Annotated in this window: 44 protein-coding genes and 1 tRNA gene (2 of these 45 running past the window's edge); 30 read left to right on the top strand and 15 right to left on the bottom strand. The window is 47.5% G+C overall.

Annotated elements, in window-relative coordinates; translation table 11 throughout:
* A protein-coding gene (locus BM257_RS01775; RefSeq protein ID WP_143096706.1) for a hypothetical protein crosses the window boundary here: on the top strand, positions 1–7473 show its 3' portion. Its footprint begins 1254 nt before the window's first position; 7473 of the gene's 8727 nt are visible here — the last part of the coding sequence; its start codon lies off the left edge, out of view; its stop codon occupies positions 7471–7473.
* A 3-nt stretch (positions 7474–7476) separates the two neighbouring features.
* The gene (locus BM257_RS01770; RefSeq protein WP_143096705.1) at positions 7477–7968 is read left to right on the top strand and encodes a TlpA family protein disulfide reductase; all 492 of its coding nucleotides are present in this window, start codon (positions 7477–7479) and stop codon (positions 7966–7968) included.
* On the opposite strand, the gene BM257_RS01765 is transcribed toward BM257_RS01770, so the two are convergent.
* Positions 7912–8331, bottom strand: coding sequence for a VanZ family protein (locus BM257_RS01765; RefSeq protein ID WP_092067614.1), 420 nt, complete (start codon positions 8329–8331; stop codon positions 7912–7914). The two genes, BM257_RS01770 and BM257_RS01765, sit on opposite strands and share 57 nt — an antisense overlap.
* 68 nt (positions 8332–8399) lie before the next feature.
* Between BM257_RS01765 and BM257_RS01760 the strand changes: the two genes are divergently transcribed.
* From BM257_RS01760 to BM257_RS01750, 3 genes are all read left to right on the top strand, one after another.
* The gene (locus BM257_RS01760) at positions 8400–9770 is read left to right on the top strand and encodes a sodium-dependent transporter (protein WP_092067612.1); all 1371 of its coding nucleotides are present in this window, start codon (positions 8400–8402) and stop codon (positions 9768–9770) included.
* 27 nt (positions 9771–9797) lie between these two features.
* Positions 9798–11153: a sodium-dependent transporter gene (locus BM257_RS01755; protein WP_092067610.1), complete on the top strand. Its 1356-nt coding sequence runs from the start codon at positions 9798–9800 to the stop codon at positions 11151–11153.
* A gap of 161 nt (positions 11154–11314) precedes the next feature.
* On the top strand, positions 11315–12064 hold the full coding sequence (locus tag BM257_RS01750) for a helix-hairpin-helix domain-containing protein (RefSeq protein WP_369821292.1): 750 nt from the start codon (positions 11315–11317) through the stop codon (positions 12062–12064).
* 1 nt (position 12065) lies between these two features.
* Here BM257_RS01750 and BM257_RS01745 read toward each other — a convergent pair whose 3' ends face one another.
* The 4 genes from BM257_RS01745 to upp all read right to left on the bottom strand — a co-directional run bounded on the left by BM257_RS01745 (position 12066) and on the right by upp (position 16698).
* Positions 12066–12950, bottom strand: coding sequence for a carbohydrate kinase family protein (locus BM257_RS01745; protein WP_092067607.1), 885 nt, complete (start codon positions 12948–12950; stop codon positions 12066–12068).
* A 15-nt stretch (positions 12951–12965) separates the two neighbouring features.
* Positions 12966–14129, bottom strand: a complete 1164-nt coding sequence (locus BM257_RS01740; RefSeq protein WP_092067605.1) for an MFS transporter — start codon at positions 14127–14129, stop codon at positions 12966–12968.
* 3 nt (positions 14130–14132) lie between these two features.
* A complete protein-coding gene (locus tag BM257_RS01735) occupies positions 14133–15812 on the bottom strand; it encodes a glycoside hydrolase family 32 protein (protein WP_092067603.1) in 1680 nt (559 codons plus the stop codon).
* 202 nt (positions 15813–16014) lie between these two features.
* Positions 16015–16698 (bottom strand): uracil phosphoribosyltransferase, encoded by a 684-nt coding sequence (gene upp, locus BM257_RS01730; RefSeq protein WP_092067601.1) that lies wholly within the window; start codon positions 16696–16698, stop codon positions 16015–16017.
* Positions 16699–16991: 293 nt separating this feature from the next.
* On the opposite strand from upp, the gene pckA reads away from it, so the two are divergent.
* From pckA to BM257_RS01695, 7 genes are all read left to right on the top strand, one after another.
* The gene (pckA, locus tag BM257_RS01725) at positions 16992–18605 is read left to right on the top strand and encodes a phosphoenolpyruvate carboxykinase (ATP) (RefSeq protein WP_092067599.1); all 1614 of its coding nucleotides are present in this window, start codon (positions 16992–16994) and stop codon (positions 18603–18605) included.
* 458 nt (positions 18606–19063) lie between these two features.
* Positions 19064–20428: a DUF6242 domain-containing protein gene (locus BM257_RS01720; protein WP_092067597.1), complete on the top strand. Its 1365-nt coding sequence runs from the start codon at positions 19064–19066 to the stop codon at positions 20426–20428.
* A gap of 9 nt (positions 20429–20437) precedes the next feature.
* Complete coding sequence (locus tag BM257_RS01715; RefSeq protein ID WP_092067748.1) at positions 20438–21112, top strand: type IX secretion system protein PorG; 675 nt, start codon at positions 20438–20440, stop codon at positions 21110–21112.
* A gap of 23 nt (positions 21113–21135) precedes the next feature.
* Positions 21136–21885, top strand: a complete 750-nt coding sequence (locus tag BM257_RS01710) for an isoprenyl transferase (RefSeq protein ID WP_092067595.1) — start codon at positions 21136–21138, stop codon at positions 21883–21885.
* Positions 21886–21901: 16 nt separating this feature from the next.
* The gene (locus BM257_RS01705) at positions 21902–24580 is read left to right on the top strand and encodes a BamA/OMP85 family outer membrane protein (protein WP_092067593.1); all 2679 of its coding nucleotides are present in this window, start codon (positions 21902–21904) and stop codon (positions 24578–24580) included.
* A gap of 66 nt (positions 24581–24646) precedes the next feature.
* Positions 24647–25159, top strand: coding sequence for an OmpH/Skp family outer membrane protein (locus tag BM257_RS01700; RefSeq protein WP_092067591.1), 513 nt, complete (start codon positions 24647–24649; stop codon positions 25157–25159).
* Between the two features lie 52 nt (positions 25160–25211).
* A complete protein-coding gene (locus BM257_RS01695; RefSeq protein WP_092067589.1) occupies positions 25212–25712 on the top strand; it encodes an OmpH/Skp family outer membrane protein in 501 nt (166 codons plus the stop codon).
* 253 nt (positions 25713–25965) lie between these two features.
* On the opposite strand, the gene BM257_RS01690 is transcribed toward BM257_RS01695, so the two are convergent.
* From BM257_RS01690 to murF, 4 genes are all read right to left on the bottom strand, one after another.
* Positions 25966–26038: transfer RNA gene (locus tag BM257_RS01690), tRNA-Pro, on the bottom strand.
* A 98-nt stretch (positions 26039–26136) separates the two neighbouring features.
* Positions 26137–28152 (bottom strand): hypothetical protein, encoded by a 2016-nt coding sequence (locus tag BM257_RS01685; protein ID WP_092067587.1) that lies wholly within the window; start codon positions 28150–28152, stop codon positions 26137–26139.
* Positions 28130–28996, bottom strand: a complete 867-nt coding sequence (locus tag BM257_RS01680) for a hypothetical protein (RefSeq protein WP_092067585.1) — start codon at positions 28994–28996, stop codon at positions 28130–28132. Before BM257_RS01680 ends, BM257_RS01685 begins: the two co-directional genes overlap by 23 nt.
* Entirely contained in the window at positions 28993–30345 is a 1353-nt protein-coding gene (murF, locus tag BM257_RS01675; protein WP_092067583.1) for a UDP-N-acetylmuramoyl-tripeptide--D-alanyl-D-alanine ligase, read from the bottom strand. Before murF ends, BM257_RS01680 begins: the two co-directional genes overlap by 4 nt.
* A gap of 172 nt (positions 30346–30517) precedes the next feature.
* On the opposite strand from murF, the gene folP reads away from it, so the two are divergent.
* The 6 genes from folP to murI all read left to right on the top strand — a co-directional run bounded on the left by folP (position 30518) and on the right by murI (position 35848).
* Entirely contained in the window at positions 30518–31315 is a 798-nt protein-coding gene (gene folP / locus BM257_RS01670; protein WP_177215977.1) for a dihydropteroate synthase, read from the top strand.
* 1 nt (position 31316) lies between these two features.
* Complete coding sequence (gene cdaA, locus BM257_RS01665) at positions 31317–32090, top strand: diadenylate cyclase CdaA (RefSeq protein ID WP_092067579.1); 774 nt, start codon at positions 31317–31319, stop codon at positions 32088–32090.
* 101 nt (positions 32091–32191) lie between these two features.
* Positions 32192–33202 (top strand): phosphate acetyltransferase, encoded by a 1011-nt coding sequence (gene pta / locus BM257_RS01660; RefSeq protein WP_092067577.1) that lies wholly within the window; start codon positions 32192–32194, stop codon positions 33200–33202.
* Positions 33203–33224: 22 nt separating this feature from the next.
* Complete coding sequence (locus BM257_RS01655; protein WP_092067575.1) at positions 33225–34418, top strand: acetate kinase; 1194 nt, start codon at positions 33225–33227, stop codon at positions 34416–34418.
* A 72-nt stretch (positions 34419–34490) separates the two neighbouring features.
* The gene (locus tag BM257_RS01650; protein WP_092067573.1) at positions 34491–35006 is read left to right on the top strand and encodes an OmpH family outer membrane protein; all 516 of its coding nucleotides are present in this window, start codon (positions 34491–34493) and stop codon (positions 35004–35006) included.
* Between the two features lie 2 nt (positions 35007–35008).
* Positions 35009–35848, top strand: a complete 840-nt coding sequence (gene murI, locus BM257_RS01645; protein WP_092067571.1) for a glutamate racemase — start codon at positions 35009–35011, stop codon at positions 35846–35848.
* Here the strand turns inward: murI and BM257_RS01640 are convergent.
* Entirely contained in the window at positions 35840–37069 is a 1230-nt protein-coding gene (locus BM257_RS01640; protein WP_092067569.1) for an FtsX-like permease family protein, read from the bottom strand. The genes murI and BM257_RS01640 overlap by 9 nt on opposite strands.
* The gene (gene rbfA / locus BM257_RS01635) at positions 37066–37401 is read right to left on the bottom strand and encodes a 30S ribosome-binding factor RbfA (RefSeq protein ID WP_092067567.1); all 336 of its coding nucleotides are present in this window, start codon (positions 37399–37401) and stop codon (positions 37066–37068) included. Before rbfA ends, BM257_RS01640 begins: the two co-directional genes overlap by 4 nt.
* 235 nt (positions 37402–37636) lie before the next feature.
* On the opposite strand from rbfA, the gene BM257_RS01630 reads away from it, so the two are divergent.
* The 10 genes from BM257_RS01630 (at position 37637) to BM257_RS01585 (ending at position 49888) form a co-directional block, all read left to right on the top strand.
* Positions 37637–38308 carry a hypothetical protein gene (locus BM257_RS01630; RefSeq protein WP_092067565.1) on the top strand — a complete coding sequence of 224 codons (672 nt, stop codon included), beginning with the start codon at positions 37637–37639 and terminating at the stop codon, positions 38306–38308.
* A 3-nt stretch (positions 38309–38311) separates the two neighbouring features.
* Positions 38312–39181 carry a DUF4384 domain-containing protein gene (locus BM257_RS01625; RefSeq protein WP_092067563.1) on the top strand — a complete coding sequence of 290 codons (870 nt, stop codon included), beginning with the start codon at positions 38312–38314 and terminating at the stop codon, positions 39179–39181.
* A gap of 21 nt (positions 39182–39202) precedes the next feature.
* A complete protein-coding gene (locus BM257_RS01620) occupies positions 39203–40246 on the top strand; it encodes a hypothetical protein (protein ID WP_143096704.1) in 1044 nt (347 codons plus the stop codon).
* Complete coding sequence (locus BM257_RS01615) at positions 40246–41604, top strand: caspase family protein (protein WP_092067559.1); 1359 nt, start codon at positions 40246–40248, stop codon at positions 41602–41604. The genes BM257_RS01620 and BM257_RS01615 overlap by 1 nt, the downstream gene beginning before the upstream one ends.
* A gap of 4 nt (positions 41605–41608) precedes the next feature.
* Positions 41609–42082 (top strand): hypothetical protein, encoded by a 474-nt coding sequence (locus BM257_RS01610; protein WP_143096703.1) that lies wholly within the window; start codon positions 41609–41611, stop codon positions 42080–42082.
* A gap of 488 nt (positions 42083–42570) precedes the next feature.
* Positions 42571–43440 carry a tetratricopeptide repeat protein gene (locus BM257_RS01605; RefSeq protein ID WP_092067555.1) on the top strand — a complete coding sequence of 290 codons (870 nt, stop codon included), beginning with the start codon at positions 42571–42573 and terminating at the stop codon, positions 43438–43440.
* On the top strand, positions 43437–45488 hold the full coding sequence (locus BM257_RS01600) for a WG repeat-containing protein (RefSeq protein ID WP_092067553.1): 2052 nt from the start codon (positions 43437–43439) through the stop codon (positions 45486–45488). The genes BM257_RS01605 and BM257_RS01600 overlap by 4 nt, the downstream gene beginning before the upstream one ends.
* Before the next feature lie 5 nt (positions 45489–45493).
* Positions 45494–47131 carry a caspase family protein gene (locus tag BM257_RS01595; RefSeq protein WP_092067551.1) on the top strand — a complete coding sequence of 546 codons (1638 nt, stop codon included), beginning with the start codon at positions 45494–45496 and terminating at the stop codon, positions 47129–47131.
* On the top strand, positions 47128–48276 hold the full coding sequence (locus BM257_RS01590) for a CHASE2 domain-containing protein (protein ID WP_092067549.1): 1149 nt from the start codon (positions 47128–47130) through the stop codon (positions 48274–48276). The genes BM257_RS01595 and BM257_RS01590 overlap by 4 nt, the downstream gene beginning before the upstream one ends.
* The gene (locus tag BM257_RS01585; protein WP_143096702.1) at positions 48266–49888 is read left to right on the top strand and encodes a hypothetical protein; all 1623 of its coding nucleotides are present in this window, start codon (positions 48266–48268) and stop codon (positions 49886–49888) included. The genes BM257_RS01590 and BM257_RS01585 overlap by 11 nt, the downstream gene beginning before the upstream one ends.
* Before the next feature lie 108 nt (positions 49889–49996).
* On the opposite strand, the gene BM257_RS01580 is transcribed toward BM257_RS01585, so the two are convergent.
* The 4 genes from BM257_RS01580 to BM257_RS01565 form a co-directional block, all read right to left on the bottom strand.
* Positions 49997–51004, bottom strand: coding sequence for a 2-oxoacid:ferredoxin oxidoreductase subunit beta (locus tag BM257_RS01580; RefSeq protein ID WP_092067545.1), 1008 nt, complete (start codon positions 51002–51004; stop codon positions 49997–49999).
* A 4-nt stretch (positions 51005–51008) separates the two neighbouring features.
* Positions 51009–52853, bottom strand: coding sequence for a 2-oxoacid:acceptor oxidoreductase subunit alpha (locus BM257_RS01575; protein WP_369821291.1), 1845 nt, complete (start codon positions 52851–52853; stop codon positions 51009–51011).
* A gap of 159 nt (positions 52854–53012) precedes the next feature.
* Positions 53013–53720, bottom strand: coding sequence for a YARHG domain-containing protein (locus BM257_RS01570; RefSeq protein ID WP_092067543.1), 708 nt, complete (start codon positions 53718–53720; stop codon positions 53013–53015).
* Between the two features lie 72 nt (positions 53721–53792).
* The gene (locus BM257_RS01565; RefSeq protein WP_092067541.1) at positions 53793–55454 is read right to left on the bottom strand and encodes a nucleoside kinase; all 1662 of its coding nucleotides are present in this window, start codon (positions 55452–55454) and stop codon (positions 53793–53795) included.
* 75 nt (positions 55455–55529) lie between these two features.
* On the opposite strand from BM257_RS01565, the gene BM257_RS01560 reads away from it, so the two are divergent.
* The gene (locus BM257_RS01560; RefSeq protein WP_092067539.1) at positions 55530–57287 is read left to right on the top strand and encodes a Na/Pi cotransporter family protein; all 1758 of its coding nucleotides are present in this window, start codon (positions 55530–55532) and stop codon (positions 57285–57287) included.
* 19 nt (positions 57288–57306) lie between these two features.
* On the top strand, positions 57307–57671 hold the 5' portion of the coding sequence (locus BM257_RS01555; RefSeq protein WP_092067537.1) for a TonB-dependent receptor. 2947 nt of this gene lie beyond the right edge of the window; 365 of the gene's 3312 nt are visible here — the first part of the coding sequence; it begins with the start codon at positions 57307–57309; the stop codon falls past the right edge of the window.

The following is a 57671-nucleotide window of genomic DNA, read 5'->3' as shown; positions in this document are numbered from 1 at the left end:
AATAAGAGTTTTGCGGATGTGCAGGATTACAAGATCATCTGTAAGATAGCTGATGATGGCAATGCGTTGGCTGTACCTAACGTTGTCTATACACTATCTCTGACGAATGTGCTGAATGGTCAGGAGAAGACAGGTATGACGAAGACCACGACACAGGTGAAGCTTGCCGCTGCCACTGATGTGACGAAAGACATTGATATTACGTTGCCTGCTGGCACCAAATATGCTCGCTTCTATGTCGTGGATGAGGACGGCACTGCCCTTGACGCTACAGACGCTGCCCACAAGTTGACGGTGACTGACGGCAAGACATATACAGACAACACCCTCGGTTACTATGTATATAATGCTTCAGGACTGAGCCTCAGCAGTGTTACCTTCAGCAGTAGCAGTGCTGACTTGGACAACTATGAGGTCATTATGGTCACCTCTGCGGAGACAGCCGTCAACACCAGTGGTACCGTGACCTACGAGCCAGACTACGAGACCCAGACCACTTTTTGGTTTAACTATCCTGCGACGGCATGGAATACAGAGGCTAATGTGGAGTGGAGCCCGCAGTCTATGCAGATTGCCTCCCCGGATATCGAGACAAATAAAGGCACAGGCTATCTTACCAAGAACCAGAAGCACTATACCATGCAGTGGTATGTCAAGGATGACAATGGTGTGAAAAACCTCTTGATGGGAAATAGCCGTGTAAACGACTATTGGTCTATCAATGTGAGCAGTAATCCCTTCACGATAGAAGCCAATAAGGCTGTAGTGACCAATAATGCCAATATTGGTGTTGTGGCATGGGAGAAGTGGGCTGCCCCACAGTTCTATGCCCCTAAGAATGCTACAATTGCAGAACTTGCCGCTAAGCATACACACTTCATCTGTGAGTTCTATGAGGACGATGATGCCTCTGATGCCAATATGCTTGCCATGACCTATACCGTCTATATTGATAAGACGGAGAAAACGGGTCAGTTGAAGGACGGTGGCAAACGGGGTGGTGAGACACTGACGCCTTCTGGGAATACAGTGACGATTGATTTGACAGCAGCGACTACAGCGTTTGCTACAGAAATCGGTGGAACTCCTACTTATGCTCGTGTCTATCTGGAAAAGACAGATGGGACATTGATTGACCCAACAACAGCTTTGACAGGTTTGACAGGTTATCAGACTTTCCAGACGGCAGCGAATGGCTATTATAACTATAATGAAAGTGGTATCACCTTACCTGCTAATGCCCAGTTGACTTTAACAGAAGGTCAGTTTAATTACTATCATGTAGTGGTATGTCTCTCTGGTGATAAAGGTGAGGATTCCCATATTGGAACGAGTCAGTTGTCACGTTCTCTTCGTGCGGCAACTGTGACAGACTATTATGAGTCAGATTACGACTTCATTTATACCATCAAGTTCACAGAGTTATCTGACTTCCCCGGTAATCTGGATAATTTGTTGAAGAGTCACTCGAAAGAAGTCTTAGTGAAGTCAACTGACACAGAGGTTGTGATTCCATTGAATGAAACCAAGACTGTCAATAAGTTCGTGAAGGAGATGGGTAAGGCAGACTTTGCAACATTGGTTGGCGACTATTTCCATGTCCGTTGGTTTGTGGCAAAGAAAAACTCAGACGGCACTTATGAGAAGGTGAATGGTTCGGAGACGATGCTTGACCCAGTCACCGCAGGTAAAGGACATTTGAAAGAGACAGATCAAGGTTTGTATTGGAATAAAAAATTGTCTACAGAAACAGGAGTGGATGATATTCTGAAAATTAAGTTCACGCTGCCCACAGGTGGTGACTGGTCTGACTATAAGGTGTTTGTCTGGATGACTGACGATAATACTGGAGCCGTGGATAATGGGACAACTCTTACTCAGGAGCCGGATAATATCAAGATTCAGTATATCTATAGTTTCTTCAAGGAGGACAAACTGAAGTTCATCCACTCGAAGGGAGCATCAGGACGTGATTATATGACGAAGAGCGCCTCTGTGGTTGCTTATCAGGATGGACGTATCGGCACCGTAGGCTCTCCTTCTGTTCAGTATGACTGGAACAACGCTACCAGTACAGGTGTTGCAGTCAACGAAGATATCCGCCAGAGTGTCCATACTGTAGAATATGATATGTATGTTGACCCGACACTGGTGATTGATGGTGCTGCGGGCGAGGTGAAATTGTTATTGCCGTTCCAGAACTATACAGGAACAGGTAACAATCTGGAGCCGACATCCTATATCCGTTGGTATGATTATATGACAGACCTAAATACCTCTCTGCTGAAGCAAGTGGGAACCAATCTCTTTGCGTTTGATGAGACGTTGGATAACGGTAGTACGCGAGACCGTGGCTGGTTTAATCTTGACAGAGAGCAAACCAGTAGTGATAAAGCAACTTATGGTAAAATAGGTGTTGATTTCTTAGGTAACCAGTTGAAGGAGAGCCAGACGGCTGTGATTGCCTGTGATGTCAGCAAATACTATGACGGAGTATATGCCAAGTCAGACGGAACAGGAGTTCTTCCTATTCACGAGCCGACATTGAGTGTCCGCTATATCTTCACAATTCGTCATTCGAAAGTTTGTGCAGATGAGGTAAAGGCAAAGGCTGATGCCTTTGAGAATGCGAAGACAGCATTAGCGTCAGGTACAAAATATTCGAGTCTGAAGAATACGATGTTCAACCTGTTTGAGGATAATGGCAGGACAGTCGTTGCGCTGAATGGTACTCAGGGCGAGTTTAGTTTGCGTGCAAAGTTAGCGGATTTAAGTCATTATCATATCTATACAGGAAGTTCAACCACGGGAAAATGTGACGGAATAGACTGGTATGCTTACTATGAGGACGAGGAGGGACTGTGGTATTGTGACCCTTGGAGTACAGGAGAAAAGTCCGTGGCGTCATCTGATAAGCGTATTTTCGATGCACAATTCAGTACTTTGTCTAAACAATATACGTTGATATCAGATCCTACAAAAAAGAAAACTATTTCAGAAGCAAAAGGAGCGAAGATACATCTGATAGGTTATCTGAAGAGCGGCTCTTCACAAGCAGCAGCAATACATTATGAGTTGTGTTTCATTGATGCGCCTGCCGTTCCTGTATTGGATCTGAGAAATACAGAAGATGCAGACTTGTTGAAGCGTACAGATGAATACCTGAAAGAGAATCTTAAGACAGCAGGTAATGTGAACTTTGATAAGTTTGATAACGACAATAAACCAACGACATGGGACGAGAATATCCTTCAAATGCCGTTAGAGTGGAGTGAGGCACAGTATAGTTTCTGTTATCCTGACATTGATGAATATCGTCAAAACAATAATTGGACAGGTTTCTCTCCGCAACATGGTGACTATGTGCTGTTGAAGTCAATGAACCTTAGTGGGGTTTCAGAGTCAAGCACTGATCACCGGTGGTATTATGGAAGCACTCCAACTCTCCGTGATTATACCTATACCTATAAGCATGGTGATACAGATGTTGACTCTGACTATGGCGGTTTCTTCTATGTGGACGCTTCTGATGAGGCACGTACCATGGCAGACCTGAGGTTTGATGCGGCACTATGTCGCGGTTCGGAGATTCACTTCACCATGGCTGTTGCCGATGTGACCGAAGGAAGTAAGACAGCCCCGCAGGTCGTCGCCCATGTGTATACGGCAAAAGACGGAAAGAAAGATCAGTTAGTGATGTCATTCGTAGCCTGTACCTTAGGGAGTGCAATGATTAAAGGTGGTACTAAAGAACAAGCGAAATGGTACCAGTATTATGGCTATGGTGCTATTCCGTCAACAGTCAATCTGACGGGAACCTCTCAGAGTTTCATCGTTGAGATAGATAACAACTCTAAGAATACGGATGGCGCAGACTTCTGTGTCGATCAAATCAACTTCTATACCAGTACGACGAAATTGAAAGTCAAGCAGAGCAACTATAACTGTGGTGACGTGGATACTAAGATGAATCTGTATATTGACGCATCGGATATCGAGTCGTACACAGGACAGAAGATTTACTGGCGTGTTGAGGATGAAGACGGTAATGTCATTACGGAGAATGCTTCTAACACCCTCTATCAGAATGGTGGAAAAGATTATGGAGAGGTGACTATCCCTTCCACCTTGCCATCTACTATACCAGGAGAGATGGGTACGTTTACTGAAGGTTATTTCACAGGAAACGACGGTGTCTTGTATTTCTCACTTGCCAATAGGGGATTCGACATCGAAGTGGGTAAGCAGTACTTTGTATCTGTCTATAGCCTGACAGCAGGTGCTCCTAGCGATGAGAGTCTATGGGGAAACAAAAACGATGCCTGTGATGTTTACAGCCCTGTATTCATGCCAAAGAAGATGTACCTGTCTGTGGATGATGGTGCAGGCAATGATAAATCTACCGTCTCTATCGGATGTGGTGCTACCACAGCAACAGTGGATGTGTCCGTTACATTGAATCTTCCAGATGATACTCAGGTGTCAGGCTTTAAGGCTTATAAGTCAGTAAGATATGACTATTTCTTGGGTTCTATTGATGACTATAATAGTTATTATTTGACACAAGGTGGTGTAAAATATTATCTGTCGGATGCCTTGAAGAACTATCGTGGTAAGCAGGATGCTGAACTGACAGTACCTATCAATGACGAAGCATTTGGTTTTGCCACGACGACTTTTACCACACCTCCAGGTATGACTCATCAGGCAGAGACATCGTTGGTATCTGCCTATGCGACAGAAAAACCGGAATTATATGCGGTTATTGAAAAAGCAATAACTGAAGGAAAATTGTTCCTTGCTTGCTCTCCTATTATGAGTGGAATTCCCATCTCGGCTACTAGTTATACTATCTCAGCACTACCTGTTGATGATGAACTGACAGTGACGGATAATGACGGGAATCCAAGAAAGGATGCGAGTGATAACGAAATCAAGTCTAAGGTATGTACGCCGTTGGAGTTCTCCTTCAAAGTTGTTGCAGGCACAGGCGGTCCTTCTGTTGTCCTTGGTTTTGAGGATGTGACTACCTATCCTGATGCTATCCGCGTGGTACGTGTAGGAAAGGAACAGTTGACAAACATGCAGAAGACGACGGGCGGGTTCCTGTTGCATATCCCTGTCAATTCCTATAAGACAGATGAGAGTGCAACAGCCAATACCGGTGCACTGAAGATTCTTGGTGATCTGGAACTGTTAGGTTATAAGAGTACAGCAGACCAAACTTCTGACTCAAAAGTTGGAACAGCCAATATCGACAAGGTTGCCATCTTCGAAGGAACAGAAATTAGTAAGACAGGAAACAAGATGTATGTCTCGCTCAATTTCCATGGCACAGGTATTACACCTGTAGAGTTCCGAGAAGGCTTCGCTTATAGGATGACATTCAATGTGAAAAAGTCGGACGACACCGGATGTGATGCTACAATAGAATTCCTGTTGAAAGTCGTTCCGGAGTTTGTGACATGGGTAGGAACTACTAATAACTGGAATGATGACGCAAACTGGAAACGTTCTGAACGTGCAGAACTGAACAAGGGGGCTGTGACTGATGCCGCTACTGCAAATAACCATGCGACACCTGCCCATCCTAACGGATATAAGAATAATTCGGAAATGAGTATCTCTACTACTCCGAATACTTTCGTGCCCATGAAATTCAGTTATGTCACCATACCAACAGGTCTGAAGGCTCCTAACTTGGCTAATTTGGGAGATGCTGTGACTAATGGTATCTATGACGATATGAAAGCTGGTGATGGTACTACGGCGGCAACGTCCAATATCCAGTATGACTTGATGGTACGCTATACGGAGATTACTTGTAAGGATCATAGTGTAAGCGGCAATGTATATGACTGCGAGAAGTTCTATGGCAACTGGGCAAAGGAACTGTATATGAAGCCGAATGCGGAGTTGCTCAACCAGCAGTACCTGACATACGAGAAGGTATGGGTGGAGAAGGAATTGTATGCTAATGCTTGGACGCTGATGTCTACTCCATTGCAGAATACGTATGCTGGTGATATGTATGTACCTGTCTCTGCTACAGCAGAGGATAATGGTCGCCAAACTTCTGAGGCGTTCCAGCCTATCAATTTCTCTACGACGACCAATGCTGCCGGCTTCACCTATAGCCGTACGAAATATCCTATCTATCAGAAAGGATGGACGCAGGCTGGTGTCTTTGTGCAGACCAAGACTAATGATGTGCGTGCTACTCAATATAGTGCGAATATCCCCGGTGGTGTAAGTACTTTGCTTAACCAGTGGAGTCACAGCTATAATGATGTGACAGTTCCTTACAGCACTTGGACGGCATTTGCTATCCGTCCGCATAAGAAAGACCAGACGGCAAAGACGTTGATCCGTCTACCGAAAGCAGATACTAGCTATGACTATTATCAGTGGGATAATACTTCTCCAACGGATGGCAAGCTAACACAGGATGTAAGTAAGACGACGACTGGTAAGCTGTTGACCGATGGTACAGTGGATATTTCAGGTGTGACCTATGGAACGAAATATGGTACTACGGAACGTTCGGCTGGTGATGGTTCGTTTGATGCGTTGGTAAGCAATATACAGTCCTCTCCATCTAACTATCAGTTAGTAGGTAATCCGTACTTGTGTTCTATCGATATGGCAGCCTTTATCAGTGGGAACAGTGCTAATCTGGAAACAGCAGGCTACTGGACCTATACGAATAATAATACAGGTACAGCCTTGACAACAGGAACGGTAGGACCGATGCAGTCGTTCTTCGTCAAAGTGAAGACGGGTGCAACTAAGGTGATTTTCACCCATGCTATGATGGTAGATGGTACACAAATTGCATCTCCCTCCCGTGAGTTCACCCTCACTGCTTCAAGCAACCGGGGACAGTCGGCGGCTTCTGTATCGGTAGGTGAGGAAGAGAAAAGTGTGGAGACGTTGTTTGACTCTAACCTTGCTGATGTGCCGATGGTTTATACCGTTGCTGACGGACAAGCCGTAAGCATCAACCAGGTGAAGGAACTCTCTAAACCAATTGCTTTTGGTGTGACCTGTACGGCAAGTAATGAGATGGTGGATGTGACCTTCTCGGATATCGAGCAACTGACAGATGGTGATGTCTTTGTAGTAGATGCTGTGGATGGTAAGACACAACAAATCTACGAGGGTGATACCTTCTCCATACAGCCGAATGACTATGGTCGCTACTTCTTGACATTTGCTGGCGGTACGACTGGCGTCGAAGAGGTTGCTGACGTACAGAAGGGTATCGTGATCAGTGTTCGTGGCAAGGAGGTGATAGTAACCTCAACGGAGGGAATCAGTCAGGTTCGTGCCCTGTCACTGAATGGTGCTACAATGTATCAGGATGATGCTTGTGGTACTTTCACTTCTTTCACTCTTGCTGGTGGTGTATATATTATCAAGGCGGAAAATAGTGTTGGCAAACAACAAATCGCCAAGATAATCGTTAAATAGTTGATGAAGACTATTAGGAACATTTATGCTCTGCTGCTATGCCTCTTGATGATGGGGTGTAGCAGTATCAATGAGGATAATGACGTGGTAGAGCGAATTGTTGTGGGGGATCATGTGCCCTCCTTCTCTGTCGGTGTTGTGGATCATGGTGCTCCCGCAACATTTTCTACCAGTCATTTAACAGGGGAGACAGTCATCGTATTCTTCAGTACGAAATGTGGTGACTGCAAACGGGAATTACCGGAGCTGAACGATTATTATCTGCGGCATAAGGACGACCCTGGTTTTCAGATGGTTGCCATCAGTCGTGCGGAAGGGGAGGAGCTGGTAGCTCCCTTTTGGGAAGAATATGGTTTGGAGATTCCCTATTCAGCACAAACAGACCGTCATGTCTATGACCTTTTTGCCTCGTCAATTATTCCCCGTGTCTATTTCGTGTCAGCGCAGGGAATCGTGACGAGGGTTCTTATTGAAAATTTTGAGGTAGGCGAGTAACATTCCCAAGAGAGCCCCCAAGGTGACCCCGGTAGCGTTGGCGGCAAAGTCGAACCATTCTCCACCGCGGGTAGTCGTACAGTATTCTTGCAGGAGCTCAAGGATACCACTCATAATGATTGGAGCAAGCCAAGCCCAACGGAAAAGTTTTCCTTTATCCAGTATGGTGTGACAACGCAGATACTCTATCCAGATGACGGAACAGGTGCCGCCATACATCACGAGATGTGTCCATTTGTCGATGAAAGCCACTTCGTCAAGGGGTGTCTCTGGAAAGAAGGGGATCAATGAGAGTATCCAGATCAATGTAATACAAAGGATGGAGAAAGGGTATTTTCTTGCAATTTGAGAGATTTTTCGCATATTTATTTACTATTTGGATGCAAAAGTAAGAAATATTTTATACTTTTGCAAGCGGAAAGAAAGATATTATGGTAGAGAGGGCGAATTTCGGGAGTAAGTTAGGTGTCATTCTTGCCACGGCGGGTTCTGCCGTCGGACTTGGTAATGTATGGCGTTTCCCATATATGGCTGGTGAGAATGGTGGTGCTGTGTTCATCATGATTTATATTAACTGTGTGGTTGTACTGGGTATTCCCTGTATGATCAGCGAGTTTATTGTGGGTCGACACGGACAATCGAATACAGCACGGGCTTATCAGAAACTGTCTGGGGGTACACCATGGACGTTGATTGGCTACATGGGGGTACTGACAGGTTTTTTGATTACAGGCTATTATGCGGTGGTCAGCGGGTGGTGCCTTCAGTATGTCTGGGCATCGCTGATAGGACATTTGCAGGGTGACCCTGCATATTTCAAGACCTATTTCACGGAGTTATCGACGGATCCTGTCAAACCAGTGTTATGGACGGTGATTATTTTGGGTGTCACCTATTTGATTATTGAACATGGAGTGAGGAATGGTATAGAGCGCGCGTCGAAAATGTTGATGCCTACCTTATTTATATTATTATTAATCATTGTAGGTGCCTCGTGTATACTGCCAAATGCCGACAAGGGTATTGAGTTCCTCTTCAAGCCAGATTGGTCGAAACTGACTGCGGAGGTGTTCTTAGGGGCATTGGGACAGAGTTTCTATTCGTTGAGTATCGCTATGGGATGTCTGTGTACCTATGCCAGCTATTTCTCACGGACAACTAATCTGACGAGGTCGGCGTCACAGATAGCGTTGATAGACTGCCTGGTGGCTATCCTTGCGGGACTGATGATATTCCCCGCAGCTTTCTCAGTAGGAGTTAATCCCGATAGTGGACCGTCGCTTATCTTCATCACATTGCCGAACGTTTTCCAGCAGGCATTCTCCTCCTTGCCTGTCGTGGGCTACTGTATCTCATTACTCTTCTTCATATTGTTGTCATTGGCGGCACTGACCTCCCTGATGTCACTCCATGAGGTAAGCACGGCATTTATCCATGAGGAGATGAGGATGAGTCGTAAGAAAGCGGCATTGGTGGTCACTATCTCTACCTCTGTTATCGGAGCTTTCTGCTCCTTGTCGATGGGAGCTGTCGATGGACTGACGATTTTCGGAAAATCGCTCTTCGACTGGTTTGACTTCATCACAGGACAGATATTCTTGCCGATTGTTGGTTTCCTGACCTGTATCTTCATTGGGTGGTTTGTCCCTCATCATATCGTGAGAGGTGAGTTTACGAATAATGGGGACTTGCGGAGCAGAAGGTATATCCGTCTTTTCTATATCTTTATTTTCTTGGTGAAGTATATCTGCCCTCTTGCCATCTTAGTAATCTTCTTGCACCAGTTTGGACTGCTGAAATAATGGAAGGAATAATAATTAAAGGATGAAATGAAGGAGCGAGGGAATTTCGGAAGTAAAATGGGTATCATTCTCGCCACGGCGGGATCGGCTGTCGGACTCGGCAATGTATGGCGCTTTCCCTATACGGCAGGAGAGAATGGCGGCGCTGCCTTTATCCTCCTTTATATCGGATGTATATTATTGCTGGGTATCCCTGGTATGGTGAGCGAGTTCATCGTGGGACGTCATGCCCAGGCAAATGCCGCCAGGGCTTATGATGTGCTGTCGAAGGGACTTCCATGGAAATTCGTGGGTTACCTGGGTATCCTTACCTCCACCATTATTCTCGGTTTCTATGCAGTAGTGGCAGGTTGGTGCCTGCAATACCTGTGGGCTTCTATTGCCGGACAACTCAATGGAGACGCTGACTATGTGAGGAATTATTTCATGACCTTCTCCAGTGATCCGTTGAAACCGACGCTTTGGGGTGTCGCTTTTATCATGATTACACATCTGGTAGTGGTGCGTGGTGTACAGAAGGGCATAGAGCGGGCTTCCAAACTATTGATGCCCATGCTCTTTATCCTGTTATTGGTATTGGTCGTATCTTCTTGTATGTTGCCGGGAGCCATGGGAGGTGTACGCTTCTTGCTACATCCAGATTTCTCCAAATTGTCGGGTAGCGTCATGTTGGAGGCATTGGGACAGGCTTTCTTCTCACTGTCATTGGGAACTGCTTGCCTGTGTACCTATGCCAGCTATTTCTCCAAACTGACAAATTTGTTAGGTTCTGCTGGACAGATAGCCATCTTGGATACCCTGATAGCCGTCTTGTCAGGACTTCTTATATTCCCCGCAGCTTTTTCTGTAGGTGTAAGTCCTGATAGTGGTCCGTCGCTTATTTTCATCACGTTGCCGAATGTGTTCCAGCAGGCATTTGCTGCCCTGCCTGTCGTCGGTTATGTGATTAGTATCATGTTTTATGCCCTTCTGGTGTTTGCGGCATTGACCTCCACCATTTCCATGCATGAGATAGGGACAGCCTTCTTCACAGAGGAATTTACACTCCCACGTCAGAAATCAGCATGGATAGAGACCGTCGTCACCATGTTGATCTGTGTGTTCTGCTCACTCTCAGTTGGAGCCATTCCTTCCATTAAGCTTATGGGTTTCTCCCTCATGGATTTCTGCGACCGTCTGACCGCTAATTTCCTATTGCCTTCAGGTGCCATGCTTGCCTGTCTGTTTGTTGGCTGGTATATTCCCAAGCAGATTGTGCATGATGAGTTTACCAATGGTGGCACGTTAAAGGGAAATCTCTTCAGTATTTACCTTTTTGCCGTCCGTATTGTCTGTCCTATCTGTATAACCCTTATATTCCTTCATCAGCTGGGCTTTGTATGAACCGTAACGACCGCCGCGTACTTATTGTCACTATCATTACAGGAGTCTTAATCCTTTTAGGGATTTTTTTACTGGGCGAGGATATTAGTGGTCCTGGAGAGTCCAGTAACTCTAGAACCCCCAGGAATTCTAGATATACAAGACATTCTAGAAATCCAGAGATGTCCTATGCTGTACCAGTGCGGCAGCCAGAGACTTTTTACTTTGACCCTAATACAGCGGATTCTACGCAGTTGTTAAGGCTAGGGCTACAGTCTTGGCAGGTACGAAATATCTATAAATATCGTGCCAGGGGTGGAGTTTATCGGAAGAAGGAAGACTTTGCAAGACTTTATGGGTTGACGGTGAAAGACTATCGACGGTTGGAACCATATATCCGTATCTCTGAGGATTATCTGCCAGCTGTCACTTTGGTGAGAAAGAGAGGTGGGGAGAATAAAGATGATAGGAACTATAGTGTCTATAGTAACTATAGTGAAAATAAGAAGAGAGACAGTGTGCGTTATCCTGTTAAGTTGAGGGAAGGGGAGCATTTAGTGCTAAATACGGCAGACACTTCCTTGCTTCGGCAAGTGCCAGGTATTGGTTCCTATTATGCCAAGGAGATCGTGCGTTATGGGAAATGGTTAGGTGGCTATGTGAGTGTCGACCAGCTGGATGAAATTGATCATTTCCCCAAAGAGTCGAAAAAGTATTTTGTGATAACACATGCGAATCCTCGGAAACTGAATGTCAACAAACTCTCCATACAACAACTTCGGCGGCATCCGTATATCAACTTCTATCAGGCGAAGGCTATTACGGATTACCGCCGGTTGCACGGGGATATCAAGAGTCTCAACGACCTCCGTTTCTCGTCCGATTTTACGGAAGCGGATATTCGGAGACTGATTCCTTATGTAGAGTATTAGATTATTTTACTTTAGCTACCAGCTCGGCAGGATACTTAGGCATCGCACCGTTCTGGGTGCAGACGTATGCACTCACCTCTACGGCGATACGATGAGCCTCTTCAACGGGTTTGCCATTCAGGATGGCAGCACAGAACGAACCGGTGAAAGAGTCACCAGCACCTACGGTATCAGCAACCTCCACCTTTGGAGTAGGCTGGAAGGAGTGCTTGCCGTCAGCAGTGAACACATGACTGCCATTAGTACCACACGTCAGGACGAGCATCTGCAAGTTATATTCTTTCACCATTTTCTCACAAATCTTGGCATCGTCTAATTCCTGATAACCAAACATACGCGTGACAACGACCAACTCCTCATCATTGATTTTCAAGATGTTACAACGCTTGAAAGAATCCTCCAGGATCTCCTTGGAAAAGAAATGCTGACGTAGGTTGATATCACAGATCTTGATACAGTCCTTGGGTGTTGCATCCAGGAACTTCTGGATGGTCTGACGAGTGACGATGTTACGCTGAGCCAGAGACCCGAAACATACGGCGCGGCAGTTTTTGGCAGCTTCCTTGATTTCATCTGAGAAAGGTATGTTATCCCAAGCGACATTCTCCTTGATTTCATAAGTGGGAATACCCTCACCAGACAGAGTTACCTGTACAGTACCAGTAGCGTATGGTACTCGTGGCATCAAGTATTTCAATCCATTCTTCTCCAATGCCTCAATGGTCTCTTCAGCGAGTTTATCCTCGCCTAATGCACTGATAGCCATGGTGTCCAGTCCAAACTGTCCTGCGTGATAGGCGAAATTGGCGGGTGCACCACCCAGTTTCTTTCCCTCGGGCAGCATATCCCATAATGCCTCGCCCAGTCCGATAATCAGATTCTTCATAGTTTCTTGATATTTTTAGTTTTTAACTTGCTTGATATATGTAAATAGGTAAATGACACCTACTGCCATGACAGCTACGGCACCAGCCTGTCCCATGGCATCGCTCATAAAGCCCATGATGAGTGGGAATACCGTTCCACCAAAGAGTCCCATAATCATCAGACCAGAAACTTCGTTTTGCTTGTCAGGTACGGAGAGCAATGCCTCTGAGAATGCCATGGAGAAAATATTGGAGTTGCCATAGCCTACCAGGGCGATAGCGACGTAGAGAACCGCCTTTGTCTGACCACTGAACATAAGAATCATGCTACCTGCCATTAAGATCACACTGATAATAAAGAACCAGCGTGTCTTCATCACGCGGAGGAAGAAAGAGCCTGTCAACGCTCCGATGGTACGGAAGATGAAATATAATGAGGTGGCAAATGCGGCTTCGTTGAGCGTCATACCGACACGCTCCATTAACAGTTTTGGAGCCGTCGTATTAGTACCAACATCGATACCCACATGACACATGATGGCAAGGAATGACAGCAGAACGATAGGTTTTCCTAGCAGACGCAGGCAATCCATGAATGATGATGACTTCCTTTCTGAAATCTCCTCTTGGATGGGTGTTGCCCACAACAAAGCGGTGGCAAGTACACCGACGATGAAATAAACCATGAACAACACACGCCAGTCGTAGCCGAACGAGGGAATCACCTTTGTGGCACCCCACATAGCGAGATAAGGAGCAAGGAACGAGGCTATCGCCTTCACAAACTGTCCGAAAGTCAGGGTGGAGGCAAGGTTCTTGTCACCAATGATAAGCATCGCCAGCGGGTTGATACTAGTCTGCATCAGTGCATTACCGATACCCAGCAGCGAGAAAGCTATCAGCATGACACCAAAAGAGTTGCCGAAGAGGGGGATCAGCAGTGATATCACTGTCACGATGAGTGAGAGCAATACGGTATTCTTACGTCCGATCTTGTTCATCAGCATACCCGTGGGTACGGAGAAGATGAGGAACCAGAAGAACACCAATGAGGGGAATATGTTGGCGACGGAGTCAGACAGTCCGAGGTCTTCTTTCACATAGTTTGACGCGATTCCCACAAGGTCAACGAAGCCCATGCAGAAAAAGCAGAGCATCACGGGAATCAAGAAAATCGATTTGTTGCTATTGTTTGCCATATTTTAAAAAGGATAAATGGTTACTTTTGCATTGTTGGTCACTTTAATCTGCGAATAAGGCTCTGTGGGGAAAACAAGGTTAGTCATCGCCATGCGTCCCTCTGCGTCGAAAGCCTCGATGGAGCTATGGTCAATGAAGATACGAAGTTGTTTCATAGCCCCGTAAGTAGGTGCGACGGTCTTGCAGGGGAAAGCCTCACTGAAGCTGGCATAGCTGCGACTGCGGTCCATCGAGAATGTGTTCTTGACAGCGTCATACTCCATCACTACCTGCTCTCCTAAAGAGTTGGAGAAGGTAATCTCCGTAGAGCCTTTCAGGTCGATGATCAACTCACCTGTCTGTGGTAATTTGTTACCTGTCTTACCACGAAGGGCAAGCATCTCTTTGGATGGAGTAACACCGCAATAGGTCTGTCCGTTATACTCGAAGAGGTCGAGGTCACGTGGAATACTATTGGCACTGCGGAACTGTTTTGTGGGAACTTGGTTGGCATACTGCCAGTTCGACATCCAGGCAAGGGCGATATGTCTTCCCTCAGGAGCGTTATCGAATGTAACGGTGGCATAGTGGTCCTTGCCATAGTCCATCCAACGGGTGTCAGTATGCTCGCAAACGAACTTCTTACCATCGAAGTCACCGATGAAATATTGAGTGGCACTACCACCGAAAGGACCTCCTGGGTTGATATTACAAATCAGCATCCATTTCTGTTTGCCGGTGCCACGGACAGGAAGTTTCATTAGGTCAGGACACTCCCATACACCGTCATGACAGCCGTATTCTTTACCGAAAGCACTCTCGTATGTCCAGTCTTTTAGGTTGTCGGAAGAGTAGATATGCATTTCCTGTCCGACGGCAAGGATGAGGTTCCATCTTTGGATATCAGCGTTCCAGAAAGCCTTTGGGTCACGGAAGTCCTCCTCTTTGCTGACGAGGATGGGGTTGCCGGCATATTTCTCAAAGGTCTTGCCATTATCTTTGGAGACAGCCATCGACTGCACCTGACTTCTGCCTGCTGAGGTATAGAAAGCAACTACTTGGTTGTTCTTTTGATCCACCACACAAGAGCCACTGAAGATATCACCCAGGGCATCTGGCTCGATTGCCGTTGGTTGTGTCTCCCAGTGGATGAGGTCACGGCTGGTGGAATGTCCCCATGTCATATTTTCCCACATGGAGCCATATGGGTTCCATTGATAAAAGAGGTGGTAGACCCCATCCTTATAGAACATTCCATTGGGGTCGTTCATCCAGCCATAAGCTGGGGTATGGTGATATTGCGGACGGAACTTCTCACGGTTTGTCGTGTCAAAAGTGTTACTCTGCTTCATCTCCTGCCAGCAAAGGAAATCCTTCATGGCTCCAGTAAAGCGACGGTCACCATAGAACATGATATCCAGCAACAGGTCCTTTGTCCCAAAACGCTGAATATCAAGAGGTACGTAATAATCCACTTTGTCAACCGCCAGTCGGATATTCATCGACTGTACCTGTTGTCCACCCACCAATACACGGATATTGGCATTGTCTTCTCTCTCTTGTACAGGCAGTAGCAGATAATGGTTCTTTACTTCTACCCGTTGCATGGCATGACTCTTCCCCAATACCAGTGGCTTCTGTTGTGCGCTGACACTTGATACGGTCAGCAGCATCACCATCAGGGTCCAAAACATTTTCTTCATTTGCATTTTGTTTTTAGTTATTTAATCAATCTGCTGCAAAATTACATGATTCCTCTATTTCGCCCTATAAATAATGATACAAAAACTAACAAAAAACGTTCAATGAAACATTTTTGCTATAAAAAACCCCATGTCTTTCGACACGGGGACAGATAGATCGGTTATGAGTCCGATGATTGCACCATCGGAGATATACCTTAGTTTATTTATCAGCTATCTTGCGGAAACTCTGTAGCTTCTCACCATAACAAAGGTCACCGCAGTCACCAAATCCGGGAACGATATATTTCTGCTCGTTCATACCATTGTCAATGGCGGCACACCAAATGGTGGAATTTTCTGGCAGTGCCTGTTTGACAACCTCAATACCCTCAGGAGCGGCAATAACACAACAGAGGCGTATCTTCTTAGGCTTTCCTGTCTGCATCAATGACTCGATGGCTGCGGCAAGACTGCCGCCCGTTGCAAGCATGGGGTCGACAATAAGTAATGTCTTGTTCTTAACGCTCTGGGTGGCAATATACTCGGTATGAACACCAACTTCAGTATGCTCGCGGTTAATATACATACGGAATGCAGATACGAAACCATTGTCAGCCTTGTCAAACACGTTGAGGAAGCCCTCATGGAAAGGCAGTCCGGCACGCAATACCGTGGCAACCACAATGTCGTCTTTGGGTAAAGGAATGTCAATAGTCCCAAGGGGGGTGGTGATGGTTTTGGGCTTGTAGTCCAAGGTCTTGGAGAGTTCATATGCCATCATCTCTCCGATGCGTTTGATGTTGTGACGGAACAACAGACGGTTTTTCTGGTAATTTTTGTCACGTAACTCCGACATATACTGGTTCATGATGGAGTTGCTTTTACTGAAATCGATTACTTCCATATTTCTTTGTTTTAAGTTTTTCTCGGCAAAGGTACGAATAAGTGAACAAAATGCCAAATGTATTTGCGCATTTTTCAGTGTAAGCAGATTCTCTCTCAGCCCTAAGGTGCAAAATTTTGTCAACTCTGCGTTACAAAAACTTAGAGGACAATGCGAATTTTAAATACTTTAACTCAAAAAGACAAGCAGAAGCGCAAATAATTCTTAATTCATCATCTTTAATTCTCAAAAACTTCGTACCTTTGCGGTCGTAAAAATAGGTAATAGTAAATATTCAATTAAATAATGTAATTATGGCAAAGTTAGATTTGACACAGTATGGCATCACAGGTTCTACCGTGATAGCTCACAATCCGTCTTATGAGTATCTCTTTGAAGAGGAGACAAAGGCTGGTCTGACAGGTTTCGACAAGGGTGTGAACACTGAGTTGAATGCTGTTAACGTAATGACAGGTATCTATACCGGTCGCTCACCTAAGGATAAGTACATCGTGAAGGATGCACAGAGCGAGGATAAGGTATGGTGGACCACTGAGGAATATAAGAATGATAACCACCCCATGAGTGAGGAGGTTTGGGCAAAGGTGAAGGAGATCGCCATCAAGGAGCTTTGCAACAAGGAATTGTATGTTGTTGACGCTTTCTGCGGTGCCAATGAGGCTACTCGTCTTGCTGTTCGTTTCATCGTTGAGGTTGCTTGGCAGGCTCATTTCGTGAAAAACATGTTCATCCAGCCTACTGCTGAGGAGCTGGAGAAGTTTGAGCCTAACTTCGTCATCTATAATGCTTCTAAGGCAAAGGTGGAGAACTACAAGGAACTGGGTCTGAACTCAGAGACATGTGTAGCTTTCAATACTACTTCTCGTGAGCAGTGCATCATCAACACCTGGTATGGTGGTGAGATGAAGAAGGGTATGTTCTCTATGCAGAACTACTATCTGCCTCTGCAGGGTATCGCTTCTATGCACTGCTCTGCTAACACTGACATGGAGGGTAAGAACACTGCAATCTTCTTTGGTCTGTCTGGTACAGGTAAGACCACACTGTCTACCGATCCAAAGCGCTTGTTGATTGGTGATGACGAGCACGGATGGGACGACGAGGGCGTATTCAACCTTGAGGGTGGCTGCTATGCAAAGGTCATCAATCTGGATAAGGAGAGTGAGCCCGACATCTATAACGCTATCCGTCGCAATGCTCTGTTGGAGAATGTTACTGTAGCAGAGGATGGTAAGATTGATTTCGCTGACAAGAGCGTTACAGAGAATACCCGCGTAAGCTATCCTATCGATCATATTGAGAAGATTGCACAGAAAGTCAATGGCAAGAGTGCTGGTCCTGACGCTAAGAACGTCATCTTCCTCTCTGCTGATGCTTTCGGTGTGCTGCCTCCAGTATCTATCCTGACTCCTGAGCAGACGAAGTATTACTTCCTCTCTGGTTTCACTGCTAAGCTGGCTGGTACAGAGCGTGGTATCACAGAGCCTACTCCTACCTTCTCTGCTTGCTTCGGTCAGGCCTTCCTCGAGTTGCATCCTACTAAGTATGCCGAGGAGTTGGTGAAGAAGATGGAGAAGAGCGGTGCCAAGGCTTACCTCGTGAACACTGGTTGGAATGGTACAGGCAAGCGTATCTCTATCAAGGACACACGTGGTATTATCGATGCTATCCTGGGTGGTGCCATCCTGAAAGCTCCTACGAAGAAGATTCCTTATTTCGACTTCGAGGTTCCCACAGAACTGGAGGGCGTAGCTACCAATATCCTCGATCCTCGTGACACTTACGCTGACGCTGCAGAGTGGAACAAGAAAGCAGAGGATCTGGCTGGTCGCTTCATCAAGAACTTCAAGAAGTACGAGGGCAATGAGGCTGGTAAGGCTTTAGTTGCTGCTGGTCCAAAATTGTAAGGAAACAATTCTTTCAATGATATTGGCTGCACTGTAAGGTGTAGCCAATTTTTTTGATGTAAGTCAAAAATAGAATTAAAGAGACTAAATAATACTTATATTTTATGGCAGATACGTAATTGTTTCGTATCTTTGCACATGTAATCGAGACGATTACGTTGTTATTCATTAGGTTAGTAGTTAATAGATTTAAGGTAAAGATTATGTTATTAGATTTTCAAACAACGATTATGTTGGTGTCGGTAGTAATTGCGACAATTTTGAGTGTAATAACACTTATAAAAACCAACATTCGTTAAGAAGGAGTGCGGAGTGAGTGATTCATACCGCACTCTTTTTTTGTTTACAAAATCTAAAATATGACATTTTATCATATAATTAACTTAATAAAAGGTAGAAAAATGTCGGTATTTGCAGAATTGTGAGTAACTTTGCACCCAAAAATTGAACGAAATCAAATGAATAAACTGATAAAGACTGTCTGTTGGCTGTTTGTGACCGTGTTATTGCTGGCATCGTGTATGAAATCTGACGATAACAAGGTTACGCTCTATAGCGATACTGCCATCACCTATTTCTCTTTGGGAACACTCAACCAGTATTTGCATACTAAGTCCTCTCAAGGACTTGACTCCATCTACAAGAGGACTTTCGATGGCTCTGACTATATATTCAGTATCGATCAGGCAAACCACCGTATCTTCAATGTGGACTCACTGCCTTATGGTACTGATGTGAAACATGTCATTACGTATATCTCCACGATGAACAACGCCACTCCCTTTTTGAAGAGTCTGGAGGAAGAGGGAACTTTAATTTTTTACAGCTCTTCGGACAGCATCGACTATTCTACCCCTCGTGAATTTGAGGTATACGCCTCAGATGGTGTTACCTATGACACCTACAAGGTCGAGCTGAATGTGCATAAGGAGAAAGGTGACCAGTTCATATGGATGCTCCACCAGGATAGTCCGGAGCTAGAAGAGCTAGACCTGATGAAAGCAGTGATGTTGGATGACCAGCTTTTTGTCTATGGTACCAAAGAAGGAAAGACGTTAGGCTATATGACTACAGACGGAGATTCTTGGAAACCCCTCGAGGAGCTGAACGACGAGAACGCCTATCGTAATTTGCTGGTATTTGAAAATCATCTGTATACCATTGTCAATGGTTCCCTGATGCAGTCAGCTGACGGTATGTCATGGAAAGAGATGAACAGTACCTTGGATATCACGCAGTTGGTAGCTGCCAGCTACGACCAGTTGTTTGGCTTGACCAGTGACGGTACGATGATGTTATCCGATGACTATGGAGAGACCTGGAAGGAGGATCTCGTGGATTCCGATAAGAGCTGGCTTCCCACAGCGGGGACTGCCTATGTCTGCTATCCTGCCCAGATGACCTATTATGCTGACAATATCTTGTTAGCGGGAATCTCTACTGGTATCTCAGACATAGCCTCTGTGTGGCGCAAGATAGTAGAGTACGACTTACAAGGTGATGAGAAATGGGTATATATGAGTCGTTCGGACAATAACCTCTATGCCCTTCCCTTGATGGAGAACTTAGTCATGATGGCTTATGATGACGGTATCCTTGCCTGGGGAGTCAAAGACGATGCTTATACACAGATATACCAGAGTCGTGACAATGGTATCATCTGGAAGAAGAATAGTTCCTATCAACTGCCAGTTGCCTTCGTGGAAAGTGGAACAGTCCCCTTCGGGGCAGCTACTGACGGTAAGGAGATATGGCTTGTCGGTAGTAACGGACAGGTTTGGCAGGGTCATCTGAACAGGGTGGCTTGGGATAAGTCAGAATAAGGTGTGATGTTGAGAAAGTCGCTGTTATCCATCTTGCTGTTGACCTTAACGGTCTCCATCAGTGCGCAGGAAGATCCTGAATATCGCGCTGAGGTAGGTGGTGGAATTGGTGTTGTCTCCTATCAGGGTGACTTCAACAGCAACCTCTTTAAGAACATGCAGCCGATGTTTACCTTGTTGGGCCGCTATAAGTTTAACCCGCGGATGGCTTTGGCGTTGAACGTGAGCTATGGTAAAATCAAAGGCTCGTCGAAGGATGCCAAGACATACTATCCCCTCCTTGAGGAAGTGAGTTTCAGTCATGGACTCGTGGATGTGGGTGTGAGATATGAGTATAATTTCTGGCCTTATGGAACAGGAAGAGAATATCGTGGGGCAAAACGGGTTACACCTTATATATATATGGGTATAGGTGCCACTTTCGCAAAACCAGAGAAAACGGAGGTGGCAATGAATCTGCCAATAGGTGCCGGTGTAAAGTATAAGATGGGAAAACGTACGAACTTGGCACTGGAGTGGACTATGCATTTTACGACAAGTGACCTACTTGACGGGGTGAAGGACCCTTATGGCATCAAGAGTAGCGGTCTCTTCAAGAATACAGACTGCTACAGTCATCTGCGCTTGTCAATGACCTATGACCTATGGGCTAAATGTAAGACGTGTCATAATGACAGAGATTGAAGAAGTAAAATAGAAAAAGATATATGACAGCAGAACTGGATAAGACGCGTATACCACAGCATATTGCCATTATTATGGATGGCAATGGCAGATGGGCAATGGACCGCGGGCTGGATCGTACTTTCGGTCATAAAGCTGGACTCGACAACTTAGAGAACGTTACCACACTTTGCTCAAACTTGGGAGTGAAGTATCTGACAGTGTATGCCTTCTCTATAGAGAATTTCGACAGACCTGCCTATGAGGTTGAGGCTCTGATGGGCTTGGTACTCAGTTTCATCAAGATGGATCTGTTTCATAATAATAACGTGAGCTTCCATGTGGTAGGTGATCGTGACCGACTTCCTAAGAGCGTACAGGACAAACTGCGTTCTATGGAGGAAGAGACAGCGATGTACGATGGTATGGCAATGACGATAGCCATGAGTTATTCGTCAAAACAGGAACTGGTGAACGCCACAAAACTCATTGCTCGGAAAGTACAGAACGGTGAGATGAGTGCTGACGATATCAATGAAGAGACGATTCGTCAGCATCTGTGGACATCATGGATGCCAGATCCAGACCTGCTTATCCGTACGGGTGGTGAGGTTCGTATCTCCAACTATCTGCTCTGGCAGTGTGCCTATTCCGAGTTCTATTTCTGTGACACTTATTGGCCAGACTTCAATGAGGAGGCTCTCCACAAGGCGATAGAGAGCTATCAGAGTCGTCAGCGTCGTTTCGGTAAGACTGAGGCACAGGTGGAAGAAGAGGTAAAAGTTAAAAAGTAAAACGGTAATCATGAGAATGAACATATCATACAAGGTCAAAAGGTGGGTAAAGGGTATTTTACTCTTTTACCTTTCTGCCTTTTTACCGATCAACGTTAGTGCACAGGATGTGATAACCAATCCTGATATCTCGTATGCGGGTACTCCCAGGACATGTGAGATTGGCGGTATTGCCGTCAAGGGTGTTGAAGGGTATGAGGACTATGTCCTGATAGGTCTTTCCGGTCTTTCCGTAGGGCAGATGATAACAGTGCCTGGTTCGGAGATAACAGATGCCGTGAAGCGTTATTGGCGTCATGGTTTGTTCTCACGTGTTTCCATTACGGCAGACTCCATCGTAGGCTCCAAGATTTATCTTTGTATTAATCTTGCTACCCGTCCTCGTGTCAGCAGGATCAATTATCATGGCATCAAGAAGTCGGAGCGTGAGGATATGGAGGCTAAATTGGGTATCATGAAGGGAAGTCAGATCACACCTAACATGATAGACCGTGCTAAGATTCTCGCCAAGCGTTATTTTGATGACAAGGGCTTTAAGAACGCAGAGATTCAGATTGTTCAGCGTGATGATGTGACAGACAAGAACATGGTGATCCTTGATGTCAATATCGATAAGAAGGACAAGATGAAGGTACGCCATATCATCTTTGAGGGCAACCAGCAGTTGAAGACCAAGAAGATCAAGGGTTCGCTGTTTAAGAAAGGTGCCTTCGGAAAGATCAACGAGGCAGGAAAACTGGGTAATATCTTCAAGTCCAAGAAGTTCACGCCGGAGCGTTATGAGGAGGCAAAGAAGTCGCTGATAGAGAAATATAACGAACTGGGCTTCCGTGATGCGACGATTCTCGAGGATTCTGTATGGAACAATGACGAGAAACATGTCAATGTCTTTGTGAAGATTGACGAGGGTCAGAAATATTATCTCCGTAATATCACTTGGGTAGGTAATACTGTGGTGACGACAGACTATCTGAATGCCGTACTGGGTATGAAGAAGGGTGATGTCTATAACCAGAAATTGCTGAAGAAACGCTTGTCGGAGGATGAGGATGCCGTTGGCAACTACTATTGGAACAATGGTTATCTGTTCTATAACCTGGATCCTACGGAGGTGAATATTGTCGGTGACTCTATCGATCTGGAGATGCGTATCCAGGAGGGAACACAAGCACATATCAGTAATGTGCGTATCTATGGTAACGACCGTCTTTACGAGGAGGTCGTGCGTCGTGAGCTGCGTACAAAACCAGGTGACTTGTTCTCGAAAGACGCCATCCAGCGTTCTGCCCGTGAGATTGCCTCGATGGGATATTTTGACCCGGAGAAGGTGAACCCTGATATCAAACCGAACTATGAGGATGGTACCGTTGATATCAACTGGGAGCTTGAGCAGAAGTCTAACGACCAGTTGGAGTTCTCCCTTGGTTGGGGTCAGACGGGTGTCATCGGTCGTGTGGGTATTAAACTGAACAACTTCTCCATGCGTAACCTCTTCGGCAAGAATAAGATGCATCGTGGTATCATGCCGATTGGTGATGGTGAGCAGTTGTCTCTCTCCTTGCAGACCAATGGTCGCTACTATAGCTCTATCTCCACAGGCTATAGCACAGGATGGTTTGGCGGTAAACGACCGAATGCCTTGAACATCAGTGCTTTCTACTCTAAGCAGTCTGATATCTCCAGCAGCTATCGTAACAACAACCTCTATAATAACTATTGGATGTATATGTCTGGTTATGGTAGCACGGGTTCTGGTTATAACTATGATGCCATGCTCGATGACGACAAATACATCAAGATGTTCGGTGTGTCAGTAGGATGGGGTAAGCGTCTGCGCTGGCCTGATGACTATTTCCAGTTGTCTGTAGCCTTGTCATATACACGTTATATGTTGCGTGACTGGAACTACTTTATCATCTCGAACGGTAACTGTAACAATATCAACTTAGGGGTGACACTCTCTCGTACCTCTACGGATAACCAGCTCTTCCCACGTCGTGGTTCTGAGTTCATGGCTTCTGTCACACTCACACCACCCTGGTCAGCCTTTGACAAAAAAGACTATGAGCATCTTGCCACCGACCGCTCCTCTGCTACCTTTGAGCGAGAGCAGCAGGACAAGTATCGTTGGATTGAGTATCATAAGTGGAAGTTTAAGTCACGTACCTTCACTTCCTTGACGAATGGTCAGAAGTGTCTGGTCCTCATGACCCGTGTGGAGTTTGGATTGTTGGGATCTTATAACAGGTTCAAGAAATCACCGTTTGAGACCTTCTATGTGGGTGGTGACGGTATGAGTGGATACTCTTCTGGTTATGCTGAGGAGACCATCGGTCTGCGTGGTTATGACAATGGTTCTATCTCGAATACGGCAGCTTATCAGGCAGGGACAAGTGCTTACTACAATGCCTATGCCTACGATCGCTTCACGTTGGAGCTCCGCTATCCGTTTATGTTGGGTAACACCACCATCTATGGTCTCACCTTCTTGGAAGGCGGTAATGCGTGGGTGGACACGAAGAAGTTCAATCCGTTTGACATGAAACGCTCTGCTGGTGTCGGTGTACGTATCTTCCTGCCGATGGTGGGTCTGATGGGTATCGACTGGGCATATGGCTTCGACAAGGTGTATAGCGGTAGTAATTACAAGAAGGGTGGCAGCCAGTTCCACTTCATTCTGGGACAGGAATTCTAAGGAAACTCTTAAACCTTTCAGAAGTTTTCACGTCCAAGTGGTGTATTAACTTAAACAGAGACAAATATGAAGAAAGTAATATTGATGATGATAATGTGTGTTGCGACGGTGTCGTTGCATGCACAGAAGTTTGCTTTGTTGGATATGGACTATATCTTGAAGAACATTCCTGCCTATGAGCGTGCCAACGAGCAGTTGTCGCAAGTCTCGAAGAAATGGCAGGCAGAGGTGGATGCTCTTCAGACAGAGGCACAGACCATGTATAAGGACTATCAGAAAGAGGTGGTATTCCTCTCTCAAGAACAGAAGAAGGCTCGTCAGGATGCCATTATGGAGAAAGAGCGTGAGGCTTCTGAGTTGAAGAAGAAATACTTCGGTCCGGAGGGAGAGCTGTTTAAAAAACGTACAGCCCTGATGACTCCTATTCAGGAGGAGATTTATAACGCAGTGAGTGAGATCGCCGACATGCGAGGCTATCAGCTCATCCTCGATCGTGCCAGCGACAGTGGTATCATCTTCGGCTCTCCCAAGGTGGACATCTCCAGCGAGGTGCTTAGCCGATTGGGATATAGTAACTAGATAAACTAGAAGACTAGAATAATGTAATAACGAAATAATTTTAAACAAGACAATGAAAAAAATGATTCTTTGCGCTATTTGCGCAATCTGCGGTTTCACTACCGCCAATGCACAGAAGTTTGGTCATGTTAATGCCCAGGAAATCATCCAGGCAATGCCTGAGTTCACAAAGGCTCGTGCTGATATCGAGGCATTGACCAAGACTTATGAGACAGAGTTGAAGAGTCTGCAGGATGAGCTGCAGAAGAAGGCTGAGGCTTATGAGAAGGAACAGGCTACCCTGCCCGCAAATATCAAGGAGCGTCGTGAGAAGGAGTTGCAGGATATGTACCAGAAGATCCAGCAGACCTATCAGGATAACCAGCAGGCTCTTGCTAAGGAGCAGTCAGAGAAGATGCAGGCTATCCAGGCAAAGGTGATTGACGCTATCAAACAAGTTGGTCAGGCTGGTAACTATGTCTATATCATGGATATCGCCGGTGGTGTTCCCTACATCAGCTCAACACTCTCTACCGATGTGACTGCGGAGGTGAAGAAGAAGCTTGGCTTGTAATAGCCACTACAAATAAACAGAATCCCTGTTGAGCGTCACGCTTGGCAGGGATTCTTTTGTTGGTATCGTACAGGATGTTTCGCTAAGGGATATTCCTTGTTTCAGTAAATTCACTGAATTTACTGACCAAATTCACTGAATTTACTAAGTAAACACACTGAATTTACTAAGTAAACACACTGAATTTACTTGGACAGGCATACCTTGTCAAATAAGAAAGCGGCAAGTGAAGGGTCTCACTTGCCGCTTTGTGTCGGGATGAGGCGACTCGAACGCCCGACCCCTACGTCCCGAACGTAGTGCGCTACCAACTGCGCTACATCCCGATTTGCAGACGATTTTTTCAAATCGCCTGCAAAGGTAGTACATTTAATTGACAATTGAGAAGGGTCAATTGAGAATTATCGGTTTTTAACATTTGGTGTTACTTGTTTCTCTTGATGAATGTCGTATAGACATCACAATTGGAGACAATGGCACTCACCCCGTTCTTGTTTGATTTCTCGAACTGCTCCAAGGCAAGTAATGCCTGGAACTGGGCAGATTGTGGACGATAGACGATCTCGAAGCGGGAGTTGTCGTTATTCCATACAGACTCATACCAAGGGGTAGGGTTGAGGTAGTAGTAACAACTACCGAAGAGCGCTTTCTCTTTCAGCACGGGGTCTTTGGCCTGACTCGCTTTCTGCAGCAGTTGCTTGGCAATCTGTCCGAAATTCGCCTCGTTGACTTCCACAGAGTCTGTCCAGCTCTTGCCATAGCGGGTGAGATACCAGCAGTCACCGCTATATGATGCCTGTGCATAACGGATGGCAAGGTCGTAGTAACGCTGGCACTGTGCGTCACCTTTCATGATGGCAGCCTCTTTCTCCATCGCGAGCATCTCCTTGGCGAAGTCGAGTTTATAGTTGCTCTTCAGTTTCTGTTTCTCATTACTGTACTCAATCTCGTCCTTCAGCCACTGACGCGTAATCCAAGGCTCAATGGTCCATTTACGATTGACGGCATAGACCACCTGTGTCTGGTCAGCCATATAGGAGACAGGAACCTGCTGCAACCAGTTGATGGCTTGTTCCCACTGACAGACACGCAGGTGTTTGGTGCCAATCAGTTCATACATCTTCGTAGGACTAATCTTCATCTGTCCTTTCAGATACTCGTCCAGCTCGTTGTCGGAAGGTGATTTTGTATAAGTGAAGAAGTCCTCCAGACGCTCCACCTTCATTGAGTTGATGCGGGCCTCATAAGCATAGTTGGAGGTGATGTTAAGCAGGGCGTTGGTCGTGAAGTCACGTCCGACTTTGTCGTACTTGTCGACAAGTTGCTGGTTGATGGCACGTGTCAGTGCTCCCCCCTTGAAACCCTCGTAAGGACCCTCGCCACCATTGATCCATTGTAGTTCGTTGGTCAGCCACTTGTCGAAAGCATCGTTCAGCGGGGCCACATCCGACTTGATATAGAAGTGGATGACACGTGCACTGGTCTTTGCCCATTCTGTGCCGTCCATATTCAGCGCCTGCTGGATGTCATCATAACCCTGCTGTTTCTTCCCGAAGAGATATTCCAGCCAGCCCTGTGCCGCCTTCCACATCGCAGGATTCTTGGTTTTACCCTCTCTGATGACCTGTCCGGCAAACTGTGCCATCTGCATCGCCTCCTCCTTCTTGATATCACGGACGAAGAGCTTACCCTCCATATCCTGGTCAACAGCCTCCTGGGCGTTGTTCACGAAGTCCTGCAACAAGAAAGGCAGTACTCCCGCATTGGCATCACGCTCGTACTCCTGACGGATGGCAGCGAAGGAGCGACGTTTGTAGAACTGTGTCATCAGACTGTTATAGTCGCCCATCTCCGCGAAGAGCTCTCCAGCCTCAGCATCCCTGCCAGTCTTATATAACGCACCAGCATAGATGTTCTTCATCATGTCCTTATAGACCGTCTCAATAAACAGGCTTGCCGTATTCTCCCAGAAAGTGACGTTGTCACGGTTCAGTCCGAGCACCATATTACAGCGCATATAAAGTAACGCATGCTGGGAACGCAGTTTTGTCTTGACTTTGCTGAGAGCATACGCCTGTACCTCACGCAGTGTCTTGTTACGCTGGGCGAGTTCTTCCTTGGAGGGATACTTCCAAGAGTCGTCCCTGACACTGGAGCATACGTCAAGGTAGCGTTTCAGGTTCTTGACATAGCTGACCATCAGGGCATCGTTCTTCTTCTGGGCAGCCTTGATGATCTCATCGGCATCGAACCAGTAATAATCCTGGTCGCTTCCGAGATAGGCCTTCCAGTTGTCACGTGTAATCTTGTCGACACGCTCACTGAATTCATTACTGTCGTACAAACGGAACAAGTAGATGTTGTCTGTTCCATACCAGCCACATGCCATCATCGGCATGCCGAGCACGACAAGCAGGCTAATGAGAATAAATCTTTTCATAGGTTTCTGGTTTATATCTGTTAATATTATCTGTTGCTAAATCATAGGTGAGGATGCTGCGTTTCAGTTCCTCACGTTCTTTCTCCACTGCATTCTTGACCTTGAGGATCTCCTCAGCGGTAGCCACATGCTCGATATCCACCCCTTGGATGATGCGATGCCAGAGGAAGACAGGATAGGCTGCCGCCAATGGCAGGTCATAGTCTTCGAGATAACGCAGATAGGGTGCCACATCACGGATATCAAGGATGGGGTTACGCTCCATGAACTTCATCGGGTGTCCTGTGTTATAGAGCATCAGTACTCCGTAGTCGACAGGCGGAACCTTCATCGACAACTGGTGGAGGCGGATGGTGGTTGACAGTTGATAGTTGAAAGTTGACAATACCGACCTCAGCTCCTCCAGGAACTGATAGTAGAACATACGGCTTCGTGCTGTATAGTCACAGTCGATCTGTATCTCCCTCACTCCTTTGATGTCATTCGTCTCATTCATCTGCAGGATGCGGTCAACGATTTTCCTGGCGAGTCCCTCGGGCTTCTGATGCATACAACTCTCGACGATAAAGACGGTAGGGATCATCTCAACACCTGCTGGCAGGGTTTCGCTGAATTTGAGGGTGGCATTAGGTATGGGACCCAGGCTGTCGCTCATCACCACATCAAAATAGCGGCAATACACCTTATTAATATGATACTGCTTCAGGAAGGCACGCTCCGTGGAGTCGAGCCGAAGGTCCGTGCGCCAGTAATAGACGGCATTCCCCTCCTTCATAGGTGATTGCTTACCTTGACAGGCAAGTAATAGGAGTATGGTAGAGGAGAGCAGCAGTCTTTTGATCATAGCAGTTCTGGCAATTGGAAGAGTTTATTACTGTTTGAGCCTTTGATGAGGATGTATTTGCCGGTTAGCGTCTGGCTGTTAGCGGCTATCGCTTCTTTGACTTCCTCGACATCCTTGAACTTACGGAAGTTACAAGGGATGTTTTGGAACTCCTCACCTACCAGCCATACCTCTTCGAAATGAGCATCGGTCAGCATATCGACAACCTTCTGATGCTCCTCTTCAACAACATCGCCCAGTTCACCCATCTTTCCGATAATCGCCATCTTATGCGGTACGTCCATCAGTTTGAAGTTGTCGATGGCAGCCTTCATACTCGTAGGATTGGCGTTATAAGCATCCACAACAAGATGGTTATGCTCTGTCACCGTCATCTGACTGCGGTTGTTCGAGGGGATATAATTCTCTAAGGCGTGGTTGATCTGCTCAAAAGGTATGTTATTCACATAGCCGATAGTGATGGCGGCAAGCATGTTGTCGAGGTTGTAGGCTCCGATGAGATGAGTCTGTACCTCCATCCACTCAGAGGTATAGTCAGCATCGGCATCCTGCTCCCGCCAGCGGAACTTCAGGAAGGGAGCACAACTGATGACCTCACCACGAATCAGGATGTCCTTGGAGTCACTCTGTCCATAGTAATAGATATCAGGCTGAACTCCTCTTTCCCCTCTTTCCTTCACCATTTTCATCAGATGCTCGTTGTCACGATTGACGAAAAGGGGACAGTCGTGGCCGATCAGGAAGTCATACAGTTCTCCCTTGGTCTTGCAGACCCCTTCGAAGGAGCCGAATCCCAACAGATGGGCACGTCCAACATTCGTGATGAGTCCACTAGTCGGCTCTGCAGTCTCTACCAGTGTCTTGATGTCTCCGGGATGTGAGGCTCCCATCTCCACGACGGCGATATCATGATCCTCATTCAAACGGAATAAGGTTTTGGGCACTCCCACATCGTTGTTGAAATTACCCTCTGTAGCCATCACGTTGTAACACTCTGACAGGACGGCACGGATGAGTTCCTTGGTCGTCGTCTTGCCGTTGGTGCCCGTGATACCGATAACAGGGATGTCAAACTGACGACGGTGTTCCCGTGCCAGGTCCTTGTAGGTTTGCAGACAGTCATCGACCAGTATGAGTTGAGCGTTGAGCGTTGAGGGTTGAGCGTTGGAGGGGGCTTCATCCACGATGGCATAAGCGCAGCCTTTCTCCAAAGCCTGTACAGCGAATTGATTACCATTGAACGACTCACCTTTCAGGGCGAGGAAGATACTACCCTCTGGGCAGTTCCTTGAGTCGGTGGTAATACATGGATGCTGCTGGTAAAGTTTATAAAGTTCCTTAATATCCATTGTTATTTTATGATTTTGACGCAAAGATACAAAAAAACTCTAAACTCTAAACTCTAAACTCTAAACTTTTTCGTATCTTTGTCATAAAAAGACGAAGATACTCCATCTCAGCATAAAAAAAGAATAAATTCTTTTTGTTCTGCTTTCGATTTTTCGTATCTTTGCAAAAAATATGGAGTACACACTGAACTGTAACGGACGATTATTAGAACTCAGCACCCCACAGGTGATGGGTATCCTGAATGTGACGCCTGACTCATTCTATGCGGAAAGTCGTCAGCAGACGGCGACGGATATTGCCTTGCGAACCAAACAGATTCTGCAAGAGGGAGGCAGCATCATTGATGTGGGTGCCTGCTCTACACGTCCGGGAAGTGAGCCGGTTACGGAAGCAGAGGAGATGGAGCGTCTGCGTTTTGCTCTTGCCATTATCCGTCGTGAGGCTCCAGAGGCAGTGGTCAGTGTGGACACTTTCCGTCCTGATGTGGCGCGTATGGTTGTTGAGGAATACGGTGTGGATATCATCAATGACGTGTCGGAAGGTGCTGATGCGAAGATGTTCCGTATGGTAGCGCGCCTGGGTGTACCCTATATATTAATGTCTGTTCAGCCGACCATTCGTGAAATGCTGCTTCATTTTGCCCGTGAGGTGGATGAGTTGCGCTCATACGGTCAGAAAGACATTATCCTCGACCCAGGCTTTGGCTTTGGTAAGACCTTGGAGCAGAATTACGAGGTGATGATGCAGCTGGAACGGTTATCCGTTATCGGACTTCCTGTATTGGCGGGTGTCTCCCGTAAGTCGATGATATATAAGGCGTTGGCATGTGAACCAGGAGAAGCGATGAATGGTACGACCGTACTGAACACCATCGCTTTGCAGAAGGGTGCCAGTATTCTGCGTGTCCATGATGTGAGGGAAGCCGTGGAGTGTGTTGCGTTAGTTGAGCGGTTAAAATTGAGCGAGTAGTATGATAGTAGAGTTAGGCATCAAAGATATTATCGATATCGTCCTCGTCGCCATGATGTTGTATTACATCTACAGGCTGATGAAAGAGTCGCGTTCCTTGAATGTGTTCATGGGAATCATGATTTTCATCGTGTTATGGCTGGTGGTGTCTCAGGTATTGGAGATGCGCCTGTTGGGTGCCATCATGGACAAACTGGTCAGCGTGGGTGTGATAGGTCTGATTATCCTGTTCCAAGAAGACATTCGAAAGTTCCTCTATAATCTGGGTGCTCATGAACGTATGCGAATGCTGACTCGTTTGTTGGGAAAGAGTAAAACAGCAAATAGCGAGGAACTGAAACAGACCATCATGCCGGTAGTGATGGCATGTATGGGTATGAGTAGACGTAAAATCGGTGCTTTGATCGTCTTTGAGCGTAATATGCCGTTAGATGATGTGGTGGCTACTGGTGAGCGGATAGAGGCCATCATCAGTCAGCAACTCATCGAGAACATCTTCTTCAAGAACTCTCCGTTGCATGACGGTGCGATGATTATCTCCAAACGACGTATCAAGGCGGCAGGTTGCATCCTCCCCGTCAGTCATAATCTGGACATTCCCAAGGAACTGGGTTTGCGACACCGTGCGGCATTAGGTATCTCACAGGAGTCCGATTGTGTCGCCATCGTGGTGAGTGAGGAGACGGGCGGTATCACCGTAGCGATCAAGTCTAACCTGCAGATTCGTCTGACCGCGGAGAAATTGGAGAGTATCCTCACGAAAGAATTGATGTAAATATATATTAAAAGTTTAGAGTTTAGCGTTTAGAGTTTAGAGTTTTTTTGTATCTTTGCAATTCAGTATATATCTTAAAACTAATAATAATAAAACAAACTATGGATTTATTAAGTCAAATCGTAGCGCGTGCTAAGGCAAACAAGCAGCGCATCGTGCTCCCGGAAGCAGAAGAGGAGCGCACCCTTTGTGCAGCCGACAAGGTATTGGCTGACGACATCGCAGACATCATCCTGATTGGTAACCCTGACAAGGTACATGCTCTTGCCAAGGAGAAAGGATTGACAAACATTGATAAGGCGACTTTGATTGACCCGGAGAATTTCGAGAAGAGTGAGGAACTTGCAGAGAAGCTCGCAGAGCTTCGTAAGTCAAAGGGTATGACTATCGAGGAAGCTCGCAAACTAGTGAAGAACCCCTTGTATCTTGGTTGTATGATTATCAAGACGGAAGGTGCTGACGGTCAGATCAGCGGTGCCCTCTCTACCACAGGTGACACCCTGCGTCCTGCCTTGCAGATCATCAAATGCGCTCCTGGCATCACCTGTGTCAGCGGTGGTATGCTGTTGATTTCCAAGCAGCCTCAATATGGTGAGAATGGTGTGTTGGTAATCGGTGACGTGGCAGTGACTCCTATGCCGGATGCCGCCCAGCTCAGTCAGATTGCCGTATGTACGGCACAGACCGCTAAGTCAGTGGCAGGTTTTGCAGATCCCCGTGTTGCCATGCTGAGCTTCTCCACCAAGGGAAGTGCCAAGCATGAGGTGGTGGATAAGGTGATAGAGGCAACGAAACTTGCCAAGGAACTGGATCCGTCTCTGAAGATTGACGGAGAGTTGCAGGCTGATGCCGCCCTTGTTCCTGGTGTCGGTGCCAAGAAAGCCCCTGGCTCAGAGATCGCAGGTAAGGCAAACGTCCTCGTATTCCCTAACCTGGAGGTAGGTAATATCGGTTATAAACTCGTACAGCGCTTAGGTGATGCCATAGCCATTGGTCCTATCCTGCAGGGTATCGCACGTCCTGTCAACGACCTGTCTCGCGGCTGCTCCGTAGAGGATATCTATTATATGGTTGCCATTACCGCCTGTCAGGCTATGGACGCAAAGAAATGAAGCGACTAACAGAATTGAAGTTATGAAGATATTAGTATTAAACTGTGGTTCGTCCTCTATCAAGTACGCATTGTACAACATGGACGACAAGAGTGTGATGACGTCAGGTGGTGCTGAGCGTGTAGGCTTGGACGGTGCCTTTGTGAAGGTGAAGCTCGCCAATGGTGAGAAGAAACAGATCATGCATGACATCCCTGAGCATACAGAGGGTGTGAAGTTTATCTTCTCGCTGTTGACAGATCCGGAGATTGGTGTGATCAAAGACTTGAAGGAGATTGATGCCGTTGGTCACCGTATGGTGCATGGCGGTGAGAAGTTCAACAAGTCTGTCATCCTGACTGACGAGGTGTTGAAGGCTTTTGAGGAGTGTTCCGATCTGGCACCGCTGCATAACCCCGCCAACCTGAAGGGTGTGAATGCCGTGAAGGAGCTGATGCCTGGACTGCCTCAGGTCGGTGTGTTTGACACTGCTTTCCATCAGACGATGCCCCCCAAGGCTTATATGTATGCCATTCCTTTCGAGCTGTATCAGAAATATGGTATCCGTCGTTATGGTTTCCATGGTACCTCTCACCGTTATGTGTCAGCACGTGCCTGTGAGTTCCTCGGTATCCCTGCGGAGGGTACGAAGATGGTGACCTGTCACGTGGGTAATGGTGGCTCTATCGCTGCCGTGAAAGATGGTAAGTGTATCGACACCTCTATGGGTCTTACACCCCTTGAGGGACTGGTGATGGGTACCCGTGCCGGTGATATTGACGGTGGTGCCGTGACTTTCATCGAGAAGAAACTCGGACTGGACGCTGACGGTATGTCTAACCTGCTCAACAAGAAGAGTGGTGTAGCCGGTATCACAGGCGGTTCCAGTGACATGCGTGATGTCGAGAATGCCGCCAAGAGTGGTGACGAGCGTGCCAAACTAGCACAGGATATGTATTTCTACCGTATCAAGAAGTACATTGGCGCCTATGCTGCCGCTATGGGTGGTCTGGATGTTGTCGTCTTCACCGCTGGTGTTGGTGAGAACCAGGTGAGCATGCGTGCCGAGGTATGCAAGGACATGGAGTTCCTTGGCATCAAGTTCGACGCGTCGAAGAACAATGTCCGTGGTGAGGAGGCTGTGATCTCCGCCGATGACTCTAAGGTGAAAGTGGTTGTCATTCCTACTGATGAGGAGTTGATGATTGCCACTGACACGATGAACCTGTTGAAGTAAGGGTTTCCCTACGACAATAACATGAGGAGGGTGTGCCAGACGACACGCCCTCCTATTAACTCAAAAACGAATATGAAGAAAGTTGCTTTCCTTTTGGTCATGACATGTATGCAGCTCGCTGTGTCTGCACAGTCAGAGACCGCAGTACTGAAGTTTGGGTTCCTCAGCTATTCTGCTGTGCTCCAGTCTATGAGTGATTATGCCCTTGTAGAGACAAACATGGCACAGTTGCAGGAGCAGTATGCCGCAGAGCAGAAACGTGTGGAAGACGAGTTTAACAAGAAATATGAGGAGTTTCTGGACGGTCAGCGTGACTTCCCGCAGACCATCTTACAGAAGCGTCAGACCGAGCTTCAGGAGTTGCTTGACAAGAATATCGCTTTCAAGAAGGAGAGTCAGCGTCTCTTGGCGGAAGCCAGGGAGAGGGCTTTGCAGCCGTTGAAGACACGTCTTGCTGATGCTTTGGCTCGTGTGGGCAGCTCCCGTGGTCTCGCCTTTATCCTCAATACAGACCAGAACGCCATGCCGTGGATGAATATCACGATGGGTGAGGATGTGACAGATGCAGTGAAAGACGCGTTACGTTAACGATGACCATGTTTCCGAGTAAACCAGGACCTATTGGTATCTTCGACAGTGGCTATGGCGGTCTGACCATCTTACATGGTATCCGCCAGTTGTTACCCCAGTATGACTACCTCTACTTGGGTGACAATGCCCGTGCCCCCTATGGTACCCGTTCCTTTGATGTGGTCTATGAGTTTACCCGCCAGGCGGTCACCCGTCTTTTTGAGATGGGCTGCCACCTCGTGATCTTAGGATGTAACACCGCGTCCGCGAAGGCGTTACGTACTATCCAGGAACATGACCTCCCCAACCTCGACCCACAGCGTCGTGTGTTAGGTATCATCCGTCCTACGGCGGAGGTCATCGGTTCCCTGACGCATTCCCGTCATGTCGGTATCTTTGCGACGGAAGGTACCATTAGGAGCCAGAGCTATAACCTGGAGATTCATAAGTTCTTCCCGGACATCCACGTCAGCGGTGTCGCCTGTCCGTTCTGGGTTCCCCTGGTGGAATATAACGAGGCAGACTCCCCTGGTGCGGATTATTTCGTGAAGAAACGCATTGACCAGCTCCTGCGTATGGACTCCGAGATTGACACCATTATCTTAGGCTGTACCCATTATCCTTTGTTATTGCCTAAGATTCATAAATACATTCCCCGTGGCATCCGTATCATCTCCCAGGGGGAATATGTCGCTGACGCGCTGCAGAAATATTTCCACCGGCATCCTGACATCGAACAGCGTTGTACCCAGGGTGGTGAGGTCCATTACCTCACGACAGAGAATCCTGAGAAGTTCAAGGAACAGGCACAGATATTCCTCCACGAACCCGTGGAGGTGGAGAATATCACGTTAGTTTAATAGTCGTTTGGCAAAGTAGCGTACGGGATACCATACGCTGAGGAATCCTACGGCGAGGACGGTGAAGAAGATGAGGATGATATCCCACGGATGTACGCTGACGGGATAGGCATCGATGATAAACGCTCCCTCTGACTGTCCCAGTCGTACAATACCATATTGCTGTTGCAGCCAACAGAGGAACAGTCCGATGGCGATGCCGATGACGGCTCCCATCGCTGAGATCATACGTCCCTCAAACAAGAAGATATGGACAATCTGCTTGTCGGAAGCCCCCAAGTTACGCAGCGTCACCACATCATTCTTCTTGTCGATCATCAGCATCGAGATACTGCCGATGATATTAAAACAAGCGATGACAAGGATGAAGGTGAGGAAGATATATGCCATGAGCTTCTCTATCTTCATGATGCGGAAGGTGTCTTCCTGCTGCTCATAACGGTCACGCACCACGAAACGGTCACCGGCGATCTCCTGCATCTCTGCCTTCACCTTCTCGAAGTCACTGCCGTTTTTCAGACGAAGCTCCAAGGAGGAGAGCATCCCCTCTTGGTCAAAGAGATGACGGGTGAAATGGATGGAGGTGATGATATACCGTTTGTCGTATTTCCCTTGTTTGATACTGAACAGGACACCGGGTGAGTACAGCTCATCCTCCACGAAACCTTCCTGCAGGTTTGCCATGTTGAGCTGACCCTCCCTCCGAGGGGCATAGATCTTCAAAGGGCGTTCGTAGGTATAGCCTGTCCCCAGCTGGTAGGCGACGCCAAGACCTAAGATGCCATAATACATATCGGCGGCATGCAGCTCAAAGTCACCGTCACCCTCCAATACCTCACGGATATGCGTCAACTTGTCGAAGTTATCCTCCACACCCTTCAGTTGAATCATAGCCTGTCGCTCCCCATAGACGGCAAGAGCCTGGTCTTCCATCACCTCTGTGGCGACATCCACCTGCGGCAGTTGACGGATACGTGTCAACAGTGAGTCGTCGGCGGCAACCGTCTTTCCCTTGGCTGGTGTGATTTTTATTTGTGGGTCAAGTTGCGTGAAAAGGGAGGCTACCATATCGTGAAACCCGTTGAACACGCTGAGCGTCACCACCAGTGCCATCGTGGCAACGGCGACTCCCACGACGGAGATGCCGCTGATCACGTTGATAGCGTTGGTGCTCTTCTTCGAGAAGAGGTAGCGACGGGCGATATAGAATGGGAAGTTCACTTCTTCAACAGCTCGTCAATATGGTCGATATAGTCGAGTGAGTCGTCAATGAAGAAACGCAGCTCAGGGATGATACGCAACTGATGGCGTACCCTGGTCCCCAACTCATACCGGATCTGTTTCTCGTTCTTATGGATGTTCTCCATCAACTCCTCGCCACGCTCACTGGGGAAGATACTCAGGTGCGCCGTGCAGATGCTCAGGTCAGGGCTCACACGTACTCTCGTGACACTCACCATGACCCCATGCATCGAACGAGTCTGCTGCTGGAAAATAACACTCAATTCCTTCTGCAGCAACCGCGCAATCTTATTCTGTCTTGTCTCTTGCATATGATTTCGTTCTTTTTTCGGGTACAAAGGTACGATTAAGTGAGTAAAATGCCAAATAAATTTGGGCATTTTCGAACGTGAGTACCTTCAACCATAGGTTAAAGGTAGTGCAAATCGGGTAAAATGCCAAATAAATTTGGGCAGATAAAATAAAATATCAATATTTTTTGTTTTTTACCAACTAATTTGTACCTTTGCAAAAATCAATAACAGTTAAATCTATAAATGAGAGAAAATGAAAAAGGTTTTATTATTGGTGGGTATTTGTCTGTTGGCAGGTTCCACAATTAGTTACGCACAGTTGACAAAAGAACAGATAGAGGCGCGTAAAGAATTAAAGAAGGCTACCAAGGCTGAGTTGAACGAAAAGGCTACTAAGACCGCCCGTAAGGAGGCTAAGAAGTTGACTAAAGAGGGATGGAAGGTTTCTCCAGGAGCTTTGCCCATGGAGAAACAGTTAGACCGTTCTTATATGATGGAGATGGAAATAGATGATGATCTGTTCCAGAAGTTCATCATTGGTGAGGCGATGAGTTTCGGTAGTGTCTATGATGCGGCGAAGATGCAGGCAACAGAACTTGCCAAACAGGCTTTGGCAGGTAAGATTCAGACCGAGGTGACGGCTCTTATCGAGAATACGGTAGCCAACGAACAAGTAGGCAAAGACGTGGCGAACTCCCTTGCCAAGTCGATCATGGCGAATAAGAACCTGATTATTCAAAGCATTGGTCGTGTACTTCCTGTCGTGGAGCTCTACCGTGAGAAGACCAATGGCTATGAGGTGCTTGTCCGTATTGCCTATAATAGTAAAATGGCAAAGGCTGCAGCTAAAAAGGCGGCAAGCGAGGAACTGGCTAAGCAAGGTGACGAAGTACAGAAGAAACTCGACGACATTCTAGGCTGGTAAGTAATGAGACGAGCGGTTATCCTCCTGCTGACACTGTTGACAACTTCCGTTTTTGCCCAGAAGGTGAAGACGGTAGAGGGCGAATACACCTATCATGCTCCAGAGAATGTAACGATAGAGCAGGCAAGGCGGATTGCTTTGGAACGTGCAAAGATCCAGGCACTGGCTGACGAGTTCGGCACTATTGTTCAGCAACAGAACGTCACCCGTGTAGAGAACAGTAATGGTGAGTCTACGACGGACTTCTTCAGTGTTGGAGGCAGTGAGGTAAAAGGCGAATGGCTTGCTGACGAGGAAGATCCGGAATACAAAATCAGCTATGACGACAATATGCTGGTGGTGACTTGTCGCGTGAAAGGAAAGGCTCGTGAACTAGTGTCGGCAAAGATTGACTTCCAAGCCCATGTGCTTCGTAATGGTACCGAAGATAAGTTTGAGGACAGCGAGTTTTATGCTGGCGACGATCTCTATTTGTCATTCATCTCTCCTGTAAAAGGCTATGTCGCAGTCTATCTGATAGATGCTGATAGGCAGGCATATTGTTTGTTGCCTTATCGTAGTCAGTCGGAGGGCGCTTATGCTATAAGGGACGATCAGCGTTATGTGTTTTTCAGTGCCAAAGACGTTCCCCAACAAGAACGTGCCTTTGTTGACGAATACAATATGACCTGTGACAAAGACGAGGAGCATAACTTGATATATGTGGTGTTTTCGCCCAATGAGTTTACGAAGGCTGTCGACAGAGCTTCGGATTCTGAGACGCTGCCTCGTCAGTTGTCGCATAAAGAGTTACAGGAGTGGCTTGCCAAGTGTCGTAAATATGACAAAGAGATGAACGTGCAGTCGTTTCCTATGACTATTAAAAAGAAATAATTCACTAAAACTATAAATAAAATGAAAAAAACATCTATTCTCTTCGCATTTCTCTGCTTAGTTGCAGTGAGTGTATCGGCAAAGACAAAAACCGACTATCGTAACGCATTGATTCTTGCCTATTCACAGGCAAACAGTGTCTATGAGGATGACAACATCAAGTTGGAGATATATAATGAGCAGTTATGGGCTACCAATAAGACCAAAAAGACCATTTTCATCGACAAGGCCCAGTGCTTCGCTTTCCATAATGGAAAGGCAAAACCACTGTTTGACCCTGAGCAGAACAAGCAAGGTGATGATAAAAAAGCCTCCAAGAAAGGTGTGAGCACCAAGGAGGACGAGTACATCACCATTGCTCCCAATATCGGTGCTAAACAGAATGAGACATACATCTGCAATATGTCGACATCACTTTACAGGAAATATACTACCTCAGAGACTACCGACGACGACTTCACGGAGTATGACAAGCGACTGCTTTCCATTGTCGAGGAAATGGTGAGTGAGTCATTGGATGGTGACTCAAAGGGCAAAGAGTATAAAGGAACGGTTGTACGCCATCTGACAGAGGATGAGAGTATCAATAACATCGGAGCGTCTATTGCCTACGCCTTCAACAAGAAGAGTGAGGATTGGACGAATGTCTCGATGTCCACATGGGTAAGCGATGTTATTTTTGCTCCTTTTTACGTAGAGATGCCGACCGACCTGAAAAAGAAAGACAAGAAGGGGTTCGGAATCAAAGAGACGACACCGGCAATCCTCCACATCAAAGCCAATAGCCCCTTTGAGTTTGATGAAGATCGTTCACCTATCATTGTTTGTGACTGGGAAGGTAATTATAAAAAAGGTACCTTTACGCTGAATCACACCTGGATATCGAAGAAAAAGGGTAGCTTCCTTGGAAAGTTCGTAGGCGGTCTGTTTACTTTTGGAGCGTTGTGGTATACGCCCTTCTCCGAGAACGCCTATAAGAAGATTATCCATTTCGACGGTGCTACCGCAGACTGGGGAAAGCTTAATTATGTCAGTGACATCATGAATACCGGACAAGACGACTGATGCGAACATTACTGACGATAGTGATCTGTTTTTGTTGCCTTCACGGACATAGTGTGACGGTCGACAAACGCACCTCAGAAGCTCTGGGGTATATCAAGCAGGGCTATATACAATATGGGTTTGAAGAGCTGAAGAAATCAGCTGCCACCAATGATCTTGCCGCCCAGTTCTATTTGGCTGTCTGCTATCAATATGGTATCGGGACCGAGAAAAGCGATCCCGATGCCTTTAGGATGTATCGCAAGGCGGCAGAGCGCGGACTTCCTGACGCCATGTATCATATCGCTGCTTTCTACAGAGATGGTATTGCTGTGGCGCAGGATACTGAACGTGAGAAGGAGTGGCTGCAGCGCTATAGCAAGAAGGGGGGACAATTCCTGCTCACCGACCTCATACCTATCTATAACGAAGGTGTGAAGCATTCGCAGAACTATGCCCTGAACCCCAAGGGAGGCAGTGGCATTCCTGCCAATCAGGTGGCTCAGAATACAGTCCAGCAGCCTCAGGTCATCGTACAGGCACAGCCCATTGCTGTCACTCAGCCTCAGGCTGCCAATAAGCCTGCTCCGCAGACCAAGAAGTCAGATGTCGACCAGAACATTCCTACAGGCAAACTGATGCGTACACATACTTTCGCCCTTATCATTGCTAATGAGAACTATATGGAAGTTGCCAATGTTCCTAATGCATTGAATGACGGACAGGTCTTTAAAGAATATTGTCAAAAGACACTCGGCATACCAGAAAGCAATATCCGTTATACACCTGATGCAACACTGAATCGCATGAAGAGACAGTTGAGCTGGATCAGTCAGGTGATGGAAGCCTATAAGGGCGATGCCAACATCATCTTCTACTATGCTGGTCACGGTATCCCAGACGAGAGTAACCAGTCGTCCTACCTGTTACCTGTCGACGGCTATGGCTCTGATATAACGACGGGGTACAGCCTTGATGAAATCTATAAAATGCTAGGAGAAAAGAAGGCGAAGTCTGTTGTGGTATTGCTGGATGCCTGTTTCAGTGGTGCCAATCGTGATGGAGCTATGTTAGCTTCGGCACGTGGTGTGGCTATAAAAGCTAAACAGGGTGCACCTAAAGGCAAGATGGTCATTCTTTCAGCAGCGCAAGGTGATGAGACGGCATATCCCTACCAGGAGAAGGGGCATGGCATGTTTACCTATTATCTGTTGAAGAAACTGAGGGATACGAAAGGCGATGTGACTTTTGGTGAATTGGCTGACTACGTCACTAGTGAGGTCATGAAGCAGAGCGTCGTCACTAACGGCAAGATGCAGACTCCTCAGACTATTCCCTCTGACAAGGCAGTAGACTGGAAGAAATGGAATTTTAAATAAGTGTATGCGGACGCCTCTGAGAATGCTCCTGCTGCTCATCATGATGGGTTCCACTGCGATGGCGGTCGCGCAGGATGTCAATCTGGACAGCCTGTACGGGGAGTATGTGACAGAGGACGTGAGAAAGCAACTGGATAAGTTCAAGGAACTGGAAATACAACTGCAACAGCAGGAACAGGAGCGTGAAAAGAAGAAGACGGTGTGGTATGTGGTATTGGCATGCTGCGCCGTCAGTTCTGTTATTGTCACGGGAGGTATATTCCGTGCTGTCTTCAAGGGACAGGAGGGTGCACCGCTCCGTAATAAGCTCTCTGCCGGGGCTATCTGTCTGTGTGGCGGTATCGTCATCTTCCTGCTTGATGTCGTTTGGTTCTACATGTCCTTTGAGGCAAACCAGAAAGTACAGAAGCTGATCCTCTTTGCCATCCTCCTCGTCTTAAGTATCGCCTTGTGGATTTACACGAAAAGACAAAGGTGACCTGACTTTATGAATAATTCTGACAAAGTGCCTCAAATTTAGGGGCACTTTTCGTTTTTGTTTGCTGCTGGACGCAAATGAGCGAAAATAGCGGCATTTCGGTAATTCGTTTATAGCCAAAGAGTTACCAGTTTGAGAGGAGGAAAAAGGAGTCAGTAGTCAGGCGTCAGGAGAGAGAAAACACCGTTTTTGCCCCTGTTTTTCGTATAGAAAGGTGCCGACTTTCGGGTAGTTAGTCGGCACCTAACGGGTAGTTAGGTACCGACTAACCCTCCTTGAGGTGCCGCCTTTCTCTTTTTTCGCTCCAAACAAGCGTTTTTTCACACCCAGATTTTCCAGAAGCTCCTAAAATCCGAACAAGAATTTTGACCAAACTTTTTGACAACATATACTCGTGTCACTCTGTAGCCGTATAAAAAAATAATCCCCAATCTTTTGCTAATATCACTTTTTTCATTATATTTGCAGGGTATAATATACTATGAGATATGAGGAAAACGAGATTATTACTACTGATTACTTTATTGACTGTCGCAACGACAGTGATGGGACAGAATGATGCCAATGCCAGACGGCAGGCGGCAAGAAAGCGTGGTGCTAATGTCACCCGACAGACGACTCAACAGCCAGTTCAGCAACCGGTGCAGTCACAACAGCCACAGGCGACAGTGCCTACAACCCCTCCTGCACCAGTTAATATTGAGAATCAAAAACAGTACGACCAGTATATCGAGGCAGCCCAAAAAGGGGATGCTGCCGCAGAGAGGAAAGTCGCTGATAGTTTTAAGTTCCCTTCAGAAGGATATATCTATTGGTTGAGGCGTTCGGCAGAACATGGTGACCAGGGCTCTCAAAACGTGCTTGCCTTCTGTTATGCCTCAGGACGCGGCATCGGGAAAGACAAGAAACTGGCTTTCGACTGGTGGTTAAAATCTGCCGAACAGGGTAATGCCGCCTCGCAAGGTTCCGTAGCAGATTTCTATCTGGATGGGGATGTTATTCCCAAGAACGAAGAGAAGGCATACTATTGGTATCAGAAGGCTGCGGCACAGAATGAAGTCCATAGTCTGGTGATGATGGGTTATGCCTACGAGGGAAAGGGCATTATCCCTGCTGACCCCGTCAAATCCTTTGAGTGTTTCAAGAAGGCTGCGGAGTCGGGAAATGTTACAGGAGAATGCCAGGTGGCTTTCCGTTATTTCTACGGCGACGGTGTGACACAGGACTACGGACAGGCTGCCTATTGGTTCGACAAGGCGATTGCCCATGGTGACGACCCTGAGGAGGTAGCGTATTGGAAGGAAATGTCTGACAAGGCAAAGCTGAGGCAGCAGATTAAAGATAAGCAGAAGAAATGAGATACAGGACAATCATACTAGCAGTGCTGCTGACTGTCGCAGTCATCGCCTCAGGACAGACGAGACGGCGTGTCGCAACGCAACGGACCACAACCACTACGCAACAGAGACAACAGACACCACAGCCACAGCAGTCTTCCGATGACGAGTGGAAACTGCTGTATGACGACCTGCGCAAGTGTCGTGCCTCCAACCACTATATGGTCCTCAATGGTCCGTATATCGGACTGTGTGCCTCGGACGGTGAGGAGATTATCAAGCCTGGTATATATGACGCTGTCATCGACTGCAACCTGTCTGAGTATATCTTTCTGCTGAAGAATGACCTGTGGGGACTCTACGACCTGAAGCAACGCAAGGAGGTCATCCCCTGCAAGTACGAGAAAGACGGTATCTTGGTGCAGGATTTGTACAAGGAAGACTATGAAGGTCATCTTGCAAAGACACCTGTTCGTACTATCTGTGTGGTGAGCAGGGATGGTAAGAGGGGAATCTATGATGTCAGACAAGGACGTGAGATAGTGCCTTGCGACTATTTCGGAGCGGATGTGATGGAAACGGTTGATGACATGTACCTCGTATGGAACCTGCCATCGGGTAAGGACGTGACAGAGGGTTCTACGTCACTGCCCTATGAAGGCATCTACGATGCACGTCAGCACAAGCAGCTCACACCACTGAAATACGGTATGACATACCTCAGCGACTTTAAGAAACAAGACTACTGCCGAGTACTGAGCAACCGCGATCCTACTATTCAGCATGAAGAGGGAATCGGAATTGTTGACAGAGAAGGTCGTGAATTGCTGGAGCCGAAGTATACCACACTGATACGATTGGACATCCTCAATGACAAGAGTACTATTTATATTGTGGGTGAGGGAGGACAGCGCAGTGGTGACTTTGGTGATAATTACAGCGAACTTGTCAGCGACCGCTATGCCCTCTATGATGTGAAGAAGAAAGCTTTCCTGACAGGTTTTGACTACAAGCGCATCAACCCGTTGAAGGAGGGCATCGTGATATGGGAGGGAACGCAACTTACAGACTCCACCAGTCTGGAGGGACTGACCTCTTTCTGTACCAAGGATGACCAGTGGGGCTATATGGACGGATACGGTAAGATTGTCGTACCAGCCCAGTATGAGGCGGTGACGGAATTCGAGGGCGGTGTGGCACAGGTGACCAAGAACGGTGTGACCTCCATGCTCGCCAATCCCTTGAAAGGTACTGTATTGACGATTGCCAAGGGAACAGAGTCGGGCAAGAACATCGACAGTAACATCCCTGAGACAGGCAGGAAGGACGAGAACCTGTTTGCCTTTGTCTTTGCTAACGAGAACTATGCCAACCTGAAAGGTGCCGACTATGCCATCAATGACGGAAAGGTGTTCTATGAGTATTGCAGAAAGACACTCGGTATGGTTCCTGACAAACAGCTCCATTTCTACGAGGATGCCACCTATGGTAATATGGCGAGTGCCGTCAATACCATCAAGAATGTGGCAACAGTCTTTGACGGAGAGGCGAAGATCATCTTCTATTTCGCAGGACTGGGGGCTACAGACAGCAAGACCAAGGAGCGTTACCTGTTGTTAGCCGACGGCTCGTTGCAGACTCTCGGGACGACAGGCTATAGTGTGACGGAATTGCAGAACACGCTCAATAGTCTGAATACCGTTTATACGCTGGTCATCATTGATGCTCCCTTCTCAAATACGGACCGTAACGGCAACATGCTTGCCGAGTCGCGTGGTGTTCAGATAGCACCGAAGAAAATCCCTGTACAGGGAAAGACCATCTTCTGTGTCAGCAGTACGGACAACGAGACGGCATACGCCAGCAAGAACTACGGGCATGGGCTGTTTACTTTCGGTATCCTGCAGCAACTGCAACAGACGAAAGGGGAGGGGACGTTGAAGGAACTGATAGACAATGCCTCGGAATGGACGAAGAAGGAATCGATGAGTGAGTTTAAGCAGACGCAGACTCCACAGCAGACGGTTTCTATGGAGATGGAAGAGCGATGGCAGCAAATTAAATTCTGAATACGATGAGAAGAATCCTGTTGATATCCCTGTTGGCTGGTGTCTTCCAAGGTTGTCTTGCACAGATAGACTGGACCGAGGAAGACGACAACGGTAAGATCGGTTTCGTGGATGCCAACCGCAGATGGGTCGTTCAACCCGTCTACGAGGGCGCCAGTTGGAACTCATGGGCTCATGTCGGCACCTTCGTCGTCAACAGGACTGACCCGACAGTAGGAGCCATCAACCAGAAAGGCGAAGTGATTATCCTGCAGGGGAAATACGATGCGATAGACATTGTGAACTATCATTACCAGCGGAACGTAGGACCCTTCTATCTGAAACTGCATGAACTGAATGGCAGGTACGGACTGGCTGACGTGGAGGGAATAATCATCGTGCCCTGCCGCTATGACAAGATAGACATCAAGGAGCAGGGCGTACTTGCCGAGGAGAACGGAGGAAACAGGAGTGTATGGTCTTATGAGGGAAAGGAACTGGCAAAAAGCAATAGTCTTACTTTCCTCTTGGAGGAGAAATTCATCAAGACGAGGAAGGGTGAGAATATCTTTGGCGCCTATTCCTATGAGGGTGAACAGGTAGTGCCTTGTGAGTATGAGGAGGTTAACTGGGCAGCCGATGGCATCTATATCGTCAAAAAGGACGGGAAGTATGGCTACTATGCCCAAGGACGTGAGGTCATACCCTGTATCTACGACAGTGTCAAACCCTTCGTCAACGATGTGGCTACGATTAAGAAAGACGGTGAGGTGCGGATGCTGAAGAATCCGTTGAAGGATGCCGCGCAGATATTGACGGACGACAACCTGTTGGCAAACAGGAAGAAGGGCGGTCCTGTACTGAGCCGCTATCCGCCTCCTGACTCTGATGTCGACAAGGATATCCCTGTGGCAAAAGGAAAACAGGAGAAAGTGTTTGCCTTCATCATCGCCAACGAGAACTATCCCAAGGCTCCAGTACCATATGCATTGAATGACGGAAGGATATTCCGGGAGTACTGTATCCAGACACTGGGACTGCCGAAGGATCATGTCAACATCTATGAGGATGCCACCTTCGGCAATATCATCCAGGCTGTGGAGAAGATGAAATCCATCGCTGATGCCTACGACGGTGAGGCGAGTGTCATCTTCTATTACGCAGGACACGGTCTTCCTGACGAGAAGCAGTCTACTGCCTATTTATTGCCGATAGACGGAAATGTCTCTGATATCACTACGACAGGCTATAGTCTGGCGAAACTCTATAAGGAACTGTCTGTGTTGAAACTGAAGTCGTCGGTGGTATTCCTCGATGCCTGCTTCAGTGGGGCGAAACGTGAGGATGACATGCTTACCACGGGTCGTGGTGTCGCCATCAAGGTCAAGGAGACGGCACCGCAGGGTAAGATGATTGTCTTTACTGCCGCACAGGGTGACGAGACCGCCCATCAGTTGGAGGAGAAACATCACGGTATGTTTACCTATTTCCTGCTGAAAGAGTTACAGGCAACAGGAGGTGACGTGGATTTAGGAACACTGACGGACTATGTGACCAAACAGGTGAGACGACAGTCGGTGATAATCAATAACAAGATGCAGACACCCACCGTCATTCCGTCTGCGGCATTGGTGAATGACTGGAAACAAATGAAACTGAAATGAAAGCATTCGTTCGACATATTATCATTACTATACTGGCATTTGTGCTGGTAGCGACCTTCGCGTTAATAGCCTATAACATCCCGTTTATGGGACCTATTGCGGAGGCTATCAAGGAGTTTGAGATGACGGATGTGTACTGTCAGATCCTGCAGGATACGAATGAAGACGACGAGGAGGTGAGTGATATCATCACTATCGTGGATATGTCGGACCTCTATAACCGTAGGGATCTGGCTAAGGCACTGCAGGATATCGAGGCACAAAAGCCGAGGGTGATAGGCGTGGATGTGGTGTTTGAGGGACTGAAAGAGGACTCTATCGGTGATGAGATGTTGGCGGAGGTGGCATTGTCGAGCGATTATATCGTTTTCTCCTACAAACTCTTGGACTATGTCAACGACTCTGTCGGTCATGAGACAACAGTACACTCTTTCTTTGCTAATGAGGAAGGTGCGGTGAATGAAGGCTTTACCAATATGCCCCGTAACCTGTATGGAGGCATCAAACGGAAGCTGAGTCTGGGTGAGAGAGCGGAAGGGAAGGTAGTTCCTTCCTTTATCACGATGACAGCCAATATGTATGCGGGGAAAGAGACGGATGCCGTCACGCAGAGTCAGGTGAACATCAATTTCATTCCTCGACGCTATAGGGTCGTGCAGCCTGATTCTATCGCCCTTCATCCGGAATGGATCAAAGACAAGCTGGTACTCTTCGGGGCGATGAAAGACGAGTATGACATGCACTATACCCCCTTGGGAAAGATGGCGGGAACGGAACTGCTTGCCTATTCGATAGAGACGTTGTTAAAGAAGAGTGAGATAAAGGAGGTGAACGGATGGGTGATGGCTGTCATCACCTTCCTGCTGGTACTGTTGACACAAGTCGTGTTCGGTGTCTATATGGAATTTGCCAAGAAACGGAAGAACAGGGTATTGCGCTTCCTGATGTCAGCCTCCTTTATGCGAGGCTATCTGATGTTCTTCTGGATCGCTGTCTGGATGTGGATTGCTTTTATCCTCTTCTATCAGTTCGACATCTCCTTGAACATGGGATGGGCGTTGTCGGCAATGGCATTCCTGGTTCTTGCCCAGAGTATTTATGATGAGTTTATAGTCGCATTAAAAGATAAGAAGGATGGTCAATAAAATTGTAATCATACTATTTGCCCTGTTGGTGGCGGGAGCAAATGGAGAAGTCATGGCACAGCAGAAAAAGAAGTCTGTATCGAAAGTGTCGAAGCAGTATGCCAAGTATGTCAAGGACAAGGCTCAGGGCAAGGAGAAACTTGCGCAGAAGCGTTCGAGTGATCCTGCCACAGTGACAAGGGAACAGGATTCCATTGATGTCGAGCAGCCGCAGGACCCGATGCGTGCGGCTTATGAGAAGTTCAAGCAACAGGCTAAAACCGACTATGAGAACTTCCGTGACAAGGCGAACAAGGAGTATGCTGAGTTTATGAAACAGGCTTGGAAGGAGTTCCACGCTATGCCTCCTGTTCCTCAGCCTGTAGAGAAAGAAATACCGCCTGTTGTTATTAAAGAGGAGGAGAAGAAACCGATAGAGAGTAACCCGTTGCCTATTGATGAGGAAATTGTCACTTTGCCCGCTCCAGAACCACAGCCAGTTCCTGTAGCTCCTATCAAAGAACAGCCTGTGGAAGAGGAGGAGAGTGTCTCGTTTTCTGTCTATGGTACGAATCTGAAAGTGCGCTTCAGCAGTGATGAGCGTTTCCGTTTGCCAGACTGTAGCGAGCAAACGCTTTCTGAGGCATGGAAACGATTGTCGGGCAAGGCGTATAATAATACTATCCGCGACTGTCTGGAACTGCGTATCATGCGACAGTTTAGTGACTGGGCTTACCTGAAGATGCTCGACAGCTTCTCGAAGGCGTGTATGGGGCACGGCAACGAGGCAGTCCTGTTGATGGCATATATTTATTGCCAGTCGGGCTACCGTATGCGTTTGGGAGTGCTGGATGGACAGTTATATATGCTCTATGGATCTCAACATGTTGTCTTTAATAAGGCATACTATATTTTTGACGATGATTACTATTATATCTACAATAGTGATATCCTGAGTCTGAAAGTATGCAATATCACCTTCCCTAAGGAGAAGGCGCTCTCACTATATGTCCCCATGGAACAACTGTTTGACTATGCTCCTTCTGACGTACGACATCTGAAGGCAAAGCGCTATCCAAATATGGATGTTACATCGCAGGTCAACAAGAATCTGATCGCTTTCTGTGATGAATACCCGAAGTCGTCGATTTGGGATAATTTCATGACGCGGTGGGCAATGCTTGCCAATAAGCCAATGGAAAAGGAAGTGAAGGATAAGGTATATCCTCAGCTTCAGACATTCATTAAGGACCTGAGTCAGCTTGAGGCAATGGAACGACTGTTGAACTGGACGCAGACATCGCTTGTCTATGAGTATGATGACAAATTGTGGGGATGTGACCGACCGTTCTTTGCAGAGGAGTCGCTTTTCTATCCCTATGCTGATTGCGAGGACCGTTCCATCCTCCTGTCACGATTGGTTCGTGACTTGCTAGGGCTGAAGACTATTCTTATTTATTATCCTGGTCACCTTGCGATGGCAGTAGAGTTCACGGAACCGGTGAGTGGTGACTATATCATGCTGGATGGACGGAAATTCGTGGTATGCGACCCGACCTTCATCAATGCCAATGTTGGTATGACAATGACAGGAATGGATAATGCCAACGCAAAAGTGATCTTGCTGGAGTAATCTTGAAGCATACCGGTCGCTCTTCCTGTATGACATGAGGGGTAACGAAGTAAAACGGGGGCGTATCCTATTCGATACACCCCCGTTCTCATTTGATGGTTTTACCTATTATTTCACCTCCCAGATATCGTTGGTCTCCAATAGTTCTGTGAAGTTATGATACTTCTTCTGGGCACTGACCTCCGCGATTTGTGCATGGACAGCCTCGTCATAGGTGGGAGCATCCACGTCACGGATCACACCAAGGGCGACAGGGAAGCCGTCACCGTTACCCATCAGGGCGAGTTTCAACTGTAATGTGTTATCCTCGCAATGAGCATCATGTACCAACACGTCATCCAGGGTATAGCCGTCCTTGCCGATCTCCACGATCTTCAGACCGAAGCCTTGCTGGACAAGTCCGAACTCGTTATTCTCACCAAAGACGAGTTTCTCTCCATGTCGTACATAGATGGCGTTCTTCTTACGACCCTCTTTGTTATAGACACTCTCATGGGTGCCATCGTTGAAGATGACACAGTTCTGCAGGATCTCACAGACGGCGGCTCCTTTGTGCTCATAGGCAGCTTTCAGGATATCTACCGTACCCTGTGCGTCGGTAGCAACGGCACGGGCGAAGAAATGTCCACGGGCACCGAAGCACAGCTCTGCGGGACGGAAAGGATCCTCTACCGTGCCGTAAGGACTCGACTTAGAGACGAAGCCACGGGGCGAGGTGGGGGAGTACTGTCCTTTCGTCAAACCATAGATACGGTTGTTGAGCAGGATCATGTTCAGGTTGATGTTACGACGATTGGCGTGAATGAAGTGGTTGCCGCCGATGGCAAGACCATCACCGTCGCCAGACACCTGCCATACCGTCAGGTCGGGGTTTGCCACCTTCGCACCAGTGGCAATCGCTGCGGCACGTCCGTGGATGGTGTTCATACCATAGGTTGCCATATAGTGGGGCAGACGACTGGAGCATCCGATACCACTGATGACTGCTACGTTCTCAGGAGCTACGCCAATCTCTGCCATAGCCTTATGGAGTGAAGCCAGGAAAAAGTGGTCGCCACAACCTGGGCACCAACGGGGCTGGCCTTTCTTGAAATCTTGTGCTGTATATGTACTCATTGCTTTACTTCTTTAAAATATCCTCGAATGCGTTGACTAACTCTTCCACAACGAACGGTTGTCCCTTCACCTGGTTGAACTGGGCGGGAGTGAAGTTGTCGACCTTCATACGCAGGTAGGCGGCAAGCTGTCCCATGTTCTGCTCAGCGACGACCACCTTCTTATACTTAGAGAGCACCTCTGCCGTGTTCTTGGGCAGTGGGTTCAGGTATTTGAAGTGGGTCTGTGCCACCTTATAGCCTTTGGCACGGAGCTCGTCCATTGCGGAGTGCAGATGACCGTAGGTAGAGCCGAAGCCCACCACCAGCAGGTCTGCATCCTTCACGTCACCCTCCACCTCTAAGTCAGGCACCTGGATATTAGCAATCTTCTGCTGGCGCAGACGAGTCATCAGGTCATGGTTCTCAGGATTGGTGGAGATAGCACCAGTCTCAGCGTCTTTCTCCAGTCCTCCGAGGATATGCGTGAAGCCCTCACGACCAGGCACTGCCCAGTAGCGGGTACCGTTCTCGGCACGCATATATGGAGTCCACTTTCCTTTCAGCTCCTCAGGAACATAAGGTGGGTTGATCGCGTCAAGCTTAGCCATCTCCGGCAGTTTGAAGGCACCGGAGCCGTTGGCGATATAGGCGTCTGTCAACAGTACGACTGGTGTCATGTGCTCCAAGGCGATCTTACAAGCCTGGTAGGCGGCATCGAAACAGTCGGCAGGACTGGTGGCGGCAAGTACGGGCATCGGACTCTCACCATTACGTCCGAAGAGCACTTGCAGGAGGTCTGTCTGCTCCGATTTGGTGGGGAGACCCGTTGCGGGACCGCCGCGCTGTACGTCGAGGACAACGAGTGGCAGCTCCATGATGACGGCAAGGTTCATCGCCTCTGACTTCAGGCAGATGCCAGGGCCAGAGGTGGATGTCACACCTAAGGCTCCGGCAAAGGAGGCTCCTAAGGCGGAGGCACAACCGCTGATCTCGTCCTCACACTGTACTGTTGTCACACCTAATGACTTATGCTTTGACAACTCATGGAGCACGTCAGTGGCAGGAGTGATGGGGTAGGAACCTAAGTAGAGCTTCAGACCCGCCTTCTCGGCAGCGGCGATAAAACCGTATGCCGTAGCCTTGTTACCGGTGATGTCCATATACCGTCCAGGTTCTTTCTCCTTGGTCTCGATACGGTAGACATTCATGGCAGAGGAGTGTGTGTTATGTCCATAGTCATAACCTGCCTGTACCACCTTGATGTTATTCTCTGCGATAGCAGGTTTCTTGGCGAATTTCTCTTTCAGGAAGTTGGCGACCAGGGAGAGGTCACGGTCGAAGAGCCAGCAGACCAGTCCGAGGGCGAACATATTACGGCATTTCAGGATCGCCTTGTTGTCCATGCCTGTGTCAGCAAGACAATCCTTGACCATCGTCGTCAACGGGCATTGGATGACACGGTCGGGGTCGATACCCATCTCGCCCAAGTAATCCTCACTCTTAAATTGTGCTTTCTCCAAGTCTTTGGGACCGAAGGAGTCTGTGTCGATGATAATCGTTGCCTGTGGCTTTGAGTATTTCAACTGTGTTTTCAGGGCAGCAGCGTTCATTGCCACCAGCACGTCACATTTGTCACCAGGGGTGTATACCTTACCGGCACCGATGTGTACCTGGAAACCACTGACACCTGTCAGCGAGCCTTGCGGGGCACGGATGTCGGCAGGATAGTCTGGAAACGTGGAGATACCATTACCTACGGTGGCGCTCACCGTTGAGAAGATGTTACCAGCGAGCTGCATGCCGTCGCCGGAGTCACCAGAGAAACGTACGACCACTTGGTCGAGCTCTTTTACTTCTAATTCAGCCATAATATATTTATAATGATTCTTTTCCGTAAAACGACTGCAAAGTTCGCAAATATTCATTGAACAACCAAACATTTTGCAATAAAAATGCAGTTCCCGTCCAAAAAGGAAGCGAAAACTGCATGATTATGCGTTTTTAGCACTTAGCTGTCAGAGCTCTTCTTATTCCTCAACTAATTCTCCATCATCACCCATGAGGTCGCCAGGATGGAGTCCAGCCTCTATCGTCTCCTCGCTCTTGATCAGTTCCACGTTAGTCTGCTCGATGATGTTGAGTTTGATGGCAGCGTTATTCGTTCCCGGCTTATACCACGACTTCTTACTGAAGAACTCCCTCAAGTCCTTCGATTTGAAAGCATATCCATGTCGGGCTAGGATCGCATTGCGCATCAGACGTAGCTGTTTTCTCGGGATATTCATCAAATATGGAGTATTCAGCAGCGTGTTGTTGATGACATTCTCCCAATTGGCATTGATGAGGTCCGCCTGCTGGGCGTCACATCGACTCTCATTGTCTGGTGTCAGTACCATCGTCCACATGGCATCGCCATTGGGTTTGCGAACGGCAAGGAAGTTCATGCCGTCCTTGCGGATATACTGCACCCGCCAATTCCATTCAGCATCACGGATGGGACATTCCTCTGCCTGACGACTGGGGATGATCTTATACTCACCATTCTTGCCTGTCACTTTCTCCAGTGTCAACTCATTGTCCTGTGGGGTAGTCATATAGACAATAGTCCCCATCCTCACTTCCTGGACGGTATACAGACTTCTTCCGTCCCAGAACTTGTCGCCTTTCTTAATCGTCTGAGCCTGTAGGCTGAGTGTTGCTAACAAAACAATTAGTAAGAATAGCACTTTTCTCATATTTCATTTCGTTTTTTAAATGGTTAATTATTTGAGCATTTATAAACTTTTAAGACTCTTATACCTTAGAACCTAATAGTCAAAGGAGCTTCCGCCTAAGAACTCCCTCAACAGGGAAGTAGGTGGAATCTGGTCTTCTGGGATAGGCTTGAAATACCGCAGGAACTTCAGCAGACGGTATGCCTCGGCATACTCCACACAGTTTTCGGGAACCTGTTCCAGTATAGGAACAGCCTGTCCCCGGATGACGGCAAGCTCGAAGAGCATGGCGGTGTTGAATATCGCCTCAGCATTCTCCTGATAAGGGAATATCCATTTGTTCTCCCCACGGCGTACAGAAGGCCAGCGACGGATAGTCTCTTGTGCCGATACCCCCCGGTATTTATAGTCCCGGATGATGCGGCGCAGCAACCGGTTGTCGGTGGTGGGGATATAATTATGGTTGTCGAGCAGGATCGTGGTGAGTGCCGAGGCATAGACACGGAATTTCTGTGACTCAGGAATCTGTGCCGTCAGCTCCGGGTTCAGGGCATGGATGCCCTCCACCACCAGTATCTCATTACCTTTCAGTCGTAGTTTCTTGCCACTGGGTTTACTTTTCCCAGCCTGGAAGTCATAGCGGGGCAGTTCCACCTCCTCGCCCCGCAGCAGGGCGTTGATCTGCTCGTTGAACAAAGGGATGTTCAGGGCATGCAAATGCTCGTAGTCATAGTCACCCTTCTCGTCGAGTGGTGTCTGGTCACGACAGACGAAATAGTCGTCAAGGGAGATACCGATAGGTTGGATGCCGTTGACAGCAAGTTGTACGCTGAGGCGCTTGCAAGTCGTCGTCTTACCACTGCTTGACGGTCCAGCTATCAGCACCATCTTCACCTCCTTTCGTGAGGCTATCTCGTCGGCAATCTGTGCGATCTTCTTCTCCTGCAGAGCCTCGCCGACCTGTATCAGCTGGGGTGAGAACCCCTTCCGTATCGCTATGTTCAGGTCGCCAACAGTACGCATGCCGAGGATAGACTGCCAGCGGTGGTGCTCCTTGAATAACTCGAACATCTTGTCCTGAGGCACCATCTCCCCCAATTTGGAGGGATCTTCTGCCGTAGGGATACGTAACAGCATCCCGTCATAGTAGGGTTCCAGTCCGAAGAGATAGAGTTGTGACGTGTTCGTCAGCATACTGCCATAGTAGTAGTCCGCATAGCCGTCGATATCGTAATAGGTGGTATAGAGGCTGCCCATACCGTCCAGCAGACGTACCTTGGAGAAAGACTTTGACTTCCGGAACATCTCTATCGCCTCCTCTGTTGTCACCTCATGGCGGTGGATGGGATGCGCTGCCGCGATGATCTCCTTCATCCGCTCACGGACAGCATCCACATCAGCGACGGTCACAGGGCGGTCAAGACGCAAGTCCACATAATAGCCGTTCGACACAGGGATGTCAATGATCACCGTGCAGTCGGGATATAGGTCATGTGCCGCCTTGTTAAGTACGAAGAAGAGACTGCGTGTATATGCTCGCATGGACGAGGGCTCATTCATATCGAGGAACTCCACCTCCTTGGGTTTATAGACCCTGAAGTGTAATCCTTCTATCTTGTTATTCACCCTTGCGCATATAGGTCCATACTGCATCTGCAGACCTGACAAAGAAAAAATTTCAGAAAGTGTGCTCCCGATGCTTACATTTAGAATATTTTTATTATTTTTGCAACGGATTTGAATTGTTTGTTCCATAACATGAATGATTGAAGTGTCCGACAAAGATAGCAAAAAAATAGAAAAAAGAGTTAAGCATTAAGATTAATTAATATGTCTATTTGGATTATTTTCAAACTTCTGGGCTCTCTCGCTTTGTTGATGTTTGGTATGAAGTCGATGAGTGAGGCTTTGCAGAAGATGGCAGGACCACAGCTGCGTCACGTGCTGGGTGCTATGACTACTAATCGGGTTACGGGAATGTTGACAGGAACACTTGTCACGGCAAGTGTGCAGTCCAGTACGGCAACGACAGTGATGACCGTCTCGTTTGTCAATGCGGGACTGTTGACGCTGGCACAGGCCATTTCAGTGATTATGGGTGCCAATATCGGAACGACGCTGACGGCATGGATCATGTCCGCTGGTATGTCATTTGATATCACCAGTGCTGTCTACCCGGCATTCTTTATGGGAATTATCCTGATCTACCTGAAGAAATACCGTTATATCGGAGACTTCTTGTTCGGTCTGTCATTCCTGTTGCTGGGACTGGGGACTTTACGAATGACAGGTACGGAGATGCACTTGGGTGAGAATCAGGCGTTGCTTGACTTTTTCGCCTCCTTTGATCCCGACTCGTTTGTGACCACCCTCATCTTCCTCGTCTTAGGAGGTATCATGACATTCTGCGTCCAGTCATCGGCAGCAGTGATGGCTATCACGATGATCCTCTGCTCGAGTGGCGCACTGCCTATCTATCAGGGTATCGCATTGGTGATGGGTGAGAATATCGGTACCACGGTGACCTCTAACCTTGCCGCTATGTCAGCAAACACACAGGCTCGCCGTGCCGCTCTTGCCCATATGTTTTTCAATGTGTTTGGAGTCATCTGGATATTGTTCGTGTTCCGTCCTTTCATCGATATGGTATGCGGCTGGGTCGGATATGACGTGGACATGCAGAAGGGTAGTGTGGAGACAAGCGTGTTCCTAGCCAACTCGGCAAAACTGAGTTTCGTGCTGGCTGCCTTCCATACGACGTTCAATGTCGCCAATACCTTTATCCTCATCTGGTTTATCCCGCAGATCGAGAAGTTCGTCTGCTGGGTGATTAAACCGAAGAGAGTCGACGAGGAGGAGGACTTCCGCCTGCATTTCATTACCGCTGGTTTCATGAAGACCCCCGAGCTCTCTGTCCTGGAGGCTCAGAAAGAGATACAGTCTTTCTCCGAGCGTATGCAGCGTATGTTCGGCATGGTTCGTGAGTTGCTGACCCTGAGCAGTAGCGAGACGGCAAAGAAGAACAATGCGCAGACAGGTGATTTCAACAAGCTCTATACACGTATCGAGAAATACGAGGGTATCTCTGATAACATGGAGCTGGAGATCGCCAAGTATCTCGACCAGGTCGGTGATGCCCACCTGAGTGACGACACCAAGGCGAAGATCCGTGCCATGCTCCGTGAGATCTCAGAGCTGGAGAGTATCGGTGACGCCAACTATAATATCGCCCGTACCATTGCCCGTAAGTATCAGGGTAAGCAGGATCACTTCAGCGACAAGCAGTATGACCATATCCACCAGATGATGGAGCTCACGGAGGAAGCCCTCACCCAGATGAACCGCCTGATGAATGGTCGCAAGGACTCCTACGATGTCAACCGTACCTTCAACTTAGAGAACGAGATCAACAACTACCGCAACCAGTTGAAGTCGCAGAATATCATGGATGTCAACAACCACGCATACACCTATGCCGTAGGCACCATCTATATGGATATCATCAACGAGTGTGAGAAACTGGGTGACTATGTGGTGAACGTCGTAGAGGCTCGTATGGGTACTCGTCAGAAAGAAAAAGACATTTAAAACTAAACCGATGAGACAAATGTTCAAGAAACTCTTTATTCTCGCAGTTCTCCTGATGACCTCTGTCGTGATGACGGCACAGGTCACCTCAGCAGACATCAGCGGTATTGTGATGGCAGGTAATGAGACAGCTATCGGTGCTACCATTACTGCCAAACATATTCCGTCAGGATCCGTCTATCGCGGTATCACCAATATCGACGGTCGTTTTATCATCAGCGGTATGCGGGCTGGTGGTCCATACGAAATAGAGATTTCTTATATTGGTTTCCAGTCGCAGAAATACACGGATGTCCAGTTGCAACTCGGACAAAACACCGTGATTGACGCCGTTCTCTCAGAAGGTAGTGAGATGCTGGCTGAGGTGGAAGTCGTCGCCAAGAA

It is taken from the genome of Prevotella sp. tf2-5 (assembly GCF_900115435.1).
Classification (GTDB): Bacteria; Bacteroidota; Bacteroidia; order Bacteroidales; family Bacteroidaceae; genus Prevotella.
This window is presented reverse-complemented; position numbering and strand designations above follow the sequence as displayed.

Excerpts from the sequence above, each read along its gene's own strand:
- BM257_RS01750 (WP_369821292.1), top strand. The coding sequence starts at position 11,315 with ATGTCCTATGCTGTACCAGTGCGGCAGCCAGAGACTTTTTACTTTGAC.
- BM257_RS01630 (WP_092067565.1), top strand. The coding sequence starts at position 37,637 with ATGAAAAAGGTTTTATTATTGGTGGGTATTTGTCTGTTGGCAGGTTCC.
- BM257_RS01620 (WP_143096704.1), top strand. The coding sequence starts at position 39,203 with ATGAAAAAAACATCTATTCTCTTCGCATTTCTCTGCTTAGTTGCAGTG.
- BM257_RS01680 (WP_092067585.1), bottom strand. The coding sequence starts at position 28,996 with ATGATCAAAAGACTGCTGCTCTCCTCTACCATACTCCTATTACTTGCC.
- BM257_RS01745 (WP_092067607.1), bottom strand. The coding sequence starts at position 12,950 with ATGAAGAATCTGATTATCGGACTGGGCGAGGCATTATGGGATATGCTG.
- BM257_RS01570 (WP_092067543.1), bottom strand. The coding sequence starts at position 53,720 with ATGAGAAAAGTGCTATTCTTACTAATTGTTTTGTTAGCAACACTCAGC.
- BM257_RS01740 (WP_092067605.1), bottom strand. The coding sequence starts at position 14,129 with ATGGCAAACAATAGCAACAAATCGATTTTCTTGATTCCCGTGATGCTC.
- BM257_RS01650 (WP_092067573.1), top strand. The coding sequence starts at position 34,491 with ATGAAGAAAGTTGCTTTCCTTTTGGTCATGACATGTATGCAGCTCGCT.
- BM257_RS01595 (WP_092067551.1), top strand. The coding sequence starts at position 45,494 with ATGAGAAGAATCCTGTTGATATCCCTGTTGGCTGGTGTCTTCCAAGGT.
- BM257_RS01765 (WP_092067614.1), bottom strand. The coding sequence starts at position 8,331 with ATGCGAAAAATCTCTCAAATTGCAAGAAAATACCCTTTCTCCATCCTT.
- BM257_RS01625 (WP_092067563.1), top strand. The coding sequence starts at position 38,312 with ATGAGACGAGCGGTTATCCTCCTGCTGACACTGTTGACAACTTCCGTT.
- BM257_RS01710 (WP_092067595.1), top strand. The coding sequence starts at position 21,136 with ATGACAGCAGAACTGGATAAGACGCGTATACCACAGCATATTGCCATT.
- BM257_RS01580 (WP_092067545.1), bottom strand. The coding sequence starts at position 51,004 with ATGAGTACATATACAGCACAAGATTTCAAGAAAGGCCAGCCCCGTTGG.
- murF (WP_092067583.1), bottom strand. The coding sequence starts at position 30,345 with ATGGATATTAAGGAACTTTATAAACTTTACCAGCAGCATCCATGTATT.
- BM257_RS01610 (WP_143096703.1), top strand. The coding sequence starts at position 41,609 with ATGCGGACGCCTCTGAGAATGCTCCTGCTGCTCATCATGATGGGTTCC.
- BM257_RS01575 (WP_369821291.1), bottom strand. The coding sequence starts at position 52,853 with ATGGCTGAATTAGAAGTAAAAGAGCTCGACCAAGTGGTCGTACGTTTC.
- pckA (WP_092067599.1), top strand. The coding sequence starts at position 16,992 with ATGGCAAAGTTAGATTTGACACAGTATGGCATCACAGGTTCTACCGTG.
- BM257_RS01760 (WP_092067612.1), top strand. The coding sequence starts at position 8,400 with ATGGTAGAGAGGGCGAATTTCGGGAGTAAGTTAGGTGTCATTCTTGCC.
- murI (WP_092067571.1), top strand. The coding sequence starts at position 35,009 with ATGACCATGTTTCCGAGTAAACCAGGACCTATTGGTATCTTCGACAGT.
- rbfA (WP_092067567.1), bottom strand. The coding sequence starts at position 37,401 with ATGCAAGAGACAAGACAGAATAAGATTGCGCGGTTGCTGCAGAAGGAA.
- BM257_RS01770 (WP_143096705.1), top strand. The coding sequence starts at position 7,477 with ATGAAGACTATTAGGAACATTTATGCTCTGCTGCTATGCCTCTTGATG.
- BM257_RS01705 (WP_092067593.1), top strand. The coding sequence starts at position 21,902 with ATGAACATATCATACAAGGTCAAAAGGTGGGTAAAGGGTATTTTACTC.
- BM257_RS01755 (WP_092067610.1), top strand. The coding sequence starts at position 9,798 with ATGAAGGAGCGAGGGAATTTCGGAAGTAAAATGGGTATCATTCTCGCC.
- BM257_RS01565 (WP_092067541.1), bottom strand. The coding sequence starts at position 55,454 with ATGGAACAAACAATTCAAATCCGTTGCAAAAATAATAAAAATATTCTA.
- BM257_RS01600 (WP_092067553.1), top strand. The coding sequence starts at position 43,437 with ATGAGATACAGGACAATCATACTAGCAGTGCTGCTGACTGTCGCAGTC.
- BM257_RS01720 (WP_092067597.1), top strand. The coding sequence starts at position 19,064 with ATGAATAAACTGATAAAGACTGTCTGTTGGCTGTTTGTGACCGTGTTA.
- upp (WP_092067601.1), bottom strand. The coding sequence starts at position 16,698 with ATGGAAGTAATCGATTTCAGTAAAAGCAACTCCATCATGAACCAGTAT.
- pta (WP_092067577.1), top strand. The coding sequence starts at position 32,192 with ATGGATTTATTAAGTCAAATCGTAGCGCGTGCTAAGGCAAACAAGCAG.
- folP (WP_177215977.1), top strand. The coding sequence starts at position 30,518 with ATGGAGTACACACTGAACTGTAACGGACGATTATTAGAACTCAGCACC.
- BM257_RS01655 (WP_092067575.1), top strand. The coding sequence starts at position 33,225 with ATGAAGATATTAGTATTAAACTGTGGTTCGTCCTCTATCAAGTACGCA.
- BM257_RS01615 (WP_092067559.1), top strand. The coding sequence starts at position 40,246 with ATGCGAACATTACTGACGATAGTGATCTGTTTTTGTTGCCTTCACGGA.
- BM257_RS01685 (WP_092067587.1), bottom strand. The coding sequence starts at position 28,152 with ATGAAAAGATTTATTCTCATTAGCCTGCTTGTCGTGCTCGGCATGCCG.
- cdaA (WP_092067579.1), top strand. The coding sequence starts at position 31,317 with ATGATAGTAGAGTTAGGCATCAAAGATATTATCGATATCGTCCTCGTC.
- BM257_RS01695 (WP_092067589.1), top strand. The coding sequence starts at position 25,212 with ATGAAAAAAATGATTCTTTGCGCTATTTGCGCAATCTGCGGTTTCACT.
- BM257_RS01560 (WP_092067539.1), top strand. The coding sequence starts at position 55,530 with ATGTCTATTTGGATTATTTTCAAACTTCTGGGCTCTCTCGCTTTGTTG.
- BM257_RS01590 (WP_092067549.1), top strand. The coding sequence starts at position 47,128 with ATGAAAGCATTCGTTCGACATATTATCATTACTATACTGGCATTTGTG.
- BM257_RS01700 (WP_092067591.1), top strand. The coding sequence starts at position 24,647 with ATGAAGAAAGTAATATTGATGATGATAATGTGTGTTGCGACGGTGTCG.
- BM257_RS01585 (WP_143096702.1), top strand. The coding sequence starts at position 48,266 with ATGGTCAATAAAATTGTAATCATACTATTTGCCCTGTTGGTGGCGGGA.
- BM257_RS01735 (WP_092067603.1), bottom strand. The coding sequence starts at position 15,812 with ATGAAGAAAATGTTTTGGACCCTGATGGTGATGCTGCTGACCGTATCA.
- BM257_RS01605 (WP_092067555.1), top strand. The coding sequence starts at position 42,571 with ATGAGGAAAACGAGATTATTACTACTGATTACTTTATTGACTGTCGCA.